Annotated in this window: 55 protein-coding genes (2 of these 55 cut by a window edge); 25 read left to right on the top strand and 30 right to left on the bottom strand. The window is 54.7% G+C overall.

All coding sequences use genetic code 11. The features are described 5' to 3' along the window. From AC2IBB_RS27475 to AC2IBB_RS27455, 5 genes are all read left to right on the top strand, one after another. Nucleotides 1-94, top strand: the final stretch of a protein-coding gene (locus tag AC2IBB_RS27475) for a DMT family transporter (RefSeq protein WP_486329884.1). Its footprint begins 821 nt before the window's first position; the window shows 94 of its 915 coding nt (coding positions 822-915); its start codon lies beyond the left edge, outside the window; the stop codon is at nt 92-94. Between the two features lie 129 nt (nt 95-223). Next, on the top strand, nt 224-892 hold the full coding sequence (locus tag AC2IBB_RS27470) for a TetR/AcrR family transcriptional regulator (RefSeq protein ID WP_486329883.1): 669 nt from the start codon (nt 224-226) through the stop codon (nt 890-892). A 32-nt stretch (nt 893-924) separates the two neighbouring features. After that, a complete protein-coding gene (locus tag AC2IBB_RS27465) occupies nt 925-2,316 on the top strand; it encodes an efflux RND transporter periplasmic adaptor subunit (RefSeq protein WP_486329882.1) in 1,392 nt (463 codons plus the stop codon). Next, nucleotides 2,313-5,456, top strand: coding sequence for an efflux RND transporter permease subunit (locus AC2IBB_RS27460; RefSeq protein WP_486329881.1), 3,144 nt, complete (start codon nt 2,313-2,315; stop codon nt 5,454-5,456). Before AC2IBB_RS27465 ends, AC2IBB_RS27460 begins: the two co-directional genes overlap by 4 nt. A 13-nt stretch (nt 5,457-5,469) precedes the next feature. Continuing rightward, nucleotides 5,470-5,949, top strand: a complete 480-nt coding sequence (locus tag AC2IBB_RS27455) for a nuclear transport factor 2 family protein (protein WP_486329880.1) — start codon at nt 5,470-5,472, stop codon at nt 5,947-5,949. A gap of 68 nt (nt 5,950-6,017) precedes the next feature. Here the strand turns inward: AC2IBB_RS27455 and AC2IBB_RS27450 are convergent, their stop codons facing one another. Next, nucleotides 6,018-6,737, bottom strand: coding sequence for a hypothetical protein (locus tag AC2IBB_RS27450; protein WP_486329879.1), 720 nt, complete (start codon nt 6,735-6,737; stop codon nt 6,018-6,020). A gap of 496 nt (nt 6,738-7,233) precedes the next feature. On the opposite strand from AC2IBB_RS27450, the gene AC2IBB_RS27445 reads away from it, so the two are divergent. Then, nucleotides 7,234-7,974 (top strand): hypothetical protein, encoded by a 741-nt coding sequence (locus tag AC2IBB_RS27445; protein WP_486329878.1) that lies wholly within the window; start codon nt 7,234-7,236, stop codon nt 7,972-7,974. Between the two features lie 270 nt (nt 7,975-8,244). On the opposite strand, the gene AC2IBB_RS27440 is transcribed toward AC2IBB_RS27445, so the two are convergent. From AC2IBB_RS27440 to AC2IBB_RS27420, 5 genes are all read right to left on the bottom strand, one after another. Then, nucleotides 8,245-8,649: a GFA family protein gene (locus AC2IBB_RS27440; RefSeq protein ID WP_486329877.1), complete on the bottom strand. Its 405-nt coding sequence runs from the start codon at nt 8,647-8,649 to the stop codon at nt 8,245-8,247. 267 nt (nt 8,650-8,916) lie between these two features. Beyond that, complete coding sequence (locus AC2IBB_RS27435) at nt 8,917-10,590, bottom strand: hypothetical protein (RefSeq protein ID WP_486329876.1); 1,674 nt, start codon at nt 10,588-10,590, stop codon at nt 8,917-8,919. Next, a complete protein-coding gene (locus tag AC2IBB_RS27430) occupies nt 10,587-11,711 on the bottom strand; it encodes a hypothetical protein (protein ID WP_486329875.1) in 1,125 nt (374 codons plus the stop codon). Before AC2IBB_RS27430 ends, AC2IBB_RS27435 begins: the two co-directional genes overlap by 4 nt. Further along, nucleotides 11,711-11,974, bottom strand: coding sequence for a hypothetical protein (locus AC2IBB_RS27425; protein ID WP_486329874.1), 264 nt, complete (start codon nt 11,972-11,974; stop codon nt 11,711-11,713). Before AC2IBB_RS27425 ends, AC2IBB_RS27430 begins: the two co-directional genes overlap by 1 nt. Nucleotides 11,975-11,983: 9 nt before the next feature. Further along, nucleotides 11,984-12,451, bottom strand: a complete 468-nt coding sequence (locus AC2IBB_RS27420; RefSeq protein ID WP_486329873.1) for a hypothetical protein — start codon at nt 12,449-12,451, stop codon at nt 11,984-11,986. A gap of 231 nt (nt 12,452-12,682) precedes the next feature. Between AC2IBB_RS27420 and AC2IBB_RS27415 the strand changes: the two genes are divergently transcribed. After that, complete coding sequence (locus AC2IBB_RS27415; RefSeq protein WP_486329872.1) at nt 12,683-13,447, top strand: substrate-binding periplasmic protein; 765 nt, start codon at nt 12,683-12,685, stop codon at nt 13,445-13,447. Between the two features lie 36 nt (nt 13,448-13,483). Here the strand turns inward: AC2IBB_RS27415 and AC2IBB_RS27410 are convergent, their stop codons facing one another. The 8 genes from AC2IBB_RS27410 to AC2IBB_RS27375 form a co-directional block, all read right to left on the bottom strand. Then, nucleotides 13,484-14,254 (bottom strand): heme ABC transporter ATP-binding protein, encoded by a 771-nt coding sequence (locus AC2IBB_RS27410; RefSeq protein ID WP_486329871.1) that lies wholly within the window; start codon nt 14,252-14,254, stop codon nt 13,484-13,486. Nucleotides 14,255-14,300: 46 nt separating this feature from the next. Continuing rightward, on the bottom strand, nt 14,301-15,320 hold the full coding sequence (locus tag AC2IBB_RS27405; RefSeq protein WP_486329870.1) for a FecCD family ABC transporter permease: 1,020 nt from the start codon (nt 15,318-15,320) through the stop codon (nt 14,301-14,303). A gap of 6 nt (nt 15,321-15,326) precedes the next feature. Then, nucleotides 15,327-16,220 carry a heme/hemin ABC transporter substrate-binding protein gene (locus AC2IBB_RS27400; RefSeq protein WP_486329869.1) on the bottom strand — a complete coding sequence of 298 codons (894 nt, stop codon included), beginning with the start codon at nt 16,218-16,220 and terminating at the stop codon, nt 15,327-15,329. Then, nucleotides 16,217-17,296: a hemin-degrading factor gene (locus AC2IBB_RS27395; protein ID WP_486329868.1), complete on the bottom strand. Its 1,080-nt coding sequence runs from the start codon at nt 17,294-17,296 to the stop codon at nt 16,217-16,219. The genes AC2IBB_RS27400 and AC2IBB_RS27395 overlap by 4 nt, the downstream gene beginning before the upstream one ends. 45 nt (nt 17,297-17,341) lie before the next feature. Next, complete coding sequence (locus tag AC2IBB_RS27390) at nt 17,342-18,559, bottom strand: HmuY family protein (RefSeq protein ID WP_486329867.1); 1,218 nt, start codon at nt 18,557-18,559, stop codon at nt 17,342-17,344. Nucleotides 18,560-18,632: 73 nt separating this feature from the next. After that, entirely contained in the window at nt 18,633-20,639 is a 2,007-nt protein-coding gene (locus tag AC2IBB_RS27385) for a TonB-dependent receptor plug domain-containing protein (protein WP_486329866.1), read from the bottom strand. A 160-nt stretch (nt 20,640-20,799) separates the two neighbouring features. Continuing rightward, the gene (locus tag AC2IBB_RS27380) at nt 20,800-21,687 is read right to left on the bottom strand and encodes a response regulator (protein ID WP_486329865.1); all 888 of its coding nucleotides are present in this window, start codon (nt 21,685-21,687) and stop codon (nt 20,800-20,802) included. Nucleotides 21,688-21,710: 23 nt separating this feature from the next. Further along, on the bottom strand, nt 21,711-24,257 hold the full coding sequence (locus tag AC2IBB_RS27375) for an ATP-binding protein (protein WP_486329864.1): 2,547 nt from the start codon (nt 24,255-24,257) through the stop codon (nt 21,711-21,713). 385 nt (nt 24,258-24,642) lie between these two features. Between AC2IBB_RS27375 and AC2IBB_RS27370 the strand changes: the two genes are divergently transcribed. Beyond that, the gene (locus AC2IBB_RS27370) at nt 24,643-27,315 is read left to right on the top strand and encodes a glycosyl hydrolase family 18 protein (RefSeq protein ID WP_486329863.1); all 2,673 of its coding nucleotides are present in this window, start codon (nt 24,643-24,645) and stop codon (nt 27,313-27,315) included. Nucleotides 27,316-27,439: 124 nt separating this feature from the next. Continuing rightward, on the top strand, nt 27,440-27,982 hold the full coding sequence (locus AC2IBB_RS27365; RefSeq protein ID WP_486329862.1) for a demethoxyubiquinone hydroxylase family protein: 543 nt from the start codon (nt 27,440-27,442) through the stop codon (nt 27,980-27,982). Nucleotides 27,983-28,219: 237 nt separating this feature from the next. Here the strand turns inward: AC2IBB_RS27365 and AC2IBB_RS27360 are convergent, their stop codons facing one another. The 5 genes from AC2IBB_RS27360 to AC2IBB_RS27340 all read right to left on the bottom strand — a co-directional run bounded on the left by AC2IBB_RS27360 (nt 28,220) and on the right by AC2IBB_RS27340 (nt 32,003). Continuing rightward, nucleotides 28,220-28,825: a hypothetical protein gene (locus AC2IBB_RS27360; protein ID WP_486329861.1), complete on the bottom strand. Its 606-nt coding sequence runs from the start codon at nt 28,823-28,825 to the stop codon at nt 28,220-28,222. 18 nt (nt 28,826-28,843) lie between these two features. Continuing rightward, nucleotides 28,844-29,299, bottom strand: coding sequence for an SMI1/KNR4 family protein (locus AC2IBB_RS27355; protein ID WP_486329860.1), 456 nt, complete (start codon nt 29,297-29,299; stop codon nt 28,844-28,846). A gap of 3 nt (nt 29,300-29,302) precedes the next feature. Beyond that, complete coding sequence (locus AC2IBB_RS27350) at nt 29,303-30,526, bottom strand: hypothetical protein (protein ID WP_486329859.1); 1,224 nt, start codon at nt 30,524-30,526, stop codon at nt 29,303-29,305. Beyond that, entirely contained in the window at nt 30,523-31,485 is a 963-nt protein-coding gene (locus AC2IBB_RS27345; protein ID WP_486329858.1) for a DUF4123 domain-containing protein, read from the bottom strand. Before AC2IBB_RS27345 ends, AC2IBB_RS27350 begins: the two co-directional genes overlap by 4 nt. Before the next feature lie 191 nt (nt 31,486-31,676). Further along, nucleotides 31,677-32,003, bottom strand: coding sequence for a hypothetical protein (locus tag AC2IBB_RS27340; RefSeq protein WP_486329857.1), 327 nt, complete (start codon nt 32,001-32,003; stop codon nt 31,677-31,679). Between the two features lie 235 nt (nt 32,004-32,238). Here AC2IBB_RS27340 and AC2IBB_RS27335 point away from each other — a divergent pair, with 235 nt between their 5' ends. Further along, complete coding sequence (locus AC2IBB_RS27335) at nt 32,239-32,820, top strand: PhnA domain-containing protein (protein ID WP_486329856.1); 582 nt, start codon at nt 32,239-32,241, stop codon at nt 32,818-32,820. Nucleotides 32,821-32,914: 94 nt separating this feature from the next. Here AC2IBB_RS27335 and pspC read toward each other — a convergent pair whose 3' ends face one another. The 3 genes from pspC to pspA are packed head-to-tail and all read right to left on the bottom strand — an operon-like array spanning nt 32,915 to nt 34,255. Next, nucleotides 32,915-33,304, bottom strand: a complete 390-nt coding sequence (gene pspC, locus AC2IBB_RS27330) for an envelope stress response membrane protein PspC (protein ID WP_486329855.1) — start codon at nt 33,302-33,304, stop codon at nt 32,915-32,917. 10 nt (nt 33,305-33,314) lie between these two features. Further along, entirely contained in the window at nt 33,315-33,578 is a 264-nt protein-coding gene (gene pspB, locus AC2IBB_RS27325; protein ID WP_011399173.1) for an envelope stress response membrane protein PspB, read from the bottom strand. Further along, on the bottom strand, nt 33,578-34,255 hold the full coding sequence (gene pspA / locus AC2IBB_RS27320; protein ID WP_486329854.1) for a phage shock protein PspA: 678 nt from the start codon (nt 34,253-34,255) through the stop codon (nt 33,578-33,580). The genes pspB and pspA overlap by 1 nt, the downstream gene beginning before the upstream one ends. 228 nt (nt 34,256-34,483) lie before the next feature. Here pspA and pspF point away from each other — a divergent pair, with 228 nt between their 5' ends. Continuing rightward, nucleotides 34,484-35,536 carry a phage shock protein operon transcriptional activator gene (pspF, locus tag AC2IBB_RS27315; protein ID WP_486329853.1) on the top strand — a complete coding sequence of 351 codons (1,053 nt, stop codon included), beginning with the start codon at nt 34,484-34,486 and terminating at the stop codon, nt 35,534-35,536. On the opposite strand, the gene AC2IBB_RS27310 is transcribed toward pspF, so the two are convergent. The 5 genes from AC2IBB_RS27310 to AC2IBB_RS27290 all read right to left on the bottom strand — a co-directional run bounded on the left by AC2IBB_RS27310 (nt 35,500) and on the right by AC2IBB_RS27290 (nt 38,541). Then, a complete protein-coding gene (locus tag AC2IBB_RS27310) occupies nt 35,500-36,288 on the bottom strand; it encodes a substrate-binding periplasmic protein (protein WP_486329852.1) in 789 nt (262 codons plus the stop codon). The two genes, pspF and AC2IBB_RS27310, sit on opposite strands and share 37 nt — an antisense overlap. A gap of 92 nt (nt 36,289-36,380) precedes the next feature. Next, nucleotides 36,381-36,875 (bottom strand): DUF2165 family protein, encoded by a 495-nt coding sequence (locus AC2IBB_RS27305; protein WP_486329851.1) that lies wholly within the window; start codon nt 36,873-36,875, stop codon nt 36,381-36,383. A gap of 96 nt (nt 36,876-36,971) precedes the next feature. Beyond that, nucleotides 36,972-37,682: a DNA alkylation repair protein gene (locus AC2IBB_RS27300; protein ID WP_486329850.1), complete on the bottom strand. Its 711-nt coding sequence runs from the start codon at nt 37,680-37,682 to the stop codon at nt 36,972-36,974. A 15-nt stretch (nt 37,683-37,697) separates the two neighbouring features. Then, a complete protein-coding gene (locus tag AC2IBB_RS27295; protein ID WP_486329849.1) occupies nt 37,698-38,180 on the bottom strand; it encodes a GNAT family N-acetyltransferase in 483 nt (160 codons plus the stop codon). A 49-nt stretch (nt 38,181-38,229) separates the two neighbouring features. After that, complete coding sequence (locus tag AC2IBB_RS27290) at nt 38,230-38,541, bottom strand: cupin domain-containing protein (protein ID WP_486329848.1); 312 nt, start codon at nt 38,539-38,541, stop codon at nt 38,230-38,232. Nucleotides 38,542-38,675: 134 nt separating this feature from the next. Between AC2IBB_RS27290 and AC2IBB_RS27285 the strand changes: the two genes are divergently transcribed. Continuing rightward, nucleotides 38,676-39,230: a GNAT family N-acetyltransferase gene (locus tag AC2IBB_RS27285; protein ID WP_486329847.1), complete on the top strand. Its 555-nt coding sequence runs from the start codon at nt 38,676-38,678 to the stop codon at nt 39,228-39,230. On the opposite strand, the gene AC2IBB_RS27280 is transcribed toward AC2IBB_RS27285, so the two are convergent. Further along, entirely contained in the window at nt 39,154-39,837 is a 684-nt protein-coding gene (locus AC2IBB_RS27280; protein WP_486329846.1) for a TetR/AcrR family transcriptional regulator, read from the bottom strand. The two genes, AC2IBB_RS27285 and AC2IBB_RS27280, sit on opposite strands and share 77 nt — an antisense overlap. A 184-nt stretch (nt 39,838-40,021) precedes the next feature. Between AC2IBB_RS27280 and AC2IBB_RS27275 the strand changes: the two genes are divergently transcribed. Together AC2IBB_RS27275 and AC2IBB_RS27270 are read left to right on the top strand one after the other, a co-directional pair. After that, on the top strand, nt 40,022-41,140 hold the full coding sequence (locus AC2IBB_RS27275) for an HlyD family secretion protein (RefSeq protein WP_486329845.1): 1,119 nt from the start codon (nt 40,022-40,024) through the stop codon (nt 41,138-41,140). Then, nucleotides 41,140-42,678 (top strand): DHA2 family efflux MFS transporter permease subunit, encoded by a 1,539-nt coding sequence (locus AC2IBB_RS27270; RefSeq protein WP_486329844.1) that lies wholly within the window; start codon nt 41,140-41,142, stop codon nt 42,676-42,678. Before AC2IBB_RS27275 ends, AC2IBB_RS27270 begins: the two co-directional genes overlap by 1 nt. Nucleotides 42,679-42,709: 31 nt before the next feature. Here the strand turns inward: AC2IBB_RS27270 and AC2IBB_RS27265 are convergent, their stop codons facing one another. After that, nucleotides 42,710-43,018: an ArsR/SmtB family transcription factor gene (locus AC2IBB_RS27265; protein WP_486329843.1), complete on the bottom strand. Its 309-nt coding sequence runs from the start codon at nt 43,016-43,018 to the stop codon at nt 42,710-42,712. A gap of 131 nt (nt 43,019-43,149) precedes the next feature. Here AC2IBB_RS27265 and AC2IBB_RS27260 point away from each other — a divergent pair, with 131 nt between their 5' ends. From AC2IBB_RS27260 to AC2IBB_RS27235, 6 genes are all read left to right on the top strand, one after another. Next, nucleotides 43,150-43,353: a YgaP family membrane protein gene (locus AC2IBB_RS27260; RefSeq protein WP_486329842.1), complete on the top strand. Its 204-nt coding sequence runs from the start codon at nt 43,150-43,152 to the stop codon at nt 43,351-43,353. Between the two features lie 9 nt (nt 43,354-43,362). After that, on the top strand, nt 43,363-45,996 hold the full coding sequence (locus AC2IBB_RS27255; RefSeq protein WP_486329841.1) for an efflux RND transporter permease subunit: 2,634 nt from the start codon (nt 43,363-43,365) through the stop codon (nt 45,994-45,996). Then, a complete protein-coding gene (locus AC2IBB_RS27250; protein WP_486329840.1) occupies nt 45,993-46,805 on the top strand; it encodes an outer membrane lipoprotein-sorting protein in 813 nt (270 codons plus the stop codon). The genes AC2IBB_RS27255 and AC2IBB_RS27250 overlap by 4 nt, the downstream gene beginning before the upstream one ends. An 18-nt stretch (nt 46,806-46,823) precedes the next feature. Next, nucleotides 46,824-48,257, top strand: a complete 1,434-nt coding sequence (locus AC2IBB_RS27245; protein WP_486329839.1) for a hypothetical protein — start codon at nt 46,824-46,826, stop codon at nt 48,255-48,257. A gap of 286 nt (nt 48,258-48,543) precedes the next feature. Continuing rightward, entirely contained in the window at nt 48,544-50,865 is a 2,322-nt protein-coding gene (locus AC2IBB_RS27240; protein WP_486329838.1) for a glycoside hydrolase, read from the top strand. Nucleotides 50,866-50,880: 15 nt separating this feature from the next. Beyond that, on the top strand, nt 50,881-51,546 hold the full coding sequence (locus tag AC2IBB_RS27235; protein WP_486329837.1) for an SIMPL domain-containing protein: 666 nt from the start codon (nt 50,881-50,883) through the stop codon (nt 51,544-51,546). 11 nt (nt 51,547-51,557) lie between these two features. On the opposite strand, the gene AC2IBB_RS27230 is transcribed toward AC2IBB_RS27235, so the two are convergent. Further along, complete coding sequence (locus AC2IBB_RS27230) at nt 51,558-52,358, bottom strand: substrate-binding periplasmic protein (RefSeq protein WP_486329836.1); 801 nt, start codon at nt 52,356-52,358, stop codon at nt 51,558-51,560. Nucleotides 52,359-52,569: 211 nt separating this feature from the next. Here AC2IBB_RS27230 and AC2IBB_RS27225 point away from each other — a divergent pair, with 211 nt between their 5' ends. The 5 genes from AC2IBB_RS27225 to AC2IBB_RS27205 all read left to right on the top strand — a co-directional run. Next, nucleotides 52,570-53,097 carry a dihydrofolate reductase family protein gene (locus AC2IBB_RS27225; protein ID WP_486329835.1) on the top strand — a complete coding sequence of 176 codons (528 nt, stop codon included), beginning with the start codon at nt 52,570-52,572 and terminating at the stop codon, nt 53,095-53,097. Between the two features lie 138 nt (nt 53,098-53,235). Continuing rightward, complete coding sequence (locus AC2IBB_RS27220) at nt 53,236-53,808, top strand: hypothetical protein (protein ID WP_486329834.1); 573 nt, start codon at nt 53,236-53,238, stop codon at nt 53,806-53,808. Between the two features lie 50 nt (nt 53,809-53,858). Beyond that, a complete protein-coding gene (locus AC2IBB_RS27215; RefSeq protein ID WP_486329833.1) occupies nt 53,859-54,680 on the top strand; it encodes an ABC transporter permease in 822 nt (273 codons plus the stop codon). A gap of 101 nt (nt 54,681-54,781) precedes the next feature. After that, nucleotides 54,782-55,666: an ABC transporter ATP-binding protein gene (locus AC2IBB_RS27210; RefSeq protein WP_486329832.1), complete on the top strand. Its 885-nt coding sequence runs from the start codon at nt 54,782-54,784 to the stop codon at nt 55,664-55,666. A gap of 17 nt (nt 55,667-55,683) precedes the next feature. Next, nucleotides 55,684-55,999 carry the beginning of an ABC transporter substrate-binding protein gene (locus tag AC2IBB_RS27205; RefSeq protein WP_486329831.1) on the top strand. It continues 1,403 nt past the right edge of the window, so the window shows 316 of its 1,719 coding nt (coding positions 1-316); its start codon is at nt 55,684-55,686; the stop codon falls past the right edge of the window.

Raw genomic sequence — 55,999 nt, 5'->3', positions numbered from 1 at the left:
TCTCGCCAACGTTGCGATTCTGCGCCGCAAGGCGCCGCCCAGTGTAAAACGTTGCGTAGCGCAGCCGGCCTGTCGCGAGACGGCGCCTGAATAAAGGCGCATCCTTGTGATGCAGGCTGCGTCATTAGCGAGATTCTTTTTCTCAAAAATACTCCTTCCTGAATCCGATCAATTAATTTATCATCCGATTAAATTAATCGTTTGATAAATTAATTGGCTTTTCATGAGTAAGAAAACTGAGGCCAAAGAGCCTGAAAACAAGCGCGGGCGACCTCTGGACCCGGCATTGCAACAACAGCGTAAAGACGATCTGCTTGACGGCGCCTTCGAACTATTGCGGGAGAAAAGCTACCGCAGCATTACTATCCGCGATATTGCTGAAAAAGCGGGTATGAAGTCCGCGATGATCAGCTACTACTTCGGCGGTAAAGAAGATCTTTTCATCGCTTTGATCGAGCGTATCGGCGAGCAACAGTTCGGCCGCATTGTCGAAGTCGTTTCCCAGCCTGATCCGATTCGCGGATTTATCCGCGCCGCCATTATCAGAATAGTCGAATGTCCGCCTTTGATTACTTTCATCATCGATGAAGTGCTGTCGGAGCGGGGCAGGTTGCAGGATCGCTTTATAGATCTGATGCCCCGGCGCATGGCCATGTTTCTTCCTAAGCTGATGGAGTCAGAACAGAAGAAGGGAAACTTGCGGGCGGATGTAGACCCTAAATGGGCGGCGTTTTCACTGGTGAATCTGATTATCACGCCCTTTATCGGTGGGCCTGTGCGCAGGCGGGCCTGGGACATGCCGGATGAGCTGGTGAGCAGTGACGAATGGATTGAGCATGTCTATCGGATGTTTATATCGGGCTGCGGCGTAGCGCCGAAATCTAATTCTTGAGCTTGACCTGACAACACGAAAGAGGACTGAGTATGAGCCTGGCCTGGATGAAGCGTCGATGGGCGTTGCCTCTGGTAATCGCGATTGGCGTCGCGGTGGCGGTTGCGATTATCAAGAGCCGTCCGGCGATGGAGCATGCGGACAAGGCGCAGCTTCCCGCAGCGGTGAAGGTGGTGTCGGCCAAACGCTACGAAGTCAGGCCGCGCATCACTGGGTTTGGCGAAGTGGCGCCGGATGTGGTGTTGGACAGCAAAGCGGAAGTGTCAGGAAAAGTGACCTATGTTCACCCTCTGTTGAAAAAGGGCTCTATTCTGCCGGCGGGAACGCTGGTGGTCAGTTTAGATGATCGTGATTACCAACTGGCCCTGAAGCAGGCGGAGGCGGATCTGGCGGTCAGTCGCGCCAACCTGGGAGAAATGCGTCTGACAGTGGAGGATGCCGAGCAGGACCTCAAACTGGCGCAGGAAAAGCTGGCCATCGCCAAAAAGGAGCAGGAACGCATCGGGCGGCTGCTGCAAAAAGGCTCCGCCTCGCAATCCAACTACGACGCGCAACAATCCACCGTGCTGCAGTTGCGGCAGGAAACCCAGAAGCTGAGTAATCAACTGCAAACTCTGCCGTATCAGTTACAGGTGCTCAAGGCCAGGCAGGACATCGCTGAAGCGGCAGTGGAAACGCAGAAGCGCAATCTTGAGCGCACCCGTATCACCCTGCCTTTCAATGCCCGCATCACCCGGCTGTCGGTGGAGGAGAGTCAGTTTGTTGGAGTCGGAGCGTCCCTGTATGGCGCGCAGACGATTGATAAGGTGCTGGTCAACGCGCAGTTTCCACTAAGCCAGTTCCGCATTCTGGCGGAGGGATTCGATAATCTGGAGAGTCTGTTTCAGAAGTTTCTGGCGCAGGACGCCGCGAGTAATATCTTCACCGAGCTGGATCTCGTCGCCAGCGTCGCCCTGGCCGAAGACGGGGACATTCACTGGGACGCGAAAGTGGAGCGCATCAGCAATAACCTGGAAGCGGCTTCGCGCACGCTGGGGGTGATCGTCGGCGTAGATAACCCCTATCGCACCGCTCGCCCCGGCGTGCGGCCGCCGCTGATAGAAGGGATGTACGCCAAGGTGGAACTGCAAGGCGCGCCACAGCCGTTTCTGGTGTTGCCTCGGGATGCTTTGCGGGAGCATGAGTTGTATGTGGTGGATAAAGATAATCGCCTGCGACGCATCAAGCCTCACTACAAAACACAAGGGGCCATGCTGTTGATCCGGCAGGGTGACGGCGGGGGCGATAACCTTATTCGCGAGGGCGAACGGGTCGTCACGACTGACTTGTTTCCCGCAGTGGCGGGTATGTTGGTGGCCCCGCAGGAAGATAAGGACGCGGAAGCGCTGATTGAGCAGTGGGCGCAAGGAAGGGGCGCCCTATGATCCGTTTTTTCGCCACGCATCCCACGGCGGCGAACCTGCTGATGGGTTTTTTTATATTCATCGGCGTGATGACGCTGCCGCAGATCAAACGGGAAACCTTCCCGGAAGTGAAAAGCTATGAAGTCGAGGTGAAAGTCCCGTATCCGGGCGCCACCCCGACGGATATTGAGTTGTCTGTCTGCAGGCCGCTGGAGGAAGCGGTGGAAGGCGTCAGCTTCATGGAGGAAGTGCGCTGCGAGGCGCGTAATTCTTTGGGACTGATGACCTTGAAAATGCGCGAGGACGGCGACTTTGACGACTTCATTGATGACGTCAAAAGCGCTGTGGAGGAGATCAGCTCCTTGCCGGATCAGTCGGAAGACGCCGTCGTCAAAGAACTGGGGCGCACGCAAAGCGTGGTGACCATCGCCCTGACGGCGGACCTGCCGCGCAGGGAACTGAAAACTCTGGCGGAAGAGGTCAAGCAACGCATTCTGCGTCACCCGGAGATCCCGCTGGTGGAAGTACAGGGATTCTCTGATCGGCAATTTCAGATTCAGGCTCCGGAAAGCAACTTGCGTCAATACGGCCTGAGCCTGCAGGACATCGCCAATCTGGTGACGAAGCAGGATGTGGATCTGCCTGCGGGAGACGTCAAGACAGACTACCGTGACTACCAGATTCGCTTCAGCGACGAAAAACGCACCGTCACGGAGCTGGAGAATCTGGTGGTGTTGCGTGGCGGCAATGGGGCGGAAGTGCGCCTGGGGGATATCGCCCGAGTTGTCGATGAATTTGAACTGGAGGAGAACAAGTCCACCTTCAACGGCAAGCCTGCCGCTTTTTTGAAAGTATCCAAAAACACTCGTGACGACAGTCTGCGTATTTTGCAGGAAGTGGAGACGTTTATTGCGGAAGAGAGCCGGCGTTTGCCGCCGGAAGTGACCTTGAGTCTGACTCAGGATTACACCAGCGTGGTCAAAGACCGCATCAGTATGCTGAGCAACAACGCCTGGCAGGGGCTGGTGCTGGTGTTCGCGGTGATGTGGCTGTTTTTCGGCGCCCGTTATGCGTTTTGGGTGGTGATGGGGTTGCCGGTGTCGTTCCTGGCCAGCGCTTTTGTGCTGGGGCATATGGGCGTGAGCATCAACATGCTGTCCATGGTGGCTTTGCTATTGGCGCTGGGGATTCTCATGGATGACGCCATCGTTATCAGCGAGAGCATCGGCACGGAAATGCGCAAAGGTAAACGGCCCTTGCAAGCGGCGGTGGACGGGACATTGTTGGTGGCGAAGGGCGTATTTTCGTCTTTCCTCACAACACTGTGCATGTTCACCGGTCTGTTGTTCCTGGAAGGAGATATTGGCCAGGTCCTGGTGGTGGTGCCTATTGTGCTGATCTCGGTGATCACGATATCGCTGGTTGAAGCGTTTTTCATTCTGCCCCACCACTTGCAGCATTCTCTCGCTCATGCTGAAAAACAGGAAGACTCTCGCTTCCGCATGGCGTTTGAGCAGCGTTTTGATCAGGCCCGACAAGGCCTCGACCGCCGCGTGTCGGCGCTGATCAAACATCGTTATGGCTTTGTCGGGGTGGTTATCGCCACGTTCATTCTGTGTGTCAGTCTGCTGGCTTCCGGCGTGATCAAGTTCTCCGCGTTTCCTGATCTGGAAGGGGATATTGTGCAGGCGCGCATCATTATGCCTACCGGGACCTCGCAAGAACGCACTGAAGCGATGGTGGCGCATTACATTCAGGCGCTGGAGCAGGCTGCATCTGAGTACAACGATAAGCAGGATGCGCCCGCAATAGGGGCGGTGACCGTGAACTATGGTCAGAATGCGGACGCCTTCGAAACCGGCCCCCATTTGGCGACCATCAGTGTGGACCTGCTTACTGCAGAGCGCCGTCAATTCAGTTTGCAAGCCTTTACTGATCGTTGGCGTGAGCTGGCTGGCGAAACGCCGGACGTGTGGTCGGTGTTGTTCAAAGAGCCGACGATAGGGCCTGGCGGCCGCGCGATTGAAGTGCGCCTGCGTGGCGATGATCTGGAGTCGTTGTCCCTGGCGTCTCATGAATTGCAGAACTGGCTGGCGGGCTATCCTGGCGTTACCAACCTGCTGGATGATTTACGTCCTGGCAAGCCGGAGTTCACTCTACACATGAAATCCGGCGCCTATGACCTGGGATTGGACGCTCAGACTATTGCGGCGCAACTGCGGGCCGCATTCCAGGGCGTGACCGTGCTGGAGTCGAGCGTGGGCCTGGAGACCTACGAGGTGATGGTGCGCCTGGATGATGAGTCCCGCGACGAGCTGGCGGATTTTGACAACTTCCCCATTGTGCATCCGGTCAACAAAGCGCTGATTCCGCTGTCTAATGTGGCGGAGATCATACCCAGCCGCAGCTACTCGCGCATCAACCGGGTGGATAATCTGCGCACGGTGACGGTGTATGGCGATGTCGACATCGGCCTGAACAACACCAAAGCGGTGATCGGCGATATGCAGAAGCATTTCTTGCCGCAACTGCAGCAGCGCTACCCAGACATTCAGCTGAGTATTCTGGGGGAGATCAAAGAGGGCGCCGTCACTCAAGGTTCGATGAAACTAGGGTTTCTGATGGGGCTGGTGGGAATCTTTATTCTGTTGAGTTTTCAGTTCAAATCCTATGTGGAGCCGGTCATTGTCATGCTTAACATCCCTTTGGCGTTTATCGGCGTGATTGCGGGGCATGCGGTGATGGGTATGGATATCACTATGCCGTCGCTGCTGGGGTTTGTGTCGCTGGCGGGCATTGTGGTCAATGACTCCATTCTGCTGGTGGAGTTCGTCAAGATGCGCGTGAGGCAGGGGATGGCCGTGCATGATGCGGCGGCGAAAGCGAGCCATGACCGCTTTCGCGCGGTGCTGCTGACCTCTCTGACCACGATGGCGGGCATGACGCCGCTGCTGTTTGAAACCAGTCTGCAGGCCCAGGTTCTGATTCCGTTGGCCACCAGCATCGTGTTTGGCGTTGGCGCATCCACACTTTTGGTATTGTTTGTCATCCCTTGTGTGTATACGATTCTGGAAGACTTCGGTCTGACCAGGGCGGTCGTCGGCGAACCCGAGGAGGAGTTTAAGCTGGCGCGACATCCGCCGACGCTTATACAAGAATAAAAGGACAAAATGTATGCACCCTAACGCCGAACTGGTGACCCGTTTTTATGACGCCTTTAAGGATAAAGACTATCGAACCATGCAAGCCTGCTATCACGAAGAAGCTGAGTTTCAGGATGAGGTATTCACTCTTAAAGGCAAGGAAATCGGAGCCATGTGGCATATGCTGTGCGAACGGGGCGCGGACCTGTCATTGCACTATCATCATGTCGAAGCCGATGAGCAGAAAGGTTCCGCCCGCTGGCGCGCGGGCTATACCTTCTCCACAACTGGCCGCTATGTGCTCAATAAGCTGCGCGCCGAGTTTGAGTTCAAAGACGGCAAAATATATCGCCACCGCGATCGCTTCGACTTCTGGCGCTGGTCCCGTCACGCGCTGGGCGTAACGGGTTGGGCGCTGGGCTGGTCGCAAATGTTGCGGGATAAAGTGCAGGTCACTGCGGATAGAAACTTGCGGCGATTTATTGAAGGAAACCCTGAATACAAGGCCTAGGCGCCGTGATGAAAAGCGTCACCGGGAAAGGCGACGCTATGTCTTGTGTGTAATCGCTATCTATGGGCTTATCTGAGCATGCTGTTGCCATTTCGGACAACGCCAGCTAGTCCGGGCACCGTTGGGGCGCGCATGCGAACCGGGTTTTGCACTATGTTATTACTGCGGACAATATGTATGTCGACATATTTAGTGTTGTCGTGTTGCTTAGGGACTCTATATCTGGAAACCAAGTTGTAGTCGAGTCTGTCAGTTAACTTTTTGGACAAGGGATAGAGTTTATTCTCTCTTAAATTATTTCCTTTAATGTGCGCACTGCCCGCCACGACAATACACGCCCCTCCATCTCGTAAGGCATCTCTTATATTTGCCGCCATATATTCTTGTCTCACAACTCCCGGACCTCCTGGATCTAAATGTCTTAAGCCTTCGGTTAGCTGTCTTGAGTCGAACCCTTTGGTGTCCCAATTCTTCTTCATTGCCGTTTTGGCGCAGTCAATCATTGCGTTGGCGACATTGGCGCCCCAGGTGCGACGACCATAGTCAGTTACATAATTCGTAAACCTTTGCAGATAATGCATGGTATGGTTTGTATTGAATGAGTCAGGAATCTCGAAAAGCATTTTATTACGACGTGCGGACGCTCTATTCTTCTCGATCACTCTGCTGGCCAATTCAAATGCATCTGTCTGGCTGTGATCGTCGCTAATTAGAATTACAAAACCATTAATACAGTTGAGGTTCATCTCTCTAACTGCGGTATCCGTATTGATAATTGCGCCCGGCATTATGCTTCTCCTTTTTTTAATAAAATGAAAATGTATTTATAATTTTTTATGGTTGATTGCTAATGCGACATTTATTTCAGTAACCCGTAAATTTTTTCTCATATAACTTTGTGCCTACGCATAGATTTGGCTCAGATAGGAGCTTGCTTGCAGCGTTTCGGGGGCGCTCTGTTGTGTCGTGTCTTATTAATCAGGCAGACCTGCAACGACAGGGCCTGCACACGTCAGGCCCTGCCTCCCGCGGCTAGTCGCCGCGCAAGCGCATCCATGCGCCACGCTAATAATGTCTGTAAATTCATAAAGACTGCTACTCAACAAGCTAATCTAAACACCATTTATAGTGACTGCTCGCATAACGATTAATGTGTGCGGCGTTATGGCGTGAAGAAAGTTATTGTTGGACTAGGCATTATTGCTTATAAGGGAATCATTCTCATAGGCCGCTTTCCCGAGTGAGGAATACATAACAACATTGAACTACTCGGAGAGTTAAATCATGGTTTATACAGTGAGATTTGAAACCATGGGGAACGCAGCCCCATTAAACAACGGCGAGCAGACTAAGATAAACGACGCATTAAGGCTTCTGGAGAATGTATTGGCGGAGTCGATTGCTGTTCCCAAGTGCCGAATGATAAATAAATGGTTTGGCAGCGGGAATATCAAGGCAGTGACTGAAGGCTTGAATAATATGCATAAATATTTGACAAGGAGATGCACAAGCCTGACCTTTGTATCCGCGCCCAGACACCCAAATGACTATATCGGGTGGGTCAAACCGATGGTTAAAGTAGGCCTGAACCCCTACGATTCCAATTTTGACAACCAGTTGGGACAGTCTTCCAATAGAAAAAATGACAACTTTTTCCACGGCCATAATAACAACGCACCGCAAGGCAAGAAATATACAGTCAACGAAACCTCGGACACCTTCAGAGGCCACTGCGGCTACGTTAACGTTCAGGGCGGCTTACGTATTTATTTAAGCCCTGGATATCAAAGCGGAAACTTTGACGCCAATGATATAAATGATGAACTCTGGTTTAAATTCCGTTGTGTCGCTCACGAACTTAGTCATCGTATTCTTGACACTATTGATGTTGCATATGGCGAGTATGAATGTGTCAGGCTGACGCTTGGGTCCGATAAACGGACGCCGCTCAGTAATGCGGATAACTGGGGACTGTTTCTGGCGGATATATATAAATTCCGTAATTTAAGATCTTTGCCTCATTAAACAATAAAGTAATATTTTGGGAGTGTGTGGCAACTCATCACTCCCATTAAATATTTCTTGTTGACAACTCAGAACGCCACCGCCCAATCGTATGTTAATAATCCGGCGCATGGGCGCGCCTGTTAGCCGCGGGAGGCTGGCCCTGCCGTTTCAGATAAGCAGAAGGAAGCTCTTTGTCTGCCTGATTAATAATACACCGAGCTATCGTCAAGTTTATTCACTTTACTATTTACTTCTCTAATCTATTCCTGAGTTGAATTAGTCGTTGTCTCAGCGCCCGGGCTCATGCGCTTCATACCGGGGAAGCTGGGCGTCCAGGTCGTCCCAGTTTGCTTTGGAGGTGACGAAGTTGTGGGAGAGGGGGCGTTCGACAATGTCTGAATCCAGAATTCCGAGACGCAGTCTCACCCGGTCAGGCGCTGCATCGTTTGAACTGAAAACTGGAGAAGCGCAGGTCCGGCAAAAGTGGCGTTTGCGTCCGGGCGCCATTTCAAAAAAGGCCAGATGCTCCGCGCCTTCCTGAACTATCAAGTCCGCCGCATTTACAAACCCATTGGTGGCGTAAGCCGTGCCGCTGCTCTTCCTGCACTTGGAGCAATGGCAATGAATAATCGACTCAATCGGCCCCTGGATTTCAATTTTGACCTGACCGCAAAGACAGCTTCCTTTGTACATATTGTTTCCTTTGTTTTTTGAGCTTTTAGCATTGATTTCTGTTACAGGAGTTTAAGCAGTCAGCATTCTGCGCATGCCTCTTTCTTGGTTATCGCATTGGAGAGGACGGTTTAAAAGGTATTTGTGAGAACTGCTTCCAATCACTTTGAAGCGGGTGTTCTGTTCTTTTAATTTGTCTGGTTCTCTCAGTGTTTCATGCGTGGGTTGGGTTCCGTTGAACCGCTTTGAAGACGGCATCACGTATTTGATCGTCATGAATCTTGGACGCTACTCCCCTAACTCCTGCTCCACCGGATACCGGTTAAACACGTTAAAGTGCCCATACAGGTATTTGCTGGGAAAGTCGGGGGAGATGACGACGCCTTTGGCGAGGATGCCTTGTTTGCCGAAGCGTTGAGTATAGGGCTCCAGGTAGAAGGCGACGGTCAGTGGGGTGCGGGAGAGCTGTCCCAGTGTGGCGCTGTAGGTGACGGTGTTGATGGTGACCTCCTTGCGCAGTTTGGCGTAGTCGGGGAGCTTTATTTCCCGTAAATCCAGGTTGACGGCCGGTGGCGGGGCGTTTTTGTCATTGTTGTAGGGCTGGCGATATAGCGCATTGCGGTATGCGGCCATATAGTCGCTCAGGACATCAAACAGATAGCGGCTGAATTTGTCCCAGAACGGGCCCACTTGATCTGGATTGGCGCCGACCAGCCAGTTCTGCTTCTCGGTGTACAGACGGCGTTGATTCTCACGGTCGATGCTTTTATACAGCAGCGTAGCGAACAGCTTCTGGTTTTGCTTGCTCCAGTCCGACTCCAGTGGCGTTGGTAAGGGCTGTTGTTCGACCACATGACGGTAGCGCTGATAGTTTCGCCAGGTCTCATATCGGGCCAGCGCGCCGAACATGACGTCCGCTAATGAGGTGATTTCGCTGGGGCGGAATGAGCCGTCCTTAATGGTTTTCAGAGACGTGTCCAAATAGGCCTGCATCTCTTTTTGTTCACGTTCGTAGATGTCTGACGCGCTGTCTAAAACCGGGGTGGGATACTCGTGTCGACCGGCGCTGAGCTGTTGAGCCCCGTTGGCGATTTCGCTCATGTCATGCAGTTTATTGAAAAAGCCGACCAACCATACGACACAGACCAGAATACAGGCCCCAGCGGTGGCGAGATGTGCGCCGGTGACGCCTGACTTTCCGCGCCGGTGATCCGGCAATAGCATTAATACGGAAAGACCCGCCAGACTGAACAAGCCCAACAATCCCACCAGCATGCTGTAGCCTTTGCTTTCTGCGTAGAGAATACAGCCGCGCAGCAAAACGAGGTGGCCAATGAAAAAGGGGAGATAGCCCAGGTCAATGCCCGCGGAGTAAAGGAAGTTGATCTTCAGCAGGTAGCTATCGGAGACAAATACAATGGTCAGTATCAGGCCGGCCCAGGACAGCCACTTCGCCGCCCGTTTTTGCTCCTGGTCCGCCTCTTCAAGCTGGAACGGCTCCTCCTGCGGTTGCGCAGGCGTGCTTAGAGGGGGGTGCTGGCGCTCCTGCATCTGGCGGTACTTTTCCAGAATAATGCCGCAGTCCAGACATTGAGTGGCGTCGATATTTAGGGACTGACACTTAGGGCAGCGAGGGCGGGTGTCCGCTTTAAACGCCGTGGGCGGCGTTGTCGCCGCAGGCGTCAATGAGACGGCTGTTGGTTTAAGCTGAGCTGACTTGGAAGTGGCGCCGCCCGCTTGCTCTTTCACCGCGCCGATAGCGCCGACCTGGGCGAATTGTTGCTGATAGGACTTGGCGGTGAACTCGTTTAACCCTTCCCGCAGAAAGATCGCCTCGCCGTTGAATAATGGCGCCAACGCTGCGGCTTCAGTTTGAAACAGTCTGGCCAGCCCGGCTTGAGCTTTCGCTCGATCCACGCCGGATGAGAGCTGTCCCCGAAACTCAAAGGAATACTGCTTCATACCAAAGGACTCCTGAGCAGGCAGGCGCAAAAGGCGAGCAGACGCAATTTTTCCTGAGGGGACAGGTCGGGTTTGCGAATTTGTGCGGCGGGCTCCGGCGTGAGGTATACCAGCGCCGCCAGATTGCCTTCATGGTCCAGTACCGCCATAGCGCTCTGCGGGTCCCAGGAAGGGGAGGGCGCAGACTTGGCGCGTTTGCGCTTGAGGAAATCAAGGACTTTCTTCGCGTGCCCCAAGTATTCGGCGACGGGGCCTAAAGCGGTCTCTTCCACCAGCTTCTCCTGAATCTTGCCCAACGCGTCCTTGCCGCTCTCGTGGACGCGCACGGCCTGACGCCATTCATAGACCATTGCGCCTTCCGCATCCGTCAACGTTGCGCACTGCTGCTTGCGTTTTATCACGCCGAGGCTCCGTTGTTCCGCATCCAGCAGGCGATGCTTTTTCGCGCCGATCCAATAGACGGGAAGCTCCTGCTGATAGATTCGATGCGCGCCGCGAGGATCTGAAATGGACTGCAACATACGTGGTTGCAGGAGCCGCGGCAGACAGACGATGGCCAGCAACAGGAAAACGATGCTGAGCGCGCTGGCCAGAGCGCCCCATTGCAGATAGTGCGTCATCACCCGCAAAAGATGATTCTGCAGGGTCAGAGCCAGTCCCGTTGATGCCAGCACTAACGCCAGGGGGCTCCAGTAAGCATTGTGATTGACGATGCGGGCGACGGGCGTCTCAGACTCATTCGATATCCTGAGGGATTCGGAAAAATGAACCAGATGCGGCGCCAGCTTTCCCGCTTCGAACAACAGTATTGAGTTGTCCGGCTGTTCTGAGACCGGGTCCTGATGAACAGCCTGCAAGCCTGCTTGCAGACAGGCGGGGTTCAGTTGCAGCGCCAGCTCCGTGAGCAAGCCAAGTTGATGCAGCTTTGTTTGCCAGCCCTGAGCCTGTTTCCAGGTCAGGTTGCTTTTCAGTTTCACCGGCGCGCCGGCGAATATTCTGGCGGTCATGGCGTCGTTCAAGCGTAACTGAGTTTGTAAGTTACGCTGTACCTGAACAAGTTCCTGGCCGCTGGCGAGCTTGCCGCGAGTGACGATCTGATAGGTTTCCACGTCGCTCTGCATCACTTCGCCAAATTGCTTTTTGCATTGAAAAACAGCAGGCCGACCGCCTGCAATAACAACGCGCATCCCAGAAGGCCGACTGGCCACAGGGAGGGCGATTGGTCCATCGCGTCATAGGAGCCGCCATACGCGGATAATGCAGCGGCGACCCAGAGACAGGCCGCTGCGGCTTTCACCTTGTTACCGAGTCTGGTGTGGCGCGACAGCGTGTTGAACCACGACGGATGTATGCTTTTCGTCAATGACGGCTTACTACGACTCATGGTGAAAAATCAACGAGAGGAGAGGGCGTGAAACAGCTCTTTCAGCAGATCTTTTTCTTCCGCGATGATGCGTTCGTTGAATTTGTAGGGATAGCGATTGACGCTGGCGGCGGCGATGTCCAGACAGTAATTCATCATAGCCTGCTTGCTTTCCATCTGATCCTGATGCCTGGATTTGTTCTCCATACGGTCCAGGCATAACTCCCTGAGTTCTCGCAGCATCTCGGGATCAGGGCGGGTTTGCGTAAAGCGGTCCAGAAACTCGTTGATATCGTCTTCGGAGATAAATTCGATGTCAGGCGACTCGCGGCTGACCCGACTCAGGTGCTCGATGGTGTAGCGGTAGAGAATTTTTACCTCAGCGTCCTGGCAGCGGCCGTCCGCCCAGATCATTTCAATCAGGGGAATCAGCTCAAGCAGGTAGATGTGAGACTCCTTTAAGCCGTGCTTTTGTAAAAAATTGTCAAACCCTTCCACTACAAATTCCTATTTTTCCAATCTCGGTTAAGGACGTTTTACGCCCGAACTCATGCAGATACGCGATATTATAGCTCTTATTCTGAAACTCGCCTGCATTTCGCCACCTTCAAATGCGCATCTTGACGCGTGCGTCCTCACTGGCGGCTTTGACGTCTTCTGCTAGCCTTACTTTCGATAACCAATAATCGGTCGCGGAGTTCTCCGTGGTTAAAAATGAAAGGTAAAAAAATGAAAAAGACGTTATTCAACCGCCTGATGAATGTGCTTGTGTTGTCCGCTGCGCTGGTTTTTTCCGGCGCCAGTTCCGCCGAGAAAGTAACCCTCGCCAATGGCGAGTGGGCGCCTTATTTGTCGGAAAGCTTGAAAGAATATGGTGTGATCTCCGAAGTGGTGAAAAAAGCGTTCGCCAAAGAAAATATCGAGGTGGAGTATGTCTTCCTGCCTTGGAAGCGAGGCTATGAAGACGCCAAAAACGGTAAATTGAACGGGTCGCTGATCTGGAGCCGTACCGAAGACCGGGAAAAGGATTTTGACTACAGCGATACCGTTATCGATCTGAGGACAGTCGCTTTTTACAAGAAGGGCAGCGGTTTTGACTGGAGCGACGCGGCGTCGATGAAAGGCAAAAAGCTGGGCGGCGTCACAGGCTACAGCTACGGTTTTGATGAAGAGGAAAAGTCTGGACTGGTCAATATTGAGCGGGTTTCCAGCGCGGACGCCAACGTGAAGAAATTATTGGCGGGACGTCTGGACGCCTACATGGAAGACCTTGACGTAGGCAGCGAACTGATGAATGGCATGGGCGTGATGGATCAAGTTGAAGTGCACCCCAAGCCGATCAAAGAGAAGTCTTACCACCTGATTCTGAACAAGACGCAACCGGAAAACAAAAAGCTGATGGAAGCGTTCAACCGCGGATTACAGGCGCTGAAGGACAGCGGCGAATACGACAAAATGATTGAAGCCTCCCGCCGCGGCGAATATAAAAAATAACGCTAGTCTCGAACCGCCGCGCAGGTCGTGGCGGTTTCAGTCAATCATCACCATGGGGCGCTGCGTCACCGGGTGAGGCAGGATGCGGCTGTCCACCTGATACACCTCTCTGACATTCTCCTCTGTGATCAATTGCTCCGGCGCGCCTTCCGCTACGATACGACCGTGATTCATCAACAGAATTCGGTCCGCGTACTGCGACGCCAGGTGCAGGTCATGAAGGATGCAGAATACACCGACGCCTTTGCCCGCCAGCTTGCGCGCCATTTTCAACAGCGCGGATTGATGCTTCAGATCCAGGGCGGACGTCGGCTCGTCCAGCATTAAGTATTGCGCTCCTGCGCCGACGCCCGTCCACAGCTGGGTGAGGGCGCGCGCGATCTGCACCCGCTGGCGCTCGCCGCCGGACAGCTGCTGATAATTACGTTGCGCCAGATGACCGGCGTCCACTTCCTCCAACGCTTCCTCACTCAGGCGAAAAGGGTCGCCGCCAGAGGCGGTGCGTTGCGCGCCCATCAATACGACTTCCATTGCGCTGAAGGGAAAGTCGAGATGCACGGACTGCGACAGCACCGCCCGCCGGCGGCTTAATTGACCGAGAGTGAACTGATGGATGGGTTCGTCATCCAATAATACATGACCTTGAGAGGGAGGCAGGTCGCCAGCCAATACCTTTAACAAGGTGGATTTGCCCGCTCCATTCGGCCCCAGCGTCACTACCAGTTCGCCTGGGTTCAAGCGGAAGTTGATCTGCTCCAGCAAGGTTTTTTCCTGGCGGATAACGGATACGGCGAAGGCGTGAATCATAATGGACTTCTCTGACTTGCTGGGTAGTTCTGGGTAGCGGACTGCATCACGACCGCACTCCGGATTTCCGGCTTAGCAGCAACCACAAAAAGAAGGGGCCGCCGATCAGGCTGGTTAGTATGCCGACTGGCATTTCCGCGGGCGCGAACAGGGTGCGCGCAAGGGTATCGGCGGAGATGGTCAGCGCGGCGCCAAATATAGCGGAGGCGGGTATCAGCACGCGATGGTCCGCCTTCCAGAGCAGACGCACCAAGTGCGGCGCCACCAGTCCCACGAAACCGACGATGCCGGAGACCGCCACGGCAGCGCCCACGGCTATGGCGGAAAGCGTGATGACGCGAGTTTTCAGTTTATCCGTATCCGTGCCGAGATAGCGGGCTTCCTGCTCGCCCAGCAGCAGTCGGTTCAAATCGCCCGACTGGCGCATTAGCAGACCTATCACCGGGAGCGTGAGGGTGAATGACACGCCTACCGCTGGCCATAATGCGCCGCCGAAGCTGCCCATTGTCCAGAACGTCAGTGTGCGCAATTGCTCATAAGTACTGATATAGGTCAGAAAACCCACCCCTGCGGCGCACAGAGCGTTGACGGCGATGCCGGCCAGAATCAGGTGCGCTACGCTGGAGGCGGCGCCAAGCTGACCGACCTTGAAAATCAACCAGCAGGTCGCCGCCCCGCCGATGAACGCGGCGACGCTGAGTCCATACAGGCCCATCCAGCCTGTGCTGAAAGGGGACAGCACAATGACCAGCGCCGCCGCCAGGGCTGATCCGCTGGAAATGCCGATCAGCCCCGGGTCCGCCAGCGGGTTGCGGAACAGCCCCTGCAAGGCGGCGCCGCTGACCGCCAGCGCGGCGCCGACGATGCCCGCCAGTAGTACTCTGGGCAGGCGGATATGCCATAGGATCATCCAGTCCTGACTGCTCAGGTCGAAGCTGAACACGGAGCGCCAGGTAAGAGAGTAAGCGCCCAGCATCACGGCGCCGAGAGCGGCGGCGGTCAGACTGGCGCCCAGCAGTAGCCAGACGCGGATGGGTTTATGCTGCATGGCGGATAGGGGTTGCACGGGCGGTTACTCCATCCAGGACTGACGAAGCTGTCGGGCTGCGATCACTGTCCGTGGACCGAAACCCAGCAGCAGAAGTCCATCCATGGCGACGATTTTGTCATTGCGTCCTGCCGGTGTTAGTTTGACGCCGGGAATGTCTCGCATGGCGTCGATGCCGCCGGCCTGCTCCATACCCAGTGTGGTGGTCAGGATCAGGTCCGGTTGCGCCTGCGCCAGAGACTCCGGCGTCATGGGTTTGTAGCCTTCGACTCCCTGTAGCGCGTTTACTGCGCCAGACAGGCGGATAATGTGGTCCGCCGCCGTGTTGGAGCCCGCCACCATCGGCGCGCCGCCGCCGTGCTGAAGGATGAATATCACCCTGGCGCTGCGTTGGTTTTGCGCTTTCTCCTGCTCCAGTTGTTGCTGTTGCGCCTGCATGTCGGTCACCAGTTGATCCGCTTGAGGTTCGGCGCCAAGCAGATACCCGATCTGGCGAATATTGTCGTAAACCCCGTCCAGATCCTGTGCTTTGGGGACGGTGAACCAGGTGGCTCCGGCGCCTTTCAATTGTTGCAGAACGGAGGGAGGACCCGCGTCCTCACTGGCCAGCACTGCATCCGGTCGCAGCGCGAGAATACCCTCGGCCGAGAGAGAGCGTTCATAGCCTACTTTCGGCATATTCTCCGCATCGGGAGGGTAATAGCTGGTGATGTCGGAACCGATTAATCGCTGTTCTTGCTCTAGCGCATACACGACTTCCGTGACAGCGCCGCCAATGGACAGGATGCGTTGCATGCGCTCTGGCGCGGGTGACTGCGTCGGCGCGGCGGCCTGAGCCGCTACGCCGGCGAAGCACAGGAGCGCGGCGCTCGCCAGGCGAACGCTCCAGCCTCGAAATAATGGAGTCCCGCCGCTCATGACAGGTTCTCCACCGACGCCACCAGTTCGCGCCACTCGGTCAGCTCCGGCTTGCCGGGTTTACGAGCGCCGAACAGGGTAAGCACCAATTTACGATCATGGTTGAAACATTCCAGGGAGGTCACTACGCCATCGCTGGTGGGGCGGCGCACCGCCCAGCAGCTAGCCAGCTGCTCTGTATCCAGATGCAGGTTGAAGTCCGGGTCCAGCACGTTGAACCAGGGGCCGGTGCGTAACAGTTTGTTGACCGTTCCAGTATGGATCTGCACCACGCCGTCGTTGCCGACAAAGACCATGATCTCCAACTGGCAGTTGGCGGCGAAGCGCAACGCCTGCTCCATGGCGTCCGTCGGCAGGCGATGGGCGTATTCCTGACCCGCCAACTGCAACGCCTCCAGACGATCAATACCCAGTTTGCTCAGCATGGCGTTGAAGTGGTGGACGTCTTTCAACTCCGACCAGGGCAGACGCACCTCGTCTTCCGCCACTTTGCCTGCATTGGGATAAACGGGCGGCGTTTTCGTTTCAGGTACGAAAAACAGCTCCGCATCGCTGGCGAGATGAGCGTCTATCCACTGATTCCAGGCCGCCATGTCCGTGTGCTCGGTGGCGTATATCTTGTGCGTCGCCGTCCCAGTGGCGTCGAAGAACTGAATGCTGCGGCGGGGATTTTCATCAGCGCCTTCGGTAACGGCGTAAGCGTGACGCCAGTGTTTGAAAAAGACGCGCAGGTCGATCTCGCCCAGACATAAGCCCATGACCCCCGCCGCATTGGCCTTGAAATCATGGTAGACGCCGTGACGCTCATGTACGGCCTGGTCGTTGCGGGTCAGCGCCATCACGCGTCCTACAGACTCGATGGAAGTCAGCATCTCCGCGAAGTCGCCGCCAAGGGGCTGTACGCGCTGTTCCATTTGCGTCAGTAACAGCGCCAGCTCGCTCACTCCCAATTGTTCCGCCGCATTGCGGATGCGTAGACGGGGTTGCTCCCGCCGCATTTGCGTCCAGGATTCTTTTAACCCCTCGACAGGTTGCCTGAGCGCCTCGTCTCTGCTGAGAACCGCTTGAGCCATCATGTATTCACCTCGTTAATTGTGCTGTGGTTCCTGTGGAATAGCGGATTATTTGGCGACTGGCGTGAAGCGGATATTGGGATGTCCGCTTTCTCCCGCGTCGGAGTAGTAGTTGGTGATTTGCAGTTTGTACTTGGTGGCGTCATCGCCGCCGTTTTCAGTTTCAATCACGTAGACCCGGTAGTTGGACCAGATTTTGTGCTGGCCTTGCAGGTTATACGCGTACCAGGGCGACGCTTCGAAAATGCCTGCGGTGGCGTCGGCTAGGTAGTGCATGCTGATGTCCGCGCCGGTGTCGGACTGCGTGCCGGATACATAGTTATTCAGGTCAGCCACGGGAAGAGGGCCGAAAGCGCCGCCAGCGCCCGCGCCGGAAGGGCCGCTGTTGGTCCAGAGAGTCCAGTTGAATCCGCTGATTTCCAGTTTCAGGTCCCAGTCTGCGCCGGCGCAGTCAACGGTTGCGTCAGCATCGAAATCAAAGCACTGGCTGCCGCCGCTGACCGGAACAGAGGCGGCGAAAGTGGCGTTGCCGGTAAAGCCCGCTGCATCGGAAGGCTGTACGTCAAAACTGAAAGTCACGTCCAGATTGGCGCCAGGGGTATAGGTCAACGCAGTGGCGTGGAAACGGGCGTAGCTGGCGCCGGAGTTAGAGCGCAGCAGCCAGCCGTTGGCGTCATTCAGGGACACGGTGTGAGTGGAGATATCGTAGTTATACCAGCCCAGGTCCATGACATTGCCGGTTCTGTCTCCAGAGGCGGTAATGGCGCTCAGCACGCTGTCGCTGGTGAAGGTCAGATCAGCGGTGTTCACCGCCGCGAGCAGGTGCTCTTCTTCTGAGTCTGGCGTGGCGTTGAGGAATACGTTGGCGTTGGGATCGCCGCTATCTGTGTAGAAGTCCTGTTGCGCTGCAGCGAGCGCGCCGCGCACCTGACCGGGGCCTGACGCGCCGCCGTTGAGCACGACGCCAGTACGGCGGAAACCGATATGCCAGTCGGTGGAAGCGGCGGCTTCCGCATCCGTCAACGTTAGCGTTTGTCCGGTGGCGAGGTTGACGTAAGCGTATGCGTCGCGGCTGCTTGCGTCGACGATCAGCGAACTGTAGTCGGCGTTGGAGCCGTTATCTGGCGTAGAGCCGTTGTCGCCATTTGTTGGCGTGCTGTTGTCGGGATCGCCGGAGCCTCCGCCGCTGGAGCAGGCGCTGAGCAATATCAGAGCGGCGGCGATGGCGCCGGATTTAACTGCGAGGGTGGGGGAGACTGGTTTCATAGCGTTGCCTTTTTGTGCTTTTGGTGTGTGTTGGTTATTAACGTATTGCTGAGTTGTGTCCGGGGCGCAGGCGTCAGCCTTTGATGCGCACGCCCAGGTAGAAAAATCGTCCTTCGTCCGGACGGAAGTCGCTGGCGTCGCTGAAATCCCGCTGGGTATCGGTGATATTGTCGACGCCGCCGAACAGGGTGACGCCCCAGGACAGAGGCTGGTTCACCTTGAAGTCGAACGTGCTCCAGGACGGCGACTCCATGGAGCCAGCGATGTCAATGAACTCCCGGGATTGAAATACGCCGTCCAGAGACAGTTGTGTCCCCCATGTAGGCAGGGTGTAGTCAGTTCCCAGCTTTACCTGGTGTCGCGGGCGCTTCGGCAATTCCAGGCCGGTGCGTTTGTCCTCGCTGTCCATCCAGGTGTAGCCGCCATGGACTTTCCATTGCTGGGTCAACGGATAGGCTGCGCTGATCTCCGCGCCCATGGTTTTAGCCTCGGCGATGTTGGTGTAGCGGTGTACGGAGACTCCGTCCCCCCGATCCGCTGTCGCTTCCGGGTCGAAGGCGGTTTCGATCAGATCGGTGATGTCGTTGTAAAACAGATTGAGATCCGCATAAGCGCCTTGATCACCGTAAACGCCGAATCCCAACTGATAGCTGGTGGACTTTTCCGGCTGCAGGTCTGGATTGCCCAACACCATGTACCCCAGGTGGCTGTGATCGAACACGTAGTAACGCTCTTTCAGATTGGGCACGCGATAGCCGCGGCCTACGCCGCCGCGCAGAAACAGGGTCAGGCTGTCTTCGCGCATCAGTTCGTAGCGCGCATTAATCTTCGGTGCGGCGTAAGAGCCAAAGTCGCTGTCCCGTTGCAAGCGCACGCCGGGGGTGATTTCCAGACGGTCGTTAACGAAGTAGTCGTCCTGCAGGTAGAACTCGACGCTATGGCGGTCTGTTCCAGCGGGCACTTCCACCAGGTCGTCGTGGCGTTGCTCAAGCGTCTCTTCAAAACCTTCCAGGCCCGCGGAAAGCAGGTGGTCGTCATTCAAAGCGTAGGTCCAGTCCAGCGTCGCTCTGCGGGTCTCCATGCTGGCGCTGCGGCGGTCTTCCTTGGCGGCGGTGGCGATGGCGTCCTGATAGGTGACGTTGTCGAACTGCTCTTGCAGCAGGCGTCCTTTGAAGTCTCCGGCGGCGGTGCGCCAGGATGCGGAAGCGCCCAGACGAGTGCGTTCCGCCTCTTCTTCTTTGACCTTACGAATTTCCTTACCGGCGGCATTGGCGGAGATACGGTTATTGAGGTCTTCGCGGTAAAAGCCGCCCAGCAGTTCATAGGATTGATTCTGATCGGGACGCCAGCCTGCGCGGGCGGACCAGTCGGCGCGATCGCCTTCTGCGCCTTGAGTGGTCCAGTTTTCCGGCGTGGCGTCGAAGCCATCGCTGTCTCGGTAGTCCAGGCTGAGCGCGCCGTACCAGGCGCCTTCACGGCCGGACAGCCTGGCGGAGGCCCGCCTTGCGGCGATGTCTGCGGTGTCGCCGCCGATATTGTCCTGGCCGAAACTCGCGCCCTCGGCCAAGGCTTCGTAGTGCAGCCCTGGCTCAATATCCCGGGTGATGATGTTGATGACGCCGCCCATGGCGGCGCTGCCGTACAGCGCGGAGGTGGCCCCTTTAACCACTTCAATGCGTTCGATATTGAGGCTGCCGATCTGGGTGACGTCGACGCTGGAGCCGGTGCTGGCGGCGACGGGTTCGCCGTCGATCAGGACTTTGACCCGATTGCTGTCCAGTCCCTGTAACCAGACTTCATAGCCGCTTTTACCGTGGATTCTTTTCAGCAGCAGACCGGGAACGTCCTCCAGCGCCTCTTTGACATCGCGGGCGTGCTTGCGTTCTATATCCTTCCGCGTCACCACTTCCGTGCGCACGGGCGTCTCCATCAGCAGCTTTTCGCTACGGGTGCCGGTGACGACCACTGTGTCCAGCAGGGTTGCGGATGCCGTCTGTTCTCCCAGCGCCCGTTGAGGCAGCGCGAGAAAGAGGGGAACAGACAATGTGATAACGAGATAAGGGTGAGATATATGCGACACAAACGACCACTATCGACAATAAATGATAATGATTATCATTTAATAAAAAATAGAAGCTGTCAATAATGATTCTTATTTGCGTTTGTGGGAATGGTAGAAATCACGGAGTCGATTGATTTTTTTCCTGTGAACTCTGGCCAATGCTGTTTTGTATGAACGTTTATAAGAGCACTCTACAGACGACCCGGTTGCCGTCTCCTTCATAAGTCAGTTCATCGAAGCTCAAAAGGTTGGCCATGGCGATGCCGCGGCCGTGGTTGTCCGTGGCGCGCTCCACACTGATTTGCAGGTATTCCCGCCAATTAAATCCGGGGCCTTCGTCCGTGATGGTGACGGTGATGGCCATCTCAGACTTTTCAAAGTCCACCTGCACGCGTTTGTCCTTGTTTTCCGGCAGTTTCTGGCGGCGTTGCACTTCGTCCATCCACTCGCCGCGTAAGTTGAGGTCGGTTTTTTCGTCGTAGGTGATGCCGAGATTGCCGTGCTCTACTGCGTTCACCAGCAGCTCGGACAGGCCGGTAACCACTTTAGGGGGAAAGGGGAACAGGTCCGCCAGCAGGGTCGACGCCTGTTCGGCTTCTTCCACCGTAGAAAAGCTCAGGGTGATATGACGCGCCATGTTGCGCAGGGTTTTGTTTTTACCCAGTTCCAGCAACAGTTTGCGGGACTCTTTACCAAACTCTAGCGCCGCCTTGATGATCGATATCAGCACTTCTTCTTCGTAAGGTTTGGTGAGGTAGTAGTAGGCGCCGGCTTCTATGCCTTCCCGGACTTGGCTGGACTCCGCCGCAGCGGTTTGCATGACCACGGGGATGTCTTTGCCGGTGGCGTGCTCTTTGAGCTGTTTCAGGAAGGCGATGCCGTCCATTTTCGGCATCATTCGATCAAGCAGGATCAGGTCCACTTTGAAAAGATGGCGCTCCAGCGTCGCCCAGCCTTCCACGCCGTCGCCAGCGGTGATCAACTCGAAGCCGGTGTCCGCGAGATAGGCGCGGATCAGCCTCAGGTTGCGTTCATCGTCGTCTATTGCAAGTATTTGTTCGTGCATACTGACGGTTCTTATCCTTGCTTTCAGGTGGGCGAGGGCGCCGCTTCCGGAATCAGCGCGATGAAATCGGCGCCGCCCTGTTCATGATTGCGGGCGTATATGAGCCCGCGATGCGCTTTGACGATCTCGCGACATATCGCCAGACCGAGCCCGGTTCCGCCTGCGCCTGTGTCTGTACTACTGCTTTGTACGAATTTGTCGAAGATGGTTTCCAGTTCCGCCTCAGGAATGCCGGCGCCCTGGTCGGAGACGCTAAAGGCGAACACTGGTTCGTCTGTGTCTATTAAGGATAACTCTAGCAGCAATATGTTGTTTTGCGATCCATGGGGGAGTGGCGTCAGCCCCACAACTTTTCTTTGCAACTCCCCAACATCCGCTAATTTCCAACACGGCCTTTCCAGCGCTCCTGCTTGCCGGGCCAGCTTCGCCAGCTTTTCCGCCTTGCGTTGGCTGAGTCCGCCTGCGCGGGGCCAGTTGCAAGCGTAGGCTTGGCCAGCGCCTGACGGGGGGCAGGCGCCTTCCAGGTGGGTGGGAGCAATCACGTCGCCTTCCTGAACCAAATAGATGGCTGAATGGCTTTCATCCCAGGGCAGCTCCAGATTCAGCCGTCTCAGCGTTTCCGTCAGGCAGCTTTCTTCCTGGAGCGGCCAATAGGGGAATTCCGCTGAGACGCCAGGCTCATTCGGGCAAGGGGCGGGAGAAGTGAAGAGTTCAACGAGCCTGTCCGGCTGCTGCAGCAGTGAGGCGGTCTTCTCGTTTAACCGCTCCAGCGTCAACCCATGCAGCCCGAGCAGCTCATATATATCCGGCGTGCGATGGGCGATGCGGAGGGTGATTGCGCCTTGTTGCGGGGAAAACTTGATCGCGTTGCTGAGCAGGTTGCGCAAGACCTGGGTCATTTTGGCGCCATCGCAAACGACAAAGGGAGAGTCCAGTGAATCTTCGATCTGTATCTGCAGCGCCTTTTTTTCCCATAGCGGGCGAAGTTCCTTCAAGAGCTTATCCCGTATTGAGAGGATATCCACGGAGGTGAAAGTGTAAGTCATGCGGCCGGATTCCAGTTTGGCGAGATCCAGCAGGTTATTCAGCAGCTCCAACAGGCCCTCGGCGCTGGTTTTGACTTCGCTGAGGTGTTCGTAAACCAGTTCGTCCGAATTTTTCACCCGCTTCAGACACAGGCTGGTGAAGCCGAGAATGGCGTGCACCGGGGTGCGCAGCTCGTGGGACATGTTGGCCAGAAACTGGGACTTTACCCGGTTGGCGCGCACGGCTTTTTCCTTCTCGATGGTCAATTCCCGGGTTTGTCGCTCCAGTTGTTGCGCGTATTCTCGCAACTGCTCGTCAGCCCGTTGCTTTTCCGTAATATCCTCCAGTATCCCGAGTAGCGTTTCCGGCTCGCCTTTGTCATCGAAGATGGGCACTTTAGTGGTGTGCGCCAGCCAGGTGCCGCGAGATGTCGTGATGGGCTCCACTTCCACATTCACCACCTCACCGGACTGCATGACTTGTTGATCAATGCTGCGGAAAAAATCCACTTCTTCCTTGTTGGGGAAAATGTCGTAGTCAGTCTTGCCGATGATATCGTCGCGGTTCGCTTCAAACAGCTTTTCCGCCTGGCTGTTCCATATCAAAAAGCGGTAGTTGTTTTTGACGTCCTTGGCGAAAACCGCGACGGGGATGTGGTCGATAATGCTGGCCAGCATGTCCTTTTGCACGCGGGTCTGTCGCTCGGCCTCGCGCCGATTCTCCACTTCGCTTTCCGCTACATTTTTAGCTCCCGCCAGCAATTGATTGGCCTGCTGTAAACGCTGCAGGAGGTTATGTAGCGTGCGTATAAACAGCCCCAGGTCGTCGTCGCGATCTTTTTCCGGCAGATTGATGAACTGGGGCTGATCCTGCATGGCGCGAAGATGCCGCGTTACCCGACGGAATGGACGGATGATGGTGTGAGTTAATCGGAAGCCTGAGCCGAGGCAGGTAATGAGTAATATGGCGACGCTAAGGATAGTGACGCTTTCGATAAAACGCAGTCTTTCCTCAATGGTTTGGGAGGAGCGATGCACGTACTGATCGGCAAGTTCTTGCTGACGGTGCAACAGATTAATGGCGTTATCGCGCAGAGGGGATATTTTTTCATGGAGAATATTCATGGCGGCGCCCGGCGACGCAGATTCCATGTATTGAAACATCTGTTCCCCTAGTAAGGCGATTTCCCGCAGATGTCCGTTCAGCTCATCATCGATGGCGGCGGTGCTTTCCATGATCGCCCGTGAAGGCGAACTATTTATCAGTTCTGACAGGTTTCTATAGCTTTGGGAAAAGCGCGTTTGCGCTGCGCGGTGGGCTTCTGGCGCAGGCTCCAAAGGCAGGCGCTCCAAGATGGCGTAGAGCCGTACGAAGCCCAGGCCCACCTGATCGATGTGTTTGAACAGCAGTCTGTCCTGCTCGATGATTTTTCTCGACATGTCACTGACGAAATGCAACTGCCAGTGCTGGAACAGCGTGGCCCCCAGCGCGACCATTGTTATCAGCAACAGTGCGGAAAGTATTCGATTGGAAGTTTTGCGCATGCAGGCGTCGCCGGAATTCCTTTACGTTATGACTGTCTTCCCAGAACCTTATTGTTATTAACATGTTAATAATCAGGCGCATGGATGCGTCTGCGCGGCTAGCCGCGGAAGACAGGTCCTGACATGCGCAGACCCTGTCGCAGCAGACAAATAGAAGAAGTCTATTTTTCTGCCTGATTAATAAATAGTTACGCGAGAAATATCAAACAAGTGTAGTTCATACCCAGAGGCTCTGCGGCGCGCCTTGCAGCCTCGATAAGCGTAAACAAGCCATCACCCAAATAGCATAGAAAAAATCATAACTCCGGATGATACCAATGGGTTGCCCAATGTATAACCATTGGCGTACCAATGAGGCGAGAATAGTCAATGGAAGGGTGATAAGATGAATCCACTTAAGAGAACAGGTATGCTCTCGCTGGCGCTGACGACCGGGTTGATGGCCGGTCAAGCGCTGGCGGAGTTCAAGGTGGTGGGATATTTCCCCACCTGGCAGGGGGATGTGAACAGCATTCCTTATGACAAAGTCACTCATATCAATTATTCCTTTGTGCTTCCCACCGCCAGTGGCGGCTTACAACCGCTTGAAGGCGGTACGCAGCGTTTGAGCGCCCTGGTGCAGCAGGCGCACGCCGCCGGGGTGAAAGTACAGATCGCTGTCGGCGGTTGGAACGATGGCGACGACTCCGCCTTCGCGGCTTTGTCGGCAAACAGCGGAACCCGCGCTGCGTTTATCCAGAATCTCATGAGCATGGTGGACCAATACAGTCTGGATGGCGTCGATCTGGACTGGGAGTACCCCGAAGCGGGCGCGGAAGCGAATAATTTCAAGGTGCTGATGCGGGAGCTTGGCGAGGCGTTACACGCGAAAGGCAAAATACTGACTGCCGCCGTCACCGCCACAGATTTTCCCGGCAGCGTAGACGCTGACGTAATCAGAAGCGTCGATTTTCTGAATTTGATGGTGTACGACCTGGGCTACCCGCACTCCACTTATGAGCATGCTCAGAGTGCGTTAAGTCACTGGAAATTCAACGAAGGACTGCCCCAGGAGAAAGCCGTCCTTGGCGTTCCTTTCTATTCCCATAAAGACTGGGTGGCCTACAAGGACGTGATCGCCCGCTACGGCACTTCCGCAGCCCAGCGCGATGACGCCGGCGGCCTGGATTACAACGGCCAGCCTACCATTCGCGCCAAAGCGGAGCTGGCTCTGGCGGAGGCTGGGGGCGTCATGTTCTGGGAGATTTCCCAGGATACCCATGACGACACGTCCTTGATGAAAACTATATGGGATGTGGTAAGCGGTTCCACCGATCCAACCGATCCAACCGATCCAACCGATCCAACCGATCCAACCGATCCAACCGATCCAACCGATCCAACCGATCCGACTGACCCGACTGACCCGACTGACCCGACTGACCCGACTGACCCAGGCGCCTGCGATGTTACCGTCTGGAGCGCATCTGCGGTATACACCCAGGGCATGAAAGTGAGCTATGAAGGTAAGATTTATGAGGCGAAATGGTGGACTCAGGGCGAGACGCCTTCTCAGTCCGGCCAATGGGGCGTCTGGAAAGACATTGGCGCCTGCGATGATGACGGTGGCGCGCCGACCGATCCCACCGACCCCACCGACCCCGGTGGTCCCACAGACCCGACTGATCCAACGGACCCCACCGACCCGGGTGGCCCTACTGATCCGACTGATCCAACAGACCCGTCCAGTTGCGCAGTGTGGCGGGAGGGTGTGACCTATCAGGCTGGGGATGTAGCGTCATACAGCGGGTCCGTGTACACCGCGCTGGTGACTCACACCGCGCATGTGGGCGCCAATTGGAACCCGGCTTCTACGCCAACCTTATGGGAGCAAAAAGGCGAATGCGATGACGGGGGAAACGATCCGGGAGACGGCGACGGGGATAATCCCGGCGACGGTGATGGGGATACCCCGGGGGACGGCGATGGTGATAACCCGGGAGATGGCGATGGAGACAATCCTGACGATGGCGGCCCAGGTCCTGTCAGCGGGTTGCCCAAACACGCCCTGATCGGTTATCTGCATGCGAGCTTCGCCAATGGTTCAGGCTACGTGCGTATGGCCGACGTTTCCAATGACTGGGATGTGATAAACCTGTCATTCGCAGAACCAACGTCCCCAACCTCTGGTGAGGTGGAGTTCCATTTGTGTCCCGTATCCGAGTGCGCCAATGTGGAGTCTGAAGCGGAGTTCAAAGCCGCGATTCGCGCCAAACAGGCCAAGGGCAAAAAAGTGCTGATTTCCATCGGCGGCGCCAACGGGCAGGTGCAGTTAACCAGCACGGAAGCGAAAGACGCGTTTGTGAGTTCCGTGTCGGCGATTATCGATAAATACGGTCTGGACGGTCTGGACATCGACTTTGAAGGACACTCGCTGTATCTGGACTCCGGCGACAATGATTTCCGTAATCCGACCACGCCGGTTATCGTCAACCTGATCGCCGCCCTGAAAGAGCTTAAGGCCAAGTATGGCGCAGGCTTCGTGCTGACCATGGCGCCGGAGACCTTCTTTGTGCAGAACGGCTATAGCTTCTATGGCAGTGGTCAATGGGGCGGCGCCGATCCTCGGTGTGGCGCGTATCTGCCGGTAATCTACGCGATGCGTAACGACCTGACGCTGCTGCATGTGCAGGATTACAACTCAGGACCTATAGTCGGACTGGACGACCAGTACCACACCATGGGCACGGCGGATTTCCATGTGGCGATGACCGATATGTTATTGGCGGGCTTCCCGGTGCAGAAAGACCCCAACATGATGTTTCCTGCGCTTAAGCAGAGCCAGATCGCGATTGGTCTTCCGGCCAGCGTTAACGCCGGCGGCGGCTTTACTTCCGTGCAAGATGTGCAAACCGCGCTGGACTGCCTGATGAAGAAAGAGAACTGCGGAACTTATCAGCCTAAAGGCGTGTATCCCAATATGCGGGGACTGATGACCTGGTCTATCAATTGGGACAAGTTCAACAATTACGAGTTCTCCAAGAGCCATAAGGCGTACTTCGAGCAATTTGGTCTGTAACCGTCAGCACTGTGTAGATCAATACAACTCCAAAGGCGCCTGAACGGCGCCTTTGCTTGTTTAATATCCAGACTGCGGATATCGTATGCGGCTCAGTAGTCGTAATCAGAAGTAGCTGCCAATCATGGACCTCACCTCCGTCGCAGACGGGTCTAAAAATACACCGGGTAAAATTCTTCAGGTTAACCACGCCGGCGAATTCGGCGCCATCAACATCTATCGCGCGCAGATTGCCGTCGCACGTTTCACTGGCGCCAAGCATCTGGGGCTTCTGGAAGAATTTTTAGTCCATGAAAAAGAGCATCACCGCATTTTTGGCGCCGAACTCAAACGTCGGGGCATTCGTCGCTGTTCCAGTCTTTGGCTGTGTGGCGTAGGCGGTTTTGTGCTGGGACTGATCTCCGGTCTGCTGGGCAAAAATTCAGTGCTGGCCTGCACCGCGGCAGTGGAAACCGTGGTTCTGAAACACTTACGCGAGCAACTTCAGGCGCTGGAAAAACTGGGCGACCAAGCCGCCTATGACGCCGTAGCCAAGATCGTAAAAGATGAAGAAGAACACCAACAGGCTGGAATGGAAGCTAATCAGGACTGCATCTTCTATCGACCCTACTACAACATGATCAGCCAATGCACGGAAGCCGTAATCTGGATGGGAATGCGCCTCTAAATCACAAAAGCGCTTTACGTTACTTGGTTTGAATTCGGTCCGCCTTTAATAGGATTTTATGAGCGACAAATATACAAGAAGACAAGTTATCTCCGCGCTGAAAACACCCATTATGTGTAGAAGTTCAGATCAGACCTGAACTTCTACAGTTTATAATATCGCTGGGCGCTGCGCCAATTAGCTCATCTGCGGTAGCTAACTCATTTTCGATAATTGCTATTTTAAATTCGCCTGGGGTCATGTTGGCTTTATTAACCCCCTTTTATCAATTTGGCCCAAATATCCTGGCGCATCTATATCCATTATTTTTGCTTGTTCTTTTGTCAGTCTGGTTAAGAAGTTGTTAAGTCGAGGCGCATTCATTGATGAAAGAGCATGGTTGTCTTTTATTTCGCCAGATGTTTTTGAAAAATAAATATCTACGTTTAGGGACACAAGTAAACGTAAGGGTGAGCTTCTATCTGTCTCATCTTCTAACTGAAACCAGAGCGTAACTCCTCCTTTTAACCAGTTTTCAATGCCATCATTGCCTATTAGGCTTAAATCCAAGTCTGCCTCTACCTCTAAAATGTCGTGGTAATTGAGCAGGAAGTTTTCCAGTGATTCTTCACTGGCATCAGGCTTAAACTGCGCAGCATCCTCTCCTACAGAGCTTGTCGTAATCGACAGATTTCCCAGTTTGGCAAAGTCGCCAAGAGAACTGAGTATGCTTGAGACAGATGTTCTAAGGAGAGTTTGCTTATCTAAATCACTGCTTATAAATCCAGGGTGCATTACCTCTAGATCCCAGCATGCTAGCCCTATTTTGTAACGCCAAGTATTTGTTGGTAAGTTGAGTTGCATTAGATTTAGGCTATCCTGCTATGTCCTTACACCAGAAATCGATAGCAGGAAGTTTGATAGATAGACATCTTCTTTGTATGTATGGTTGTCCCATATTGATAAAAAGTATACAGCAGGGTCGTTACCATCGCTCATTTTGAAATACCAGAATTGCTCGCCGGAGTATTCGCCAATAAGAAATGCGTCGCTTTCTAGCGTCACAGGGGATTTTGCTTCTGAGTTAGCTTCGTCAAATACATCTTTGAGTTCTAATAAGTCAGGGTACAGATCAATGGAAACTTCCTTGAAATAGCTGGATGGCTCCTTTCCGCAAGTTATAAGGAATTCTTTATAAATTTGTGGAAGTTTTCCGCAAGCATATTCTTCTAGTTTATGAATTTCTTTTTCATCTAAGCCGGCATATTCTCTTATTAAATGCTTGTTTATCAGTTTTTCCAAATTATCATTGAGCTGCTTTTTGAAGCTGGTAGTCATTTTTTACTCCGTGAAAAGGCGTTTCACATCTGGCGTTTTTGCAGTGTGGCCAGAGGTTAATATTTCAGTAACTTTATGTGCGCCGCCATTTGTTTTGTTAAAGTTGCTTACCGCACTTTCGCACTGCTGGCATACTTCTAACTCGGATAATATTCTGATTTTTGATGAATCGAATTTGTTTTTCTCTATTATGTTTAATAAAGATTCCAGGCCAATTCTTTCTGAATCATTTATTCTGTCTTGAACTCGAACACCTCTTGGGTCTTCAATATACGTGAAAAAACCTTCTTTGTTGTTGTAGTTGTTGAGTCCATCAAGTAACTTTCTCTGCTCTATTGGGACTACGTCTATTCCGCTTTGAATAACAACATTTCCTTTATAGCCATTGCCAAAGTCAAAATCTATTAGTGCTAGGTTTGCCCTGCTTGATTTTGCAGAGTTTAGGCCATTTTCCTTTCTTAACTTCTTAAAAAATTCTATCAGTTTTCCCGAATCCTTACTTTTAAAAACATCATCGACTAACTTGTGGTCGACGTTTTTAATTTTTGTGGACTGCTGTGGGAAAAAGCTATAAATTTTTTTATCAATATCATTTGCAATATTATTGCTTTTGGCTGCCGAGTTATCTTCAAGTTCGATTGTGCTTTTAGGTTTGCCCTTAGCCTTCCATACCTCAAAACTATCTTCCCCACCATTTGCTACCCACATTCTGTAATTTACGTCATCCTGAGGGTCGACGGGGAAGATTTTTCCGTTTTCATCCGCTGTCCCGACTATCACTCCATCTTGCGACCATATTTCGCCATCTGGGTAGACTTTGTACCGAGTGGCGATTCCGTAAGCGTCAGTGCCAATCAATGTAAAGTCGTCTTCATTATAGGCGTATGATATGTCTCCTTCACTCCATTCCTGAGTGAAGACGGAATTGTCTGTAATCAAAACGCCTGCGACTACTCCTGCTGTCGTACTGACTACCCTACCAAAGGCGCTAGCGATCCCTCTGAGAGATGTTGCCCATCTTGGGTCGTTAGCTGGAATTTTGCCAAACCCCTCAAGATGTGATGGTAATGGCGTGCGAGTTGGCGTCAGCTCCATCGGTGGGGGGTAGGAAATTTTGGGAATGGCAGTGGAGGCATTACTTAATTTGCACTGCTGTACTCCACTGTCAATCTCATTTGGACTTTGTCTCTCTTCTGCAATTATTGCTTCAAGGTCTTTGACGCTCATAATGACAGCGCCTCTTCTTGTAAGGGGAGACTGCGGCAAAAGCGATATAGCGCTTCAACTTGGGAACTCTTAGAGCCTAGCTCCCAATTGTCAATAAAGCGCTTTCTGATCCACGAATGTTTAGGGTTAGAGAGAAAGTCCCAGCCGAAAGTTATGCAAGCACTTATGTAGTAGTAGGCTTCATGGCGTGCTTTCAAGCCTAATATGTTCATCTGTTGTAAAGCCATTTCAATACGTTGTTGTAACGTATTCAGGTCATAAAATTGCAGGCGTTGGGGATAACAGTCTTTAAAGTCTGTTGCAAGTTTACATATGAACTTTCGTCGTGGAATTTCAGCTAGGCGCTCGTATTGGTATTGGCTAATTTTCAGATAGATATCGTTGTTGCTAGCGGAATGTGCTGATGAGAGAGTTATGTCTGTTTTCTCAACCGAAGCGCCATCAAGGCTTCGTCTTGTTTGACGTAGGTTTTTGAAGTTGCGCTGGTAGCACAATGAATAAGCATCGTCTCTATCTTCCAGCCAGAATGATCCGATATCCCCTATTATCCTTTCTAACTGCTCTTGATCGCAGATTGGCAAGAATTCACGGAGGATGTTAGGGGAGTAATAACGAAACAACCACTTTTCATTATTCGGCCCGAGCACCCGGTTGAGTTTTCTAAAGTGATGGGCTAAGGCTCGGATTGGTTTATAGCTAGCAATGAATATACCCCAGTTTCTTCCCCAGCCTTTATGGAAATACCATTGTGTGAATGTATTTGCGCCAAGTTCGATCAAGTGGGGTGATGCTGCACGTAATGTGCTTCCGACATCGCGAAAGAGACACATGCTATCGTTATCGCTACGTAGAATTGCTTGATAAATTGAGTCGTCTATAGCGCAGTCCGCCAGTGAATAATAGTGACGATAACCAGGACAACTACGTTGCAACTGCTGAAAGCGAGGGATTTCTTTCATTAACACTTCTCCGACGTCTAATCCTAAGCTGAGGAGGAACTGGTACGCGTTTGGTTTGTAAGTGTTACAAACTGAAATAAAGCAACTTAAATTGTAAGTCTGGTGGCGACGGGACTGAATCGGTTATAAGGGCTAAGTCATTTGAAGTAGGAGGCGGGGGCGGCTAAGCGAATCTTGCAAGTGAGAAAGCCTCAAGCATCAGGATCATAATAAAAATAAGGGTCGCTGTTTTCGTCAACGATGCACTCATATAAGCCTTGTGAGTAACGCTCCAGGTGCAGGTCTTCTTCTTTTTCACTTGTTGTTTCCAGGAAAGCGTTCCAGTGTTTTTGGTGCTTGGCGTGACAGGCGTCGAACTGGGCTTCCACGGCTGTGATGCAGGCGGGGTCGTCTTCGCCGCAGGTATCTATCAGGTGTGATTTCTGCAGCTTTTCTCCAGCCAAACCGATCAGATTGTCGCAACCGGTCAGCAGCAGGCTGGCGAGTATTGTTGCGACGGCTGTGTGTTGTGGGCGCATGTTTTATCCTCCTGTTGCGGGTCAGATCCTTGGGCGGCCTTGTTAGACGGGGCATTATAGGGATGCTTTTAGTGCAGGAAAGCTTTTTGACCGATTTTGACCGCGTTTATTGATCTGCATTGCGTTTATCCTTACTAAATCGATGTCAAAATGCGCTTTCAATCTGCTATCTTTGCGCCCCTTGTCGGCGCTTGGCGCTGGTCCCGGATTTAAATTCAGATGTGAGTGATAAGGTATGAGTACAGAACAGACATTGCATGCGCGCAGCGAATCAAAATGCGAACTTTGCGGCGCAACGGATAATCTCGGGATCTATGAAGTGCCGCCTGCGTCCGATGGTTCCGCTGAGAAATGTATTCTGGCGTGTGCGGTGTGTCAGGGGCAGATGGATGAATCGGACACGCTGGAAGTTAATCACTGGCGTTGCCTGAACGACAGCATGTGGAGTCAGGTTCCCGCTGTGCAGGTAATGGCCTGGCGTATGCTAAAGCGTTTGAGCGCGGAGCCTTGGGCTCAGGATTTGAGCGACATGCTGTATCTGGACGATGATACGCTGGCGTGGGCGAAGGCGACGGGTGAGGGCGAAGCAAAGGAAGAGGCGGTGTGTCACCGGGACAGCAATGGCGCTGTGCTGGAAGCGGGAGATACGGTCACTTTGATCAAAGACCTGGACGTGAAAGGCGCTAATTTCACCGCCAAGCGCGGCACTGCCGTACGCGGCGTCTCACTGGTGGCGGATAATCCTGAGCATATCGAAGGTCGGGTTAACGGTCAGCAGATCGTAATTCTTACCAAGTACGTGAAGAAATCCAAATAAGTTGGCGCATAGAAAAACGGGGCGTCCACTGCGCCCCGTTGGTTCTTTCCAGACTTCATGAGTCCTTCTTTGCTTCCGTATTACCGCCACCGCGTTAAAGGTTCTTGAACTCTTTGTTGACGTTAAAGCGGTTGGATGTCACATAACGCTCCATCGACTGCAAACGCATCTCCAGCGCACGCATACGTTCCTTCAGCTGACGGGCGCGATCAGAAGCGCTTTCGCCGTAATCAAACAGCGGACGTCCATGGCTTGGCGCATAGCTGTTACGTGGGCGCTTCGCCAGTAATACGACGCCGGCGATGTAAAGCAGAACGCCGAGGCTGCCGCTGAAAATAAAGACCGAGAGCATCACGATGCGCGCCAGCCATACTGGCTGTCCGTAACTCTCCGCCAGGCCGGCGCAGACGCCGGCGATCCAGCCTGCGTCGGGGTCTCGATACAGATTACGGTTGTAGCCGTTTTGCTTGTTGGCTTCGTTCATGGCGTACTCCTTAATGGTGCTGCGGACGGTCGTGACGGTTGTCGTAGGTGCGCCAGCCGCCATGATCCGCATCTAAAATCGTTTCCAGCGCGTTGATACGCTGCTCCAGGCGCTCAGCCGTTCTTAACGCGCTTTCCAGCAGGTCGCGTTCGTCTTCGGACAGGCTGCGGCGTATCTTGCTCTTGGTCCGGTAATGCAGGATCAGCCAGATCGGGGCGACCAGACTGAGGAAGATTACCGTCGGCACGAAAAAGAAAACCATGATGGATGACATTAGCTTTTACTCCCGCTATTGGCGTTCATGCGCTCTTTCAAATCCGCCAGCGCCTGCTCCACCTTATCGTTACGCTCCAGCTCGGAAAACTCATCCATCAGAGAGCCGGTGCGGCCGAGATCATAGGATTCAACCTGCGCTTCCATATCATCCATTTTACGCTCGTAGGCTTCAAACTTGTTGAAGGCTTCTTCAAGTTTGTCGCGATTACTGGAGCGACGGATATCCATGCGGGAGCGGGCTGTCTGCTCGCGCACCACCAGGGATTTTTGCTTGGCTTTGGCGTCGTCCAGCTTCTGCTGCAGTTGGGCGATCTCTTCGTGCAGCACTTCGAGCTGTTCCTCGATCGCCTTCAACTCTTTGCCGGCGATCTGCAGATTTTCTTCAATGGCGCTTTTTTCCGCCAGAGCGGCGCGGGCGAGGTCTTCGCGGTTTTTACTCAGAGCCAGACGGGCTTTGCCTTCCCAGTTTTCGGACTCCTGACGCAGGTAATCCATGCGCCGTTCTAATTCTTTGCGATCAGCGATGACTCGGGCGGAGGTGGTGCGCACTTCGATCAGCGTTTCCTCCATTTCCTGAATCATCATGCGAATCATTTTGGCGGGATCTTCCGCGCGATCGAGCAGGGCGGTCAGGTTTGCATTAATGATGTCGCCGAAACGAGAGAAAATACCCATAAATCTATCTCCTTTGCTGTGTCGCCTGCGCACTCTCTATAAGCGCGTCTTGGCTTTTGAGGTCGGTTGTAACGTTGCTTAAGCTATAGCGAGACTTGTGCCAACCTCTGTAAGTTGCTGAAAATAATTGTTTTATTCGATTTTTGGGCGATTCTTTCGCATTTATTAGTTGTCTTTTGTGACTTATAAAGCTTATTTTTGGCTTTATTGGCTAATAAATGGTTTTTTATGGACAGTCGACGACAAACTCTGATAGGCAGTTCGGAAGAGCTGCATCGCGTGCTGCAGCAGGTGTCTCAGGTGGCGCCGCTGAACCGGCCGGTATTGATTATCGGCGAGCGAGGAACGGGGAAGGAATTGATTGCGGAGCGTCTGCATTATCTCTCTTCCCGCTGGGAGCAGCCTTATCTGCAAGTGAATTGCGCCGCGATGAGCGAAACGCTGTTGGAGTCTGAACTGTTCGGCCATGAAGCGGGCGCCTTCACGGGGGCTACGCGGGGCAGGGCGGGTTTATTCGAAAGGGCGGATGGCGGCACGCTGTTTTTGGATGAATTGGCGACTGCTTCCATGCAAGTGCAGGAAAAACTGCTGCGGGTGATTGAGTACGGCCGTTTCGAGCGCCTCGGCGGCAACAAGACGTTACAGGTGGATGTCAGGGTAGTCGCCGCCACTAATGCGGACTTGCCCGCCATGGCGGCGGACGGTCGCTTTCGCGGCGACTTATTGGACCGGCTCGCCTTCGATGTGATCAGTCTGCCGCCGCTCCGTTATCGCAAAGACGACATTCGCGAGCTGGCGGAGCACTTCGCGCTGAAGATGAGTATTGAGCTGGGATATGACTGGTTCGCCGGCTTCGCCCCTGAAGCCATGAATCAATTGATGAAACATCACTGGCCCGGCAATGTGCGCGAGCTGAAAAATGTCGTTGAACGCAGCGTTTATCGACATGGCGCCCAGGAACAAATGCTGAGGGAAGTCGTGATTGATCCTTTTGAGAGCCCTTGGCGGCCGTCAGCGACGGAGTCCGTCGAACAGACGTCTCGGTCGGCGGAGTCAAAAGCCGTGCAGCCTGAGCGAGAAACCATAGAGGAGACTGAGAACCTGGATTTGCGCACCCGTCTGGCGCAGTTCGAGCAGCGCTTGATTGCAGAAGCGCTTGTGGCCAACCAGTTTCACCAGAAACGAGCGGCGGAGGCGCTGGGCCTGACCTACCACCAACTGCGCGCCGCGTTACGCAAGTATCCTCAATTGCTGGGAGGGGGGGAAGAGTCTGAGTCCTGAGCGGTGTTGAACAGTCTGGGGTCGTCGCCGAAGTATTTTTTTCGCAGGCTATCGAATACCCCTGATGTTTTGAGCTGCTCCAGCGCATCGTTCCATTCCTGCACTTTGACGTTAGGAGACGATTTGCTGGCGGCTATCCATAGGGGCAGCGTCTGTAATGGTCGCCCGTATTGCAGGTTCTGTGAATACTCTCCTTGCTTCCAGCCCAATATGGCCTCAGGTTTGGCGGTATAGATGGCTTTGACCTGATCGTCGGCCAAAGCCCTATAAAGCTGCTTGCCGGTCAGCGCGATATAGGGCACGTCCTCAGCTTTGAGCATCTCTTCCTGTGGCGTGCCGATAATGACGCCAATCCCCCGCATTTCCCGCGCGGTGTGAAAGTCGTTGATAGGCGCACGGCCTTCTTTGGTGATAAACATCACGGGCACATCAAAGACTTTGCAGATCCAGGTATAGTTGGGCTCTCTCTCCTGGGTGCGGCTGAGAGGGAAAATGACGGCGTTGGGCGTTTTAATGGCCATATACTGGGCCCGGTTCCAAGGCAGGAAGTTAGCGCTGACTTTCAACTTCATCAGCTTGTTCATTTCTCCCACCACTTCCATCAGAAAGCCGGGTGATTGCGTTGAGTTACTGGTGTAGATGGGTTCGTCTTCGAGGTAGAAGACAACCTCATGATCTGCAGTTGCGGTGAAACTCAGTAGCAAAAGCAGGAGCAGCGTCAGAAAACGCGGGCGTTGCTTAGGTGGTGACATGCTTGGGTCCCAATAAAAATGTGTGCTCAGCGCTCGCCGAAACCCTGCTCAAGGTATAGCAAAGAAAGGGGAGCGCTGCAAAATCCGCAGACTCAAGACTGTGTGTTTGTGTCCGGCATATTGAGGTAAATCATCGTGACGCCAAGAATGACCGTGAAGCGGAACGCGCCTTGTTGCCCATTCCAGATCTTGGACTGCCACATCAAAAACCATTCCCCGCCAACAGCGATAAAGCCAGTGAACCAAAGGATCACACCCAGGGTCAGGCCAACAATGGCCAGTCCTTTGGCTTGATTGAAGCGCTCGGCGTCTTGCGCGCTTTTGAGCAGACGGTAGCCGCCTATCCAGCACAGAATCGCCACCAAAGATTCTGTTGCAATGATCAGGGCGTATGCGCCATGGTGAATCACGGGAGAAGTCAGCGCGCGCCACATGCCCTGATTGTCCGGGAAGGTGGTGTCCATGCTTAATACGTGGGAGACGAAGGCGAAGTTGGAGCCGTAATCCGTCAGGTTGTTGAAAGCCACCAGGGTGGCGAATAGCGCGGCGGCCCACACTAGGGCGATTTTGGAATATCGTGTGTACATACTGTTCCTTAGTCGTTACTTCTTGTTGCAACCTGCGGCTTCCGGGCATGGCGCGCCGGATGTCGCTGAGTCGCTTGGTGCGCTTAACGTCTGGGGTTAGCGCAACCCCTGGAGATACTGCTTTCTTTCCTCCTTTGGATATTTCTCAATGGCGTAGCGCAACATGGTGCGGGGCATGGCGCGATAATGTTTGAGCAGGAACGCTTCTTCTGTTCGCCTATCCCGGTTGCCCACTTCCCTCAGCATCCAGCCCACGGCTTTCTGGATCAGGTCCTCGCTATCCTGTAGCAGGATTTCTGCGAGTCGCAGAATATCCGTGAAATCGCGGCGGGTGATGTAGTGGTAAGTGGCCAGCACGGCGATGCGTCGTTCCCACAAGTCGGGTGACGCCGCCAGCGTATAGAGCGGGCGGCGGTCTTTATCTTCAAGATAGGGTCCGACGATAAAGCGGGCCGAGCCGTCCACCAAATCCCAGTTGTTGATGAGCCGGGTGTTGGACAGGTAGGCCTCGTATACCGCCTGCTTTTGTTCCCGCCCCCCTTTCTGAAATTGCTTCACCAGCAGCAATAAGGCGAGCATGCGCTCTTCATGATAGGGCGACTGTAGTGACAGCAGTGTTTCCGGCAAACTGACGCCGCGAAACTCGGACGCCAGTTTGCGTAAGGTTGGCATGCGGATGCCCAGGAACTGGTCGCCAGCGCCATACTCACCCGGCCCGGTTTTGAAAAAGCGTTGGGAGTGCGCGGCAATTGTCTCATTGCCGAGGCTTTGCAGGCGTGCGCGGATTGCGGTGGCGTCAAGTTGCATGGGCGTCTTCTCTGTTTAGCCGTTGGCGAAGTCGGTCAAAGCGTCGCCGGTCAGACGATAAGTCACCCATTCATCCATGGGACTGGCGCCGATGGATTTATAAAAGTTGATGGCGGGCTCGTTCCAGTCCAGTACGCTCCATTCAAAGCGGCCGCATCCTTTGGCGACGGCGATTTTTGCGATATGCCGCAGCAGCGCTTTGCCTGCGCCGCCCCCGCGGCATTCAGGAGATATGTACAGGTCTTCCAGGTAGACGCCGTGTTTGCCAAGCCAGGTGGAATAGTTGAAGAAGTAAACCGCATAACCCACGGGTTCGCCATCTACTGAGCAAATCAGGGCGTGGGTGGTGGAGTCGGGACCGAACAGAGAGCGCTGAATCTCTTCCACGTTAGTCTTTACTTCGTGCTCCGCTTTTTCATAGATCGCCAGCTCGGTGATGAATCTAAGGATGAGTGCGGCGTCGTCCGCGGTGGCGGTCCTGATGCTGATATCCGTCATGTATTCCTCTAGCTATGTGTGGTTTTATCCATGGGAAAGGGAGGGCGGCTTACACGGAGCCCTCTTTTTCTATGACCAGAATTCTGGCGGCTCCGATGGGATGTGCGACATGTTCTGTTCCGGCTGCGGCGTAGAATATGTCGCCGCATTGCAGCGTGGCGATTTTAACCTCTCCCTGCTCCTTGTAATGCATGTCCACGGTTCCGTCCAATACGGCGAAAACCTCTTCGCCATCATTAACATGCCATTTGTACGGCTGATCCGTCCAGTGCAGGCGGCAGGTGACGCCACTCATGTTGGCGATGTCGAGCGCGCCCCAGGGGCGGTCCGCGGTGAACTCTTTGCTGCGGATGACTTTCATGGCGTATCGGGTCCTGTGTATGCTTGAGCGCGGACAGTATATGGGAGACAGAGTCACATGTGCAGGCCCTGTCGTTGCAGACAAACAGATAGAAGGAAGCTATTTGTCTGCCTGATTCACAGTAAGGACATGTCATGGAATGCAGATTATTGGCCAGGGATGACCTGGACCCTTTGTTTGACTTCGAGATGCGCAACCGGGACTGGTTCGAAGCCTATATTGAACCCCGGCCCGATGGCTTCTACAGCAGGGAGGGCGTGGCCGGTCATATCGAAGATTATCTGCGAGGGTGGGAGCAGGGCCGACAGCTTCCCATACTGGTGTGGGCGCACGACGCCTCAATCCCTGGAAGTCAGGTAGTCGCGGGGCGGGCCAATCTACGAAGTATTTGTCACGAAAGCGGCGACGCCTGGGTCGGCTACCGGGTGGCGCAGGCTTATTGTGGGAGAGGACTGGCCACTGGCGCCGTGCGGTATCTGATGGATGAGGCTTATCGCCGGCTGGGGTTGCGCCGCCTGTTTGCCTCCGTCTCTGTCGCCAACCCATCCTCCTCCAAAGTGCTGGAAAAATGCGGCTTCCGGCGGACGGGGCTGATTTCGGAAGCGGCGACTCTCAAGCATCAAACGCTGGATTGTTACGAGTATCAGCACTGCCGCGATTGGCGGACATCCCAGCGATCCCCTGCATGAACTGCCTCACTACGCTGTCCAGGTGCGCGTCGACTTCTTCCTGCGGCAGCGAGACGCCGAGCAGAGCGCGCCAGAACAGGTCCCCCCGTAGCAGCGCCATGAAGTGGCGCCCAGCGCGCCCGGCGTCGGTGTGTGGAATCTCGCCTTTCTGCATGCGCTTGTCGAGAAAGTTTCCAATCGCGTTCTCCGCGACAGCGGGGCCGGACTGATAAAAGGCCGCCCCCAGTTCCGGATCTGCTTGAATCTCCGCCAGAATCATGCGGATGGCCGCCAGATTATGCGGGCATAGCAGAAAGGTGAGAAAACGTTCCGCGATGATGCGCAGGGCAGGCTCCAGGCGGCGTTCGTCGGTCTGCAGATCGCTCAGTTCCTGAATGAATCTGGCGCTGGCGCTCGACACTACCGCCTGAAACAACACTGACTTGCTCTTGAAGTGATTGTACAGCGTCGCCTTGGAAACCCCGGCTTCTTTCGCCACCCGGTCCATGGAGGCGCGGGCGTATCCGCTTTGGTGAAAAACGTTCTTGGCGGCTTCAAGAATATGCTCGGTGCGTTGTGGGTTAAGTGCCATGGTGGTCGTTAAATTGCCTTTGTGCTTATCCGTCATATCAGAGTAGAATGCAAAAACTGAACTGTACGGTTCAGTTTTTTGAGTTGCAATCTACCTGATTTTAACCTGACGGCGGCTGAAAATCAGAAGTTGGGGGTAAAGTCCGACTCTCCGCACTGTAAATTCCGCCACTGGGCTCTGTCCTTATCCTGAACCTGTTTAGCGAACGTGGAACTGCGCCATGTCAAAGAAGATGATCCGATTGATGTTGTTTTTCGCACTGGCTGGCGTCGCTGGCTGCGGCTATTACCTCTGGCATGCCGGCAAGGTTTCAACCGACGATGCGTTTGTCGAGCGCGACGTTATCTTCCTGACGTCCCGGGTTTCCGGCGTGTTGGTGGAAGTGTTGGTGAGCGATAACCAGAAGGTGGCGGCGGGAGACCTGCTCGCCCGCATTGATCCCAAACCCTACGAAGCTGAATTGCAAAGCGCATCCGCCCGAGTCGCCATGCAGCAGGCGGCGATGTTGAAGTCGCAGGCGGATCTGGACGCATTCGTGGCGCGTCTGGACGCACGGAAGCAGGATGCTTCGGCTCAAGTGGACGTCGCCAAAGCCGAGAAACAGCATCATGAAAGCAACCTGGCGCGTCTGGATGCGCAAATTGCCCAGGCGCAGCGAGATGTGGATCGCTATGAGCGACTGGCCGGACGCAAACAGGTTTCTGAGCAGGCGCTGGAAGACGCGAAGACCAATCTCGCCACCCTGCGCGCGGAACGGGAGACTGTAAAAGCCTCTATCGATGTCGCCTCCAGCAAAGTGGCGGCGGCTCATTCCCAACAAAAAACAGTGGCCTCCGATGAACGCAATATCGCAGTTCTGAAGGCGGCGATTGGACAAAGCGAGGCGGCGCACAAGCAAGCGCAGGCGGATGAAGAGCGCGCTCGTCTGGCTTTGCAGTGGACGGAAATTCGCGCCTCATCCAATGGCTGGATCAGTCGGGTGGAGAAGCATCCTGGCAGCTTCGTCAGCCCGCAGACCAACTTTGCGATTGAAGTGACTGGCGACGCCTGGGTCAAAGCCAATTTCAAGGAGACTCAGATCGGAGACGTAAGAGTAGGCGACAAGGTCAGCATTGCCGTCGATGCTTATCCCGGCGTCACCTTCAATGCCCACGTCGAGTCCTTCCAGCCCGGCACTGGGTCCCGTTTCAGTCTGCTGCCGCCGGAAAACGCCTCAGGCAACTACGTGAAAGTGGTGCAGCGCGTGCCGGTGAAAATCATCTTTGATGAAGTTCCCGACGGGGTGCAACTGTGGCCGGGCATGTCGGTCATTCCCACTGTCTATGTCAGCGGCTCCTGATGTCAGCGCAAGCGGGGCGGAAAACCGTTAATCCCTGGCTGATTGCGCCACTGGTGGCGCTCGCCGCCTTTATGGAGGTGCTGGACATCTCCATCGCCAACGTCTCGCTGCAGCATATTGCCGGCAGCCTGGGGGCGGGGCCGGAAGAGACCACCTGGATACTGACGTCCTACCTTGTCACCAACGCAATCGCCTTGCCCATCGCCGGCTGGCTGTCCGACTACTTTGGGCGTACGCGTTTCTTTATCGGCAGCATAATCGGTTTTACGCTGGCGTCTCTGGCCTGCGGCATGGCGCCAGGGTTGGAGTTGCTGATTATCTTCCGCGCCGTGCAAGGTCTGGCCGGCGGCGCGTTGCAGCCGGTATCTCAAGCGATACTGGCGGACAGTTTCCCCTTGGAAAAGCGCGGCATGGCGTTCGCCATGTACGGTATCGCCGTGGTGGCGGCGCCGGCGATTGGTCCTACCCTGGGCGGCTGGATTACGGATGAGTTCAGTTGGCGCTGGATCTTTCTGATCAACGTGCCGGTCGGCATTGTGCTGATCATGCTGGTCAAACGTTATTTGCCGGATGAGCCCGCCAATCATGACGGCTCCAAGGTGGATTATTTCGGCTTCGCCCTGATCGCTATCGGGATAGGTTGTCTGCAATGGATGCTCGACACCGGGCAACGGGAGGACTGGTTCGATTCGCCGCAGATCGTGGCGCTGGCGGTGATTGTGGTGGTGGCGCTGTTGACCTATATCGTGCGTTCTTTCGATCAGAAGAATCCTATCGTCGACCTGACGCTGTACCGTTATCCCAACTTCGCGATGGCGAATGTCATCATGTTTATGATGGGCTTTGTGCTGTTCGGCTCCACTGCCTTGCTGCCGCTGCTGATGCAGACGTTGATGGGGTACTCGGCTTTCGACGCGGGTCTGGTGCTGTCGCCGGGCGGATTTGCGATTATGTTTATGATGCCTGTCGTAGGACGTCTGGTTGGCGCGGTGGATTCCCGCATCTTGCTGACGCTGGGTTTAGGCGTCAGCAGTCTGGCGCTTTGGAATCTGGGCGACCTGACGCTGTCGGTGAGTCGGGATCAATTGGCGATGGCCCGGGTGTGGCAAACACTGGGGCTGGCGTTTCTGTTTATTCCCACGACTTCCAGCGCTTATGTCGGGTTGCCTGCTTCGGCGAATAATCAGGCGGCGGCCATGTTGTCGTTCATGCGCAATTTGGGAGGCGGCGTCGGCATCGCCTTGTTGATGACTTTCCTGGATCGCGTCGCGACGGTGAATCGCGGTCACCTGGTGGCTAACACCAGTCCGGTCAGTGAGGTCTGGAGCCAGCACTATATGCAGTTGCAGCAGATTACTGGCGACGCTACACGCGCATTGATGATGGCTAACCAGCAGGTGGCTGAGCAGGCGCGTTTTATTGCCTTCATGGATAGCTTTAAGCTGCTGGCGGTTATGTTTGCGCTGTTGATTCCTTTAGTGTGGAAACTGAAGCCATTACCCCGCAGTGGCGTTGGAACGCCTCAAGGGGCCCACTAACGCGTTGACATTGTTGTCATTAAAGGCGCCGCTATTTGGCGGCGCTGTCGCAGTACAGCTTTTTCAGCAGCGCAATCATCTGTTTGACTTCATCGCCCTTGAGGCGATAAGTCACGCTCTGTTGATACTTTTCCGTCTCCACCAGATCCGCCTGACGCAGCACGCTTAAATGCTGCGACATGGCGGACAGGCTCAGCTCCGTCGCTTCCGCCATTTCCGTTACTGTACGTTCGCCGTCGCAGAGCAGGCAAAGGATGAACAATCGATTGCGATTGTCCATGGACTTGATTAATGACAAAGCCTTTTCAAAACCTTCGGGGTCAAATTCGGTATCCAGCATAATTTGGAGCCACATCTCATGAATTGACTAATATTTTAGAATAATCTAAATTAGCGTTAAATCATTTAGATTTTTCTAAATAACTATTCGAAATCTAAACTCTCAGCTATCCGGGACAGGAGCAGGTTGCTATGAACATTGATCGACTGGTATTCGCATTTGCAGGTTTCATGGTTTCTCTCGGTTTGATTCTGGGTTACTGGGTGAGTCCCTATTGGTTCCTGCTTTCCGCCTTTGTTGGCCTGAATATGTTTCAGGCGGCGTTCACCGGCTTTTGTCCGTTAGCCATGGTGTTGAAAAAACTGAGGTTCCGTCCCGGAAGCGCCTTTCGCTGAGGCCCTGCTATGCTGACTTTATCAGAACATGCCTCCCGACACCCCAAGTTTTGGTTCCGCCTGAGCGGGGCTCTTTGCCTGCTGCTGATTCTTCTGGCGGCGGCTCCAACACTAAGTCCCGCGACGTTTTCCTTCCTGAACCCTCTACACATTGATACCGACCCGGAAAACATGCTGCGGGAGGACGAGCCAGTCAGGGTGACTCACAACCACCTGAAGCAGGAATTCAGCCTGTACGACGTTGTCGTGGTGGGGGTGATCAACCGCGAGCATCCCCAGGGCGTATTCAATGCGCGCTCACTGAAAAACGTGTACGACCTGGCGTCATTCGCGCAAGGTCTGCGCTGGGAGGAGAACGGACGCGAGCAGGGCGTGGTGGGCGTGGACCTGATGGCTCCATCCACACTGGATAATATTGAGCAGGCCGGGCTGGGAACGGTGCGTTTTGAATGGTTGATGCCATCGCCTCCGGCTAACGACGCCGCGGCTTTGCAAGTCGCTGAAAAAGCCATGCGGATTCCCATGCTGCGCGACACGCTGGTGTCATCGGATCAGAAAGCGCTGGCGCTTTACGTTCCCATCACCTCAAAGGACATCAGTTACCAGATCGCGGAGAGGCTGCGCGCCAAGGTCGCTGAGTTCGACTCAAATGATGAGTACCACATTACTGGGTTGCCGGTGGCGCAGGATCAGTTTGGCGTGGAGATGTTCAAGCAGATGGCTATTTCCGCGCCTCTGGCCATGCTGCTTGTTTTTTTATTGATGTGGTGGTTCTTCCGCCACCTGCGTTTGGTGCTGGCGCCGCTGGCGGTGGCTATGATCGCCGTGATTCTGACCATGGGCCTGTTAGTGGTCACCGGCAATACCGTGCATATCATGAGTTCGATGATCCCCATTTTTGTCATGCCTATCGCAGTGCTTGACGCGGTGCATATCCTGTCGGACTTTTTTGACCGTTATCCCCGGATTCGCGACCGCAACAAAACGATTCGCGAGGTGATGGAAGAGTTGTCGGCGCCGATGCTGTACACCTCGATTACCACCTGTGCGGGTTTCGCATCCTTGGCGTTTACGCCGATTCCACCGGTGCAGGTGTTTGGCGTGTTCGTCTCTATTGGCGTGGGACTGGCCTGGTTGTTGACGGTGACGCTGGTCCCCGCCTACATCATGTTGATGCCGGAAAACTCGCTGCAGGGATTTGGTATGAACACGGACAAAGACGGAGAGGAGCATACGGCGCTGGCGCGGTTTCTTCATGCGCTGGGGCGTTTCACCTATCGCCGCGCCAGACTGGTGTTGGTGGCGACCTTGTTGGTCGCGGTTGGCGCAGCCTATGGCATTAGCAAAATCCAGATTAATGACAACCCGGTGAAATGGTTTGCGGAAAGTCATCCGATTCGCGTTGCGGATCAAGCGTTGAATGAGCGTTTTGCGGGAACCTATATGGCCTACCTGGCGTTACAGCCGGCGGAGCCAGCCACGTTGGAGGACGCTCGCAGCCGGGGCGCCGCGTTATTGGACGAGACGGATGCGGCCATTCAAGAGCCCGCTCGCGCCCTTATCGCCGGAGCGACCGCGCAAACCAGAGATGAATGGTTGCGTGAGGTGCAGGACGCGGTGGCGAACGCCCGCGAACAGTCGGACACCGACGCGTTATGGGACGCCTGGGATGAGCTGGGTCAGGGACTGGACGCCGTGAGGCAAAGCGCTGAAACCTTTAAACAGCCTGAGACCCTGGCTTATATCGAAACCCTGCAAAAGTACCTGCAGGAAACCGGTCTGGTGGGTAAGAGCAATGCGCTGCCGGACATTGTCAAAACCGTGCACCGAGAATTGATGCAGGGTGAAGCGGAGGCGTTTCGCATTCCCGCCAGCGCTCCGGCGGTGGGGCAGACGCTGATTACCTACCAGAGCAGTCATCGTCCTCAGGATTTGTGGCGCTTCGTGACGCCGGACTATCGCAACACCAATTTGTGGATACAGCTGAAAAGCGGGGACAACAAGGACATGGCGGCGGTGGTCGCCGCGGTGGATCGCTTTTTCGCGCAGCATCCGGCGCCGACGGCCCTCAAGCATGAATGGTTTGGGCTGACCTATATCAACGTGGTGTGGCAGGAAAAAATGGTGAGCGGCATGCTGGAGGCGTTTCTCGGCAGCTTCCTGATTGTGCTGGCGATGATGGCGTTTTTATTCCGCTCCTTGTGGTGGGGGCTGCTCAGTATGCTGCCGCTGACGGTCACGATTGGCGCGATCTACGGCGTCATCGGCTGGATTGGCAAAGATTACGATATGCCGGTGGCGGTGCTGTCAGCGTTGAGTTTAGGGCTGGCGGTGGATTACGCCATCCACTTTCTGGCTCGCAGCCGGTTTCTGTATCGGCAGACCGGCTCCTGGCGTGAGACGGTGGACGCGGTGTTCGGCGAGCCGGCGCGGGCGATTACCCGCAATGTGATTGTCATCGGCGTGGGATTCCTGCCGTTGCTGGCGGCGCCCTTGATTCCTTACCAGACTGTCGGGGTGTTTATCTCTTCCATTTTGCTGTTCGCTGGCGTGGCGACCTTGTTGATCCTGCCTGCGCTGCTGACGGCGTTTGATCGCTTTCTGTTTAAAAATCTGCAACCAACAAGGGAGGCTGAGGCATGAGTCTTTCATTCAAACGATGGGCGGCGACCTGGGTCTTCGTCATGGCGGGAATGTCGACGACGCCGGCGGGCGCTGCGGATCTGACGCAGGTGGATGACATCGTACGCAAGGCCAGCCACGCAGCTTATTATCAGGGGGTGGACGGCAAGGCGAGGGTGGATATGCGTATCTTCGACGCCCAGAACCGGGAGCGCTCGCGGGAATTCACCATTCTGCGGAAAGACATTGACGACGCAGGCGACGGCGATCAGAAGTTTTATGTGTACTTTCACAGCCCGGCGGACGTGAGCAAAAGCGCCTTCCTGGTCTGGAAGCATGTGAAGGGAGATGACGACCGTTGGCTCTATCTGCCGGCGCTGGATCTGGTGAAACGCATTTCCGCCAGTGATGAACGCACCAGTTTTATGGGCTCACATTTTTTCTATGAAGATGTGTCCGGGCGCACTCCGGATGAAGACAATCATGTGTTGCTCGAAGAGACGGACAACTACTACGTGCTGAAAAGTACGCCAAAAAACACCGGTAATGTGGAGTTCGCCTACTACAAAAACTGGATTCACAAGACCACCTTTATTCCAGTCAAAACCGAGTTTTACGATGCATCGGATCGGGCTTATCGCACCTATCAGGCGACGCGGGTGGAAATGGTGGACGGCTATCAGACAGTGACGGAATCCAAAATGAGCGACTCGCGCATCGGCGGTTACACTCAGATGCGCTACAGCAAAGTCGATTACGACGTGGATATTCCAGAAGATATTTTCAGCGAACGTTATTTGCGTAGCGCGCCGCGTCAGTATCTACGCTGAGAGAGGGCGGGAGCACTGATGAAAACACCGCTTCGAATCGCCGCAATCCTGCTTATAAGCGCTCGCGCCTGGGGTGAAGAACCAGCGTTGCCTGCAGGGCTGGGAGCGGAGGAGCCACAACTGCCAACAGGGTTGGAAGAACCTGCTAAACCATCCGCCAATGAGCCAGATCTGCCTGTCGGCCTGGATCTGGCGGAACCCGGATTGAATGGTAGGGACCAAGAGACAGAGGCAGGGCTGACCGCGGTTCCGTGGCAAATGTCCGGTTTTGCGGAAACCCGTCTCGGCGCCCGGTTGCAGGAGGATCCGACGCAAAAGCGGGCGTCCATCGGCGAAGCGCGCGCCCAATGGCAGGCGGAAGCGTTTCTGGAGTCGGTCACGTTTAAGGGCGTGGCGGATTTCCTGTACGACCCGGTATTGGATCATCATCGTATTGATCTTGAGCATGGAGAAGGCTGGCTGGACGTGCGCGAAGCCAACTTTTTGGTGCGTCCGGCGGATGCGATGGATATCAAGCTGGGACGTCAGGTTCTCACCTGGGGAACCGGCGATCTGCTGTTCATCAACGATCTGTTTCCCAAGGACTGGAGCGCGCTGATGATTGGCCGTGACGAGGAGTACCTGAAAGCGCCTTCGGACGCCGCCAAGATATCCCTCTTCAGTGATGTGGTGAATCTGGACTGGGTGTACACGCCGCAATTCGACGCGGACCGTTATATTGATGGCGAGCGGATTTCCTATTACAGCGCAGGCTCCAGTGAGGTGGTTGGGCGCAATGAGCCCTTGCAGGTGGAAGGGCGTCAAAACGCGCTGCAGGATGATGAACTGGCGTTGCGGGTGTATCGTCTGTTGGGGCCCTATGAACTGGCCGCCTATTATTATCGCGGTTTCTGGAAAAGCCCGGCGGGCGTTAATCCTGACAGCGGCCTGTATACCTTTCCTGCGCTGCAGGTGTGGGGCGCGAGCGTGCGCGGTCCTGTCGCCGGCGGCGTAGCCAATGCGGAGCTGGGCTACTATGACAGCCTGGAGGATGAGCACGGTGACGACCCCTGGGTGCGCAACAGCGAGTGGCGCGCTTTAGTCGGCTATGAACGCGAGCTGCTGCCGGAGCTGACTGGCGCGGTGCAGTTCTACGTTGAGTCCATGCAGGATTATGACGCCTTCAAGGCCTCGCAGCCGCCGAGCGCTTATATCAAGGACGAGCATCGTCAGGTAGTAACATTGCGTCTGACCAAGCTGCTGCTGAACCAGAATCTGACCCTGTCTCTGTTCAACTTCTGGAGCCCCAATGAAGAAGACGGCTACCTGCGTCTGAAAGCGAACTACAAAGTGGACGATCACTGGCGCGTGGAGAGCGGCGCTAATGTTTTCTACGGAGAAAAAGAGGAAACCTTTTTTGGCCAGCTCAAGGACAACAGCAACCTGTATGTGGCGTTGCGATATGGGTTTTAGTCGCTTCACCCTCATGAAGAAAATTTCATAACTTTGTCAGTCCTACGCGGCCAAAGGATTCAGGGCTATCAGCGGAAAGGGCGCGTCTTTATCATGCAGAAACCGGGAAACTTTTATTTTATAGTGGACTGAGCTTACACGTTTAAGTTTTCCGGGCATGGCGGCTTCCATTATCAATGACTTACCTATAAGTCCGCGCCCAAATGTTCCCTGTCGCTCCTTTGCGGGAATCTGCGTGACTTAAAGCGATACCTCGACCCAATTTCTATTCAAGTTATACGTCATTATGAAACGAATCTCCGTATTGGCGGCGCTGTTATCCATCGCGCTGCAACCAGCCTGGGCTACGCCTGGGAATACACAACCGGTGCAAGTCGCCGTTGGCGACGACCTGTATCTGATCGATCCCGCCACATTGGCGGTGACGGTGCAGATGAACCAAACTCAATCTCCCGCTTCAGCAGCGGCGTTTGCTGCGGAAGACGTCAAAAGCGTCGTGTTTGTAGAAGGCGATCCACGTCATTGGCGTGTCGCTTTGGAAGGCAACTCCTTTGACGTGAAAGTCGCTGTTGATCATGGCGCTCTGACTTTCGCCATTAGCGCCGACAAGCCGAAGGCACATATTGACTGGCCGGTGTCGGCGGCGCGTCAGGTGTCCGCTTATGGTCTGCCATTGGGGGAAGGTTTTTATATTCCGGCCGATGATGCGGCGTGGGCGGACTGGTTGCAGGAAAAGTACGACGAGTCCGCGCTGACGGAACTGCTGTCCATGCCGTTTTGGACGGAAGTGCGCGCTGGCGGCAAAGGGCAAATCGGCTACTCTCTGACCTGGACATTGGAGAACCCCTTCAATACCGCCATGACTTTCGACCGGGATGAAGGCGCATTGCGTCTGGGCGTAAGTCATGAATTCTCGCCGCTGATGCCGGATCGGCCTTATCTGGCGCGTTTACAGAAGGGCGCGGCAACCCCTGTCGCCGGCGCCTTGGCTTATCGCGAGCTGTTGGAGCGTCAGGGGCTGCTGACGCTGGACGATAAACTCGCGCAAAACCCCAATGTAGCCAAGCTGGCTGGCGCGCCGCATATTTACCTGTGGAGCAGCGGTCTGATCAAGCCGGAGGATATTAAGAACTGGCGTCCCTTCGTGCGTGAATTCGCCGCCAAGTATCAGACGCCGGGGCGCCTCGCGCAAAAACTTTGGGCGCAGTGCGATAAAGAGGCGCGCAAGATGTTTACCCAGGCCTTCAAGGAGGCGCAGGGCGATGCGGGATTTGTCTCCAAATACTCACGCGAGGCTATCGTCAGGGCGGTGAATGGGGCGTTGATCAAAGCCATCGATGCGCCGGCGCAGCATCCCTTACCGGGCGGACATGATCCCGCGATGGAAGTGCTGCGGGGAGACGCGATGCGCACGGCCATGCAGCAGGCGTTCGGCGCCATGATGACCGAGCCGGAGTCCTGGGGCGGCGGTTTCTCCACGGACACCATCGCCGCGCTGCGCAAGGCCGGGCTGACCAGCGCCTGGCTGGGCGCCAACGACTGGCTGGATACCTTATGGCATCCGCAATCGGTGAAAGCTGCGAAAGCGGCGGGCTATCTGGTGGGAGTCTATGACAGCTACGGCAGCATTCACGCCCCGGATGAGCCGCGCACCTGGCTGACCGCCCAGGTCGGCCGTGAAAACTGGGAAAAGGCGCCCTACCGACGGGAAGACGGCAGTGTCGTCTCCGGTTTCTCCAGTGTGGGCGCCTACGCCAACCCTGTCGCCATTGAAGACTATGCGGAGCAGCGCATGACGGCGGTGACGCGTGAGGCCAAGCTCAACAGTCTGTTCCTGGATGTGGACGCCACTGGCATGATCTACGAGGACTACACGGAAGGGCGCAAAACCAGTGAAGCGCAGGATGTGGCGGCGCGTACGCAACGATTGAATTTCCCACGGGAAGAACTGGCGCTGGTCACGGGGAGCGAAGGCGGCTCCGCGTTGTTTGCGAACGCCATTGAGTTCGCTCATGGCATGACCATCACGCCGTTCAGCTGGACGGACCCGGATACCGGCAAGAACCGCCAATCCACTTATTATCGTGGCAACTACTGGCCGCCTGAGGCGCCCTCGCTGTTCTTCGCCACTAAGCCGATCAAGCCAGCGCTGCGCAATATTTACTACAATCCCGCCTATCGCTTGCCGCTGTATCAACTGGCGCTGCACGATAGCGTGGTGGCGACCCTGCATTGGGAATACCCCTCGCTGAAGTTCAAAGAAACCCGCGTGGATGTGGGGCTGCTGCAGTTGTTGTACATGATTCCGCCGATGTACCATCTGAACGCGGCGAATCAGAAGCGCGACCTGCCTGTCATCGCCGCCTACGATAAAGTATTCCGTCCCTGGCATGAAAAACTTTACAGTACGCGCATGACGGGGTTTGAGTTCCTGTCGCAGGATCGTCTGCTGCAATCCACCCGCTTTGCCGACGGCACGACGATTACCGCGAACTTTTCCTCTCAGGAGCGTAAAACGGGGCAATCGGCCATACCGGCGCAAACCGTGGCGATTGTGTCGCCCGAGGGCGAACGCAGCCTGATTCCGTTGCGAGAGATGCTGCAATAATTGGAGAGCTAGAGCATGAGCGAAAAATATCCCGATAGAATCACCATGGAAACTGTGGAGAAAGTGAAAGTGTCTCCCGACGCGGCGACCCTGGCCCTTAAGGTGTCGGGGGAATCCTCTGTGTTCACCACCGAGGCGCTGAAGAAGTTGAAGGACGTCAAAAATCTTATCGATGGCCTGAAACAGTTGGCAGTGGATGAGAGCAAACTGTCTCTTGAAAATATCCGCGTGACCTCTAAATCCGGTATGTTCGCTGGCGCTTCATCGGTGACGTTCACGCTCAAGCTGCAATCTCTGGCGATCGCCGATGTGCCGCAAACTCTGTCTCTGGCGGCGACGACAAAAAATATCTCCCTGGAAGACATCCAATGGGAATACTCCTATCTGGAAAGCAGGAAGCTGGAGATCATGAAATCCGCCGCCAGGGAAAACAAAAAGCAGGCATTGGAGCTGGCGGACGCTTTGGGCGTGCGCCTGATCGCGGTGCACAGTCTCTATCCGAAATGGGATGAGCCGAATCGTCAGGCGATGGCGGGGCTGACGCGCAGTCGCAGTCTGATGAAAGCGAGAGGGCCGGGCGGGGGCGACGACAGTGAAGGTTTTGAGTTGGCGATGAATCACTCGGATTATCTGGAGGTCGTCATCAAAGCGGAGTATCGGGTGTCGGAATTCGCGGCGTAGCCATCGGGCTTCTAAGGCTGATAGCGGGAGATAATTTCCTGCAGCTCTCCAGACTCTTTCAGATCCTGCAGCACGGCGTTGATATCGGCCAGTAACTGTTTGCGCTGTGGCGTCACGGCGAAGCGGAACCACACGGTGCTGACATCCTGATCGGAAAGAGTGAACTTGTTACCCAGGCTCTTCTCCTTGATCAACCACAGGCCCACCAGCTCGTTGATAACGGCGCCATCGACCCGGTCAGGCGTTTTCAGCAAATGCGACAACATGATGCTCTCGCTGTAATCCTCCTGGCGTTGGATCAGGCCATCCTCAAAATAGGGGTCCAGCAAGGGGTAGTGGTAGCCGAAACGCACTACCAGCGTTGTACCTACCAGCTCTTCGACCTTCTTAAACTGCAGGTTGCGATCGCGCAGGGAAAAAATGACGTCGCGATGAGGGATGACCGGCTTTGACCACAGGAACGCCGCCGGCGCGTCCGTCCACTCTCTCGCCAGGGTCACTACATCCACATCGCCAGCCGCCAGCATGCTGTCAAGCCGCTTGCGGGGCAGCGCCATTAGTTTGAGTTGATAATTGCGACGGGCCGCCACTGTGGCCAGCACTTCGTACATAATGCCTTGCGGCTGGTTATGTTCGTCGTAATAGGTGAACGGCGGAAATCCGCCGCCATCGCTCATATTGAATCTGATCAGTTTGCTTTCCGGCGCGTTTGTTTTTGCATCCTGCGCGTGAGAGACAGGGGAGAGCAGAAGCCATTGCGTAATGATGGTCAGCAATGCTGCTCGGCGCCACGGATGATTAATAAAGTTCATTGTTCTATCATCGCCCCTTCGTCATGCGCTAAAAAACAGGCATTACTCGCCCAGAAAGAGAGAGCGCTCGTGGGAGCTTATTATTTCCGGACTTAAGCATGTGACGTTGTCTTGCATTTAATTCTAGCTGCATTCCCAGAGAGCGTGTAATCAGCGCGGCTTTATTTGGCGATCATCGACAATCATTGAAAACTAGTAAGGTCTTTAGGGTATGGAAATAGTGTATTACGTGGCCGCCAGTCTTGATGGCTACATCGCCGATCCTCAAGGAAAAGTGGACTGGCTTGCGTCCGTGGCGGACGAGAATGAAGACTATGGTTACGAGGCGTTTTACAAGGGCGTCGACGCTCTGGTGATGGGAAGCAGAACCTACCATAAAGTGCTGGAGCTGGGCGCATGGCCTTACGAAGGAAAACCGGTGTGGGTTTTTTCCCGACAGGAGGATCTGAAGCTCGCTCCAGGGGTAGAGCGTTGCGCTGGCGACCCCTCGACACTGCTGGCGCATTTCCGGGCCTTGGACTACAAGCGGGCCTGGCTGGTAGGGGGCGGTGAATTGCTGGCGTCGTTCCAGGAAGAAGACCTGGTGGACGAATATATAATCTCCTACGCGCCGGTGTTGTTGGGCCGCGGCATTCCTTTGTTTCCCCCTGTGGACGCCTGCGCGCGTCTGGAATTTCAATTGGCGGAAACCTTCTCCAGTGGGCTGGTGCAGATACGCTATAAGCGCATACGCGATTGAAATTTATAATTAAATGACGGAAAGTCACGAGAAATGACGCTTTATGCCCGTGCGTCGTCTCATCTCCAGACGCCCGGCCTATACTGTGTAACTGACGTATATAAATTCGCTAGCTCGCTCAACCTCATGGAGATAACCATGGCATTACCCGAACGCGTGGCAAAATGGCACATCAAGCTGGACGATGACCAAATGACGGTGGCGGAAGCATTCGCCAGCATTCAGAGCATCGCTCTGAAGCAGGAAGACATCCCCCTGATCATTCAGTTGGTGGAGAACCCTAAATTCGACATCCCCGGCATTAATTTGTTCAATGGAGCCACGGGTCTGAAAGCGCATGACTACATCCATGTTCTGTTGGGGCGCGGCGTACTGCCGAAAGACGAGGCTTTCGTGCTGGGGTTCACGATGGGCAGCACCAATCGGGTGACGACGGCGGAGGAGCGCCTGTACAGTTTCTTCGCCAAATATCTCTACCCCAAGGTCTATCAGATGAACGACGAAGACCTGCAAGTTTTCAAAGACGCCGTTAGACTGGGATACGTTTCCGACTGCACGCCCCTGGATACAGTGGACTTCGAAGGGTATTCAAATCTCGCCTTGAAGGACGCGCGTGAAGCAATTGGCCTGGAAGCCGACTTACTGAAGGCCTACTACGCCATTGAGAAAAAGCGTTATCCCAACAGTCGGGAGTCGCAGCGTAATATTTAAGCGGCTAACGCCCACAGCAACCATTCGATAATTATTAGTAAGGGATTTAGATGAAACGACCCGCCTTGCTGGGACTATTCGCCCAGCCGCCGCGACTGTTAAACGTGGTTCTGGCGCTGGCGCCATTTGTGATATTGATTGCTACTTATCTCATCGCTTCCGATATCCGTCTGGCTGACAACCCCAGCGACAAACTATTGCCCAGTCTGCAGCAGATGGGGGACGCTTTATATCGTCTGGCTTTCGAGCCGGACCGGCGCAGCGGCGACTATGTATTCTGGGCCGATACGCTGGCCAGTTTGCAGCGATTGGCGATAGGGCTGGCGTTATCGACGCTGGTGGCGCTTATCTTCGGCCTCAACATGGGCGCTTTTAACGGCCTCTATTCTCTCGGCAATCCCATACTTACCTTTGTCGCCATGATTCCGCCGCTGGCGCTGCTGCCGATACTGTTCATCTCATTGGGTATTGGCGAACTGGGTAAGGTGGCGCTTATTTTTATCGGGGTATTTCCCATTATGACCCGGGACATGGCGCTGTCCGTGCGCAGCTTTCCCCGTGAGCAGGTTGTGAAGGCCAAAACCCTGGGCGCCTCCGATCTGGCCGTAGTGTACAAAATCCTGTTGCCGCAGATGATGCCGCGATTGATTACTGCGCTGCGGTTGAGCATCGGCTCCGCATGGCTGTTTCTTATTGCTTCGGAGGCCATCGCGGCGACGGAGGGACTCGGTTATCGCATCTTCCTGGTGCGGCGCTATCTGAGTATGGACGTGATTATTCCCTATGTTATCTGGATCACCCTGTTGGGCTTTTTGATGGATTGGGCGCTGCGCTTGATATTGAAGTGGCGTTACAAGTGGTACGAACAATAGCGAACATAGGGCAGGACCCGCATTTGCGGACTACCCTGTTTGAGTGTGGACGTTTGCGGCCCGGTGGAAACCGGCGACGCTTGAACCTTAGGATTGGATAGATGCAGCCATTGCTTCACATAGAAGATGTATATAAACAGTATGGAGACAAACAGGTGCTCGACAACATCGATTTGTCGGTGCGCAAGGGCGAATTCTGTACTGTGGTGGGTCCCAGTGGTTGTGGCAAGTCCACCTTGCTGCGGCTTATTCTGGGACAGGAGCAACCGACCTCCGGCAAAGTGGAGATAGCGGGAGCGCCAGCGCTGCTGCCGGATCTCAGTCGCGGCATTGTTTACCAACGTTACTCTCTGTTTCCCAACCGCACCGTGCTGGAAAACGTCATGTTAGGCAAGACGCTGACCCAGGGTCAGTGGTGGAACCCCTGGTACCGCAACAAGGCCCATGAAGAAGAGGCCATGGCGATGCTGGCCCAGGTGCGCCTAACAGATGCGGCGCGCAAGTATCCCCATGAATTGTCCGGCGGCATGCAGCAACGGGTGGCGATTGCGCAGGCGCTGATCATGAAGCCTCCCATTCTATTGATGGACGAGCCTTTTGGCGCACTGGACCCTGATACCCGCGCAGACTTGCAGGTGCATCTGTTGGAACTGTGGGAAAAGGAACAATTGACGGTATTCTTCGTCACCCATGATATGCATGAAGCCTGCTTGCTGGGCACTCGGCTGCTGGTGTTGTCACAATACTATGCCGATGACCGGGGCGACCGTCACTTCCACGGCCGGGGCGGTAAAATCGTTGCGGACCATGCGTTGCCCAAGGTGGCCACAAGCCGCGAGGTCATGCACACCGACGCTTTCAAAGAACTAATAGAACAAGTGAAACAGGAAGGGTTTGACCCTGAATACCTGCAACACGTTAAAGATTTCAACCTCAAACATCCGGACTCATTCCAAACCTTGCTGGATGCGGAATATCGACGGTAAGTCATAAGGAATCCACTATGGTAAAACGCTCTCTCATTTCGGTTCTGGCGCTGTTGGCGACGGCCTTCAGCGTTATATCTCACGCCAAGCCCGCTTATGTTGACTACAAGCCTATCAGTGATGTGGTCAAACTGAATGTGGGCGAAGTGAACACCCGCAACCTCAGCGCGCCGGTCATTACCTGGGGCGGCGATATCGCTACGCTGCTGGCCAACGGCAATCAAACGCAAACGGCGAAAGGCTCCATCTTCGACAAGAAGGGGTTGCAGCTCAAGTTGTATCGGGAAGACGCCTTCGTTAATCAGGTCAAAAGCTATATCGCCGGAGAAACGC

The organism is Hahella sp. NS-SX17, from assembly GCF_057367735.1.
The sequence above is the reverse complement of the archived record's forward strand: the minus strand, read 5'-3'. Positions and strand labels throughout refer to the sequence as shown.

Excerpts from the sequence above, each read along its gene's own strand:
- AC2IBB_RS27470 (WP_486329883.1), top strand. The coding sequence starts at position 224 with ATGAGTAAGAAAACTGAGGCCAAAGAGCCTGAAAACAAGCGCGGGCGA.
- AC2IBB_RS27465 (WP_486329882.1), top strand. The coding sequence starts at position 925 with ATGAGCCTGGCCTGGATGAAGCGTCGATGGGCGTTGCCTCTGGTAATC.
- AC2IBB_RS27460 (WP_486329881.1), top strand. The coding sequence starts at position 2,313 with ATGATCCGTTTTTTCGCCACGCATCCCACGGCGGCGAACCTGCTGATG.
- AC2IBB_RS27455 (WP_486329880.1), top strand. The coding sequence starts at position 5,470 with ATGCACCCTAACGCCGAACTGGTGACCCGTTTTTATGACGCCTTTAAG.
- AC2IBB_RS27450 (WP_486329879.1), bottom strand. The coding sequence starts at position 6,737 with ATGCCGGGCGCAATTATCAATACGGATACCGCAGTTAGAGAGATGAAC.
- AC2IBB_RS27445 (WP_486329878.1), top strand. The coding sequence starts at position 7,234 with ATGGTTTATACAGTGAGATTTGAAACCATGGGGAACGCAGCCCCATTA.
- AC2IBB_RS27440 (WP_486329877.1), bottom strand. The coding sequence starts at position 8,649 with ATGTACAAAGGAAGCTGTCTTTGCGGTCAGGTCAAAATTGAAATCCAG.
- AC2IBB_RS27435 (WP_486329876.1), bottom strand. The coding sequence starts at position 10,590 with ATGAAGCAGTATTCCTTTGAGTTTCGGGGACAGCTCTCATCCGGCGTG.
- AC2IBB_RS27430 (WP_486329875.1), bottom strand. The coding sequence starts at position 11,711 with ATGCAGAGCGACGTGGAAACCTATCAGATCGTCACTCGCGGCAAGCTC.
- AC2IBB_RS27425 (WP_486329874.1), bottom strand. The coding sequence starts at position 11,974 with ATGAGTCGTAGTAAGCCGTCATTGACGAAAAGCATACATCCGTCGTGG.
- AC2IBB_RS27415 (WP_486329872.1), top strand. The coding sequence starts at position 12,683 with ATGAAAAAGACGTTATTCAACCGCCTGATGAATGTGCTTGTGTTGTCC.
- AC2IBB_RS27410 (WP_486329871.1), bottom strand. The coding sequence starts at position 14,254 with ATGATTCACGCCTTCGCCGTATCCGTTATCCGCCAGGAAAAAACCTTG.
- AC2IBB_RS27400 (WP_486329869.1), bottom strand. The coding sequence starts at position 16,220 with ATGAGCGGCGGGACTCCATTATTTCGAGGCTGGAGCGTTCGCCTGGCG.
- AC2IBB_RS27395 (WP_486329868.1), bottom strand. The coding sequence starts at position 17,296 with ATGATGGCTCAAGCGGTTCTCAGCAGAGACGAGGCGCTCAGGCAACCT.
- AC2IBB_RS27390 (WP_486329867.1), bottom strand. The coding sequence starts at position 18,559 with ATGAAACCAGTCTCCCCCACCCTCGCAGTTAAATCCGGCGCCATCGCC.
- AC2IBB_RS27380 (WP_486329865.1), bottom strand. The coding sequence starts at position 21,687 with ATGCACGAACAAATACTTGCAATAGACGACGATGAACGCAACCTGAGG.
- AC2IBB_RS27375 (WP_486329864.1), bottom strand. The coding sequence starts at position 24,257 with ATGCGCAAAACTTCCAATCGAATACTTTCCGCACTGTTGCTGATAACA.
- AC2IBB_RS27370 (WP_486329863.1), top strand. The coding sequence starts at position 24,643 with ATGAATCCACTTAAGAGAACAGGTATGCTCTCGCTGGCGCTGACGACC.
- AC2IBB_RS27365 (WP_486329862.1), top strand. The coding sequence starts at position 27,440 with ATGGACCTCACCTCCGTCGCAGACGGGTCTAAAAATACACCGGGTAAA.
- AC2IBB_RS27360 (WP_486329861.1), bottom strand. The coding sequence starts at position 28,825 with ATGCAACTCAACTTACCAACAAATACTTGGCGTTACAAAATAGGGCTA.
- AC2IBB_RS27355 (WP_486329860.1), bottom strand. The coding sequence starts at position 29,299 with ATGACTACCAGCTTCAAAAAGCAGCTCAATGATAATTTGGAAAAACTG.
- AC2IBB_RS27350 (WP_486329859.1), bottom strand. The coding sequence starts at position 30,526 with ATGAGCGTCAAAGACCTTGAAGCAATAATTGCAGAAGAGAGACAAAGT.
- AC2IBB_RS27345 (WP_486329858.1), bottom strand. The coding sequence starts at position 31,485 with ATGAAAGAAATCCCTCGCTTTCAGCAGTTGCAACGTAGTTGTCCTGGT.
- AC2IBB_RS27340 (WP_486329857.1), bottom strand. The coding sequence starts at position 32,003 with ATGCGCCCACAACACACAGCCGTCGCAACAATACTCGCCAGCCTGCTG.
- AC2IBB_RS27335 (WP_486329856.1), top strand. The coding sequence starts at position 32,239 with ATGAGTACAGAACAGACATTGCATGCGCGCAGCGAATCAAAATGCGAA.
- pspC (WP_486329855.1), bottom strand. The coding sequence starts at position 33,304 with ATGAACGAAGCCAACAAGCAAAACGGCTACAACCGTAATCTGTATCGA.
- pspB (WP_011399173.1), bottom strand. The coding sequence starts at position 33,578 with ATGTCATCCATCATGGTTTTCTTTTTCGTGCCGACGGTAATCTTCCTC.
- pspA (WP_486329854.1), bottom strand. The coding sequence starts at position 34,255 with ATGGGTATTTTCTCTCGTTTCGGCGACATCATTAATGCAAACCTGACC.
- pspF (WP_486329853.1), top strand. The coding sequence starts at position 34,484 with ATGGACAGTCGACGACAAACTCTGATAGGCAGTTCGGAAGAGCTGCAT.
- AC2IBB_RS27310 (WP_486329852.1), bottom strand. The coding sequence starts at position 36,288 with ATGTCACCACCTAAGCAACGCCCGCGTTTTCTGACGCTGCTCCTGCTT.
- AC2IBB_RS27305 (WP_486329851.1), bottom strand. The coding sequence starts at position 36,875 with ATGTACACACGATATTCCAAAATCGCCCTAGTGTGGGCCGCCGCGCTA.
- AC2IBB_RS27300 (WP_486329850.1), bottom strand. The coding sequence starts at position 37,682 with ATGCAACTTGACGCCACCGCAATCCGCGCACGCCTGCAAAGCCTCGGC.
- AC2IBB_RS27295 (WP_486329849.1), bottom strand. The coding sequence starts at position 38,180 with ATGACGGATATCAGCATCAGGACCGCCACCGCGGACGACGCCGCACTC.
- AC2IBB_RS27290 (WP_486329848.1), bottom strand. The coding sequence starts at position 38,541 with ATGAAAGTCATCCGCAGCAAAGAGTTCACCGCGGACCGCCCCTGGGGC.
- AC2IBB_RS27285 (WP_486329847.1), top strand. The coding sequence starts at position 38,676 with ATGGAATGCAGATTATTGGCCAGGGATGACCTGGACCCTTTGTTTGAC.
- AC2IBB_RS27280 (WP_486329846.1), bottom strand. The coding sequence starts at position 39,837 with ATGACGGATAAGCACAAAGGCAATTTAACGACCACCATGGCACTTAAC.
- AC2IBB_RS27275 (WP_486329845.1), top strand. The coding sequence starts at position 40,022 with ATGTCAAAGAAGATGATCCGATTGATGTTGTTTTTCGCACTGGCTGGC.
- AC2IBB_RS27270 (WP_486329844.1), top strand. The coding sequence starts at position 41,140 with ATGTCAGCGCAAGCGGGGCGGAAAACCGTTAATCCCTGGCTGATTGCG.
- AC2IBB_RS27265 (WP_486329843.1), bottom strand. The coding sequence starts at position 43,018 with ATGCTGGATACCGAATTTGACCCCGAAGGTTTTGAAAAGGCTTTGTCA.
- AC2IBB_RS27260 (WP_486329842.1), top strand. The coding sequence starts at position 43,150 with ATGAACATTGATCGACTGGTATTCGCATTTGCAGGTTTCATGGTTTCT.
- AC2IBB_RS27255 (WP_486329841.1), top strand. The coding sequence starts at position 43,363 with ATGCTGACTTTATCAGAACATGCCTCCCGACACCCCAAGTTTTGGTTC.
- AC2IBB_RS27250 (WP_486329840.1), top strand. The coding sequence starts at position 45,993 with ATGAGTCTTTCATTCAAACGATGGGCGGCGACCTGGGTCTTCGTCATG.
- AC2IBB_RS27245 (WP_486329839.1), top strand. The coding sequence starts at position 46,824 with ATGAAAACACCGCTTCGAATCGCCGCAATCCTGCTTATAAGCGCTCGC.
- AC2IBB_RS27240 (WP_486329838.1), top strand. The coding sequence starts at position 48,544 with ATGAAACGAATCTCCGTATTGGCGGCGCTGTTATCCATCGCGCTGCAA.
- AC2IBB_RS27235 (WP_486329837.1), top strand. The coding sequence starts at position 50,881 with ATGAGCGAAAAATATCCCGATAGAATCACCATGGAAACTGTGGAGAAA.
- AC2IBB_RS27230 (WP_486329836.1), bottom strand. The coding sequence starts at position 52,358 with ATGAACTTTATTAATCATCCGTGGCGCCGAGCAGCATTGCTGACCATC.
- AC2IBB_RS27225 (WP_486329835.1), top strand. The coding sequence starts at position 52,570 with ATGGAAATAGTGTATTACGTGGCCGCCAGTCTTGATGGCTACATCGCC.
- AC2IBB_RS27220 (WP_486329834.1), top strand. The coding sequence starts at position 53,236 with ATGGCATTACCCGAACGCGTGGCAAAATGGCACATCAAGCTGGACGAT.
- AC2IBB_RS27215 (WP_486329833.1), top strand. The coding sequence starts at position 53,859 with ATGAAACGACCCGCCTTGCTGGGACTATTCGCCCAGCCGCCGCGACTG.
- AC2IBB_RS27210 (WP_486329832.1), top strand. The coding sequence starts at position 54,782 with ATGCAGCCATTGCTTCACATAGAAGATGTATATAAACAGTATGGAGAC.